A 56,894-nucleotide genomic window follows, 5' to 3' on the forward strand; every position below is an offset into this window, starting at 1 on the left:
CACCGCACCGGCCAGCTGCAGCAACCCCGTCTCCGCGATCGCCGCCAGCCGCTCCTCCACCTCCTCCGGCAAAATCAACTCCGGATGAAACCCCTCCAAACCCAACAAAATGGCCGTCATCGTCCCATGCCCATGGCCCGTCGCCGCCAACGACCCATACAAATCCACCCGCAACGACGCCACCCCCGCCAGCACCCCCGAGCCCTTGAGCTCCTCAGCAAAAACAGCAGCAGCCCGCATCGGCCCCACAGTATGAGAACTCGAAGGTCCGATCCCAATCGAAAACAGATCAAAAACGCCAACAGCCATGGTGGTTCCTAACTAAAACAGTGGTTGGGTGGAGCGGCCGTGGCATCCTCTGCATGCTCGGTCGCGAGGACGCCCGCTGAGCGGACGTGACGCTCCCTTAGACGCATGCTGCCGGATGTCACGCCCACTCCGAGGGTCCGTCACGCAGGTGATAGAACCGCGAGCGCCGGCGGAGCCGGGCTTTTCGGAAGCGTGCGTCAGAGGCGAGGAACGAGCCAGCACGCGTGAAAAGTCCGGTCCGCCGTCGCGGACGCAACCGAGGTCAGGACAGTGGTGCGACGCCCGGGTAGAGCGGGTGGGCTTTGGCGAGGGCTTCGACGCGGTGACGCAGCCCCGAAAGGTCGGCGTCGGCGTCGGCCGTCAATGCCTCGGCTATGATGTCCGCGACCTCGTGGAAGGCATCCTCGCCGAACCCGCGCGTTGCCAGCGCAGGCGTGCCGATCCGGAGGCCGGAGGTCACCATCGGTGGCCGCGGGTCGAAGGGGACGGCGTTGCGGTTGACGGTGATGTCGATGGCCGCGAGGCGGTCCTCGGCCTGCTGCCCGTCGAGCTCGCAGTTGCGCAGGTCGACCAGGACCAGGTGCACATCTGTGCCGCCGGAGACCACGCTGATGCCCTTGGCCGTGACGTCCGGCTGGACCAGGCGCTCGGCGAGGATCCGGGCGCCGGCAAGGACGCGCTGCTGGCGCTCCTTGAACTCGGCGGACGCGGCGATCTTGAACGCCACGGCCTTGCCCGCAATCACGTGCTCCAGCGGTCCGCCCTGCTGTCCGGGGAACACAGCCGAGTTGATCTTCTTGGCGATGTCGGCGTCGTTCGTCAGGATGATGCCGCCGCGCGGACCGGCGAGGGTCTTGTGCGTGGTGGACGTGGTCACGTGCGCGTGGGGCACCGGCGACGGGTGCAGGCCGGCGGCCACGAGCCCGGCGAAGTGCGCCATGTCCACCATGAGGTAGGCGCCCACGGAATCAGCGATGCGGCGGAACTCGGCGAAGTCCAGCTGCCGGGCGTAGGCGGACCAGCCGGCCACGATCAGCGCCGGCCTGGTCTCCTGGGCCAGGCGCTCCACCTCGGCCATGTCCACTGTGTGGGTGTCCTCGCGGACGCCGTAGGGGACCACGTTGTAGAGCTTGCCGGAGAAGTTGATCTTCATGCCGTGGGTGAGGTGCCCGCCGTGGGCAAGGTTCAGGCCCATGATGGTGTCGCCCGGCTTGATCAGCGCGTGCATCACCGAGGCATTGGCCTGGGCGCCGGAGTGCGGCTGCACGTTGGCGAACCCCGCGCCGAAGAGCGCCTTGATCCGGTCGATGGCGAGCTGTTCGATGACGTCTACGTGTTCGCAGCCGCCGTAGTAGCGCTTGCCCGGGTAGCCCTCGGCGTACTTGTTGGTCAGCACCGAGCCCTGCGCCTGCATGACGGCCACGGCGGTGTGGTTCTCGGAGGCGATCATCTCCAGGCCGTCGCGCTGGCGGGTGAGTTCGTCGTCGATCTTCGCGGCGATCTCGGGGTCCAGGGTGGAGAGGTCCGCGTCGAGACTCGGCGAAACCACCTGCTCGAAGGCCGTCACTGTGCCGGTGCCTGCTGCCGCGCTGCTCACAGTTCGCCGCCGTTGGCTGCCGCGTATTCCTCAGCGGACATCAGCGGGCCTTCTTCGGTGACGGCCACCTTGAAGAGCCAGCCGGCGCCGTAGGGATCGTTGTTGATCAGGGCGGGGTCGGAGACCACTTCGTCGTTGATCTCGACAACTTCGCCGGTGACGGGCGCGTAGAGGTCGGAGACGGACTTGGTGGACTCCACCTCGCCGCAGGTCTCCCCCGCGGTCACGGTGGAGCCAACCTCGGGGAGGTCCACGTACACGATGTCGCCGAGGGCTTCGGCGGCCACAGCTGAGATTCCGACGCCGGTGGGCCCGGATCCGTCAGCAGCAACCCATTCATGCTCGGCGGAGTACTTCAGTTCAGCAGCAACTTTTGCCATGTGTTTTTCCTTAGGTTCGTGTTTGAGAAAGTGAGGGAGCGTCGGCCCAAAACCCGCATTAAGTGAGAGAGCGTCGGCCCAAAACCCGCATCAAGTGAGAGAGCGTCGAGGGCCGGCGGAGCTGGCATCCGGCAGCATGCGTCAAAGCGACGAAGGAGCAGCATGCAGAGGATGTCAGCCCCGCCGGGGCGGGCGTTACTTCTGGCGCTTGTAGAACGGGAGTGCTACTACTTCGAAGGGCTCCGGCTTGCCGCGGAGGTCGATGTCCAGGGCGGTGCCGGGTTCCGAGTGTTCGACGTCGACGTAGGCCATCGCGATCGGGTACCCGAGGGTGGGTGAAGGCTGGCCGGACGTCACCTCGCCCACGACGTTGCCGTCCTTGAGGACCGGGTAGTGGCTGCGGCCGGCGCGGCGGCCCAGGCCCTTGAGTCCCACGAGCTTGCGGCCGGACGTGGAGCCTGCGCCGAGTGCTTTGAGTTCGGCGAGCACGGCCTTGCCCACGAAGTCGGATTCCTTGGCCAGCGAAACCACGGGGCCCAGGCCGGCTGCGTAGGGGTTGCCTTCGCGGGAGAGCTCGTTGCCGTAGAGCGGCATGCCCGCTTCGAGGCGGAGCGAGTCGCGGCAGGCCAGGCCTGCGGGGATGAGCCCGTGGCCGGCACCAACTTCCAGGAGCGCGTCCCACAGACCGGCGGCGTCCTCATTGGGGATGTAGATCTCGAAGCCGTCCTCGCCGGTGTACCCGGTGCGGGCCAGCAGCAGGTCCTGCCCGTTAATTTCCACCTCGACGGCCGCGTAATACTTCAGCTCCGTCACCAGGGAGTGTTGATCCGCAGGAACGAGCGTCAGCAGGATGGCCTCGGCGTTCGGTCCCTGCACCGCGATGAGGGAGGTCTCGGCGGAAACGTCGTTTACGGTGACGTCGAAGCCGGCAGCCCGCTCGGCCAGCGCTGCGGAAACCACCGCAGCGTTGCCGGCGTTGGGCACCACAAGGTACTTGTCTTCACTCCGCCGGTAGGAAATGAGGTCGTCGATGATGCCGCCGTCTTCCTGGCAGATCAGCGAGTACTTGGCCTTGCCCACGGCAACCGCGGACAGCTTGCCGGCCAGGGCGTAGTCCAGGAAGGCTGCCGCGTCCGGGCCGGTAACCCACACTTCGCCCATGTGGGAGAGGTCGAACAGTCCGGCGGCGTTGCGGACAGCGTGGTGTTCGGCCAGCTCGGAGTTGTACTTCAGGGGCATCTGCCAGCCGCCGAAGTCGGTGAAGGATGCGCCGGCAATCTTGTGCTGCTCATAGAGCGCGGTGTAGTTCTCAGTCATCACGGAATCCTTAGTTCTCAAACTCGGAAAGAGGCGGGCAGGAGCAGACCAGGTTGCGGTCCCCTGCCGCGCCGTCGATGCGGCCGACGGGCGGGAAGTACTTGTCCTGCCGGAGCGATGCCACCGGGAAGACGGCCTGTTCGCGCGGGTACGTCCGGTCCCATTCAGAGGAGACGACGGCGGCGGCCGTGTGGGGTGCGTTGCGCAGCGGGGACTTCTCAACGGTGAAGTCGCCGGCGGCCACTTGGTCGATTTCCTTGCGGATGGTGATCATGGCTTCGATGAAGCGGTCGATCTCCGCGAGGTCCTCGGACTCGGTGGGCTCCACCATCAGGGTGCCCGCCACCGGGAAGGACAGCGTGGGGGCGTGGAAGCCGAAGTCGATGAGCCGCTTGGCCACGTCCTCGGCCGTGACACCCGTGCGGGCGGTCAGCTCGCGCAGGTCAAGGATGCACTCGTGCGCAACGAGGCCGCTTTCACCGGTGTAGAGGACCGGGAAGTGCTCGTCCAGGCGGGCTGCGACGTAGTTCGCAGCCAGGAGCGCGGACTTGGTGGCCTCGGTCAGGCCCTGCCCGCCCATCAGCTTCACGTAGGCCCAGGAGATCGGGAGCACACCGGCGGAGCCGAAGCGCGAAGCGGAAATCGCGACGCCATGCCCGGCTTCATGGGCGGCCTTGTTCGCGTCGCCCGGCATGAACGGTGCCAGGTGTGCCTTGGCAGCAACCGGGCCGACGCCGGGTCCGCCGCCGCCGTGCGGGATGCAGAAGGTCTTGTGCAGGTTCAGGTGGGAGACGTCGCCGCCGAACCTGCCCGGCTGGGCGAGGCCTACAAGTGCGTTCAGGTTGGCGCCGTCAACGTACACCTGGCCGCCGGCGGCGTGGATCGCGTCGCACACCTCGCGGACATCGGAGTCGTACACGCCGTGCGTGGACGGGTACGTGATCATGATGGCCGAGAGGACGTCCTTGTGGGCCTCGATCTTGGCCTGCAGGTCGGCGTGGTCGATGGTGCCGTCTGCAGCGGTGGCAACAACCACAACCTTCATGCCCGCGAGCACGGCGGAGGCGGCGTTGGTGCCGTGCGCCGATGCCGGGATCAGGCAGACGTTGCGCTGCTGGTCCCCGCGGGAGTGGTGGTAGCCGCGGATCGCCAGCAGGCCGGCGAGCTCGCCCTGGGAGCCGGCGTTGGGCTGGATGGATACCTGGTCGTAGCCGGTGATTTCGGCGAGGTCGGCTTCCAGGCCCGCAATCAGTTCGCGCCAGCCCTCCGTCTGGGAGTCGGGGGCGAACGGATGGATGGAGGCGAACTCCGGCCAGGAGATGGCTTCCATCTCGGCGGTGGCGTTCAGCTTCATGGTGCAGGAGCCCAGCGGGATCATGGTGCGGTCCAGTGCCAGGTCCCGGTCGGAGAGGCGGCGGATGTAGCGCAGCAGCTGGGTCTCGGAACGGTGCGTGTTGAACACCGGGTGCTGCAGGTAGCTGGAGGTGCGCAGCACCGATTCGGGCAGCTCGAAGCCCTCACCGGACACAACCGGACCGGCGCCAAAGGCGACGGCAACCGCGGCGAGGACCTCCGGCGTCGTGGTTTCATCAACGGACACGCCAACGGTGTCCGCGTCGATGAGGCGCAGGTTGATGCCGCGGGCTTCGGCGGCGGTGATCACCTTGGCGGCCTTGCCGGGAACACTGACCGTGAGGGTGTCGAAGAAGGTGTCGGACACCAGTTCGCGGCCGGCGGTCTTCAGCGTGGCGGCCAGGGCGCGGGCGTTGTTGTGGACAGTCTCGGCGATCGCCTTCAGGCCGTCGGGGCCGTGGTAGACGGCGTAGAAGGAGGAGACGATGGCCAGCAGCGCCTGGGCGGTGCAGATGTTGGACGTGGCCTTCTCGCGACGGATGTGCTGCTCGCGGGTCTGCAGTGCCAGGCGGTAGGCGGGGACGCCGGCGTTGTCCTTGGAAACGCCCACGATGCGGCCGGGGAGGGTGCGTTCCATGCCGTCGCGGACGGCCATGTAGGCGGCGTGCGGTCCGCCAAAGAACAACGGCACGCCAAAGCGCTGGGTGGAGCCGACGGCGATGTCCGCGCCCTGCTCGCCCGGCGGGGTGATGAGGGTGAGTGCCAGGAGGTCGGCAGCGACGGTGACCAGCGCGCCGCGCTCCTTGGCTTCGGCGATGACGGCGGACTGGTCCCAGACGCGGCCGGAGACGCCGGGCTGCTGCAGGACGACGCCGTTGATGTCGCCGTCGGGAAGTCCGTTGGTGAGGTCTGCGATTTTCACCTCGAAGCCGAGGGCTTCGGCGCGGCCCAGCACGATGGAGATGGTCTGCGGCAGGAGGTCGGCGTCGAGGACGGTCTTGCCGTCCTTCGCAGTCTTGGACTTGTTGGCGCGGCGCATCAGCAGCACGGCTTCGGCGACGGCGGTGGCTTCGTCGAGGAGGGAGGCGTTGGCCACCGGGAGCGCGGTGAGGTCCTGGACCATGGTCTGGAAGTTCAGCAGCGCCTCGAGCCGGCCCTGGGAAATCTCGGGCTGGTACGGGGTGTAGGCGGTGTACCAGGCGGGGGCTTCAAGGATGTTGCGGCGGATCACCGGCGGGGTCACGGTGTCGTAGTAGCCCTGGCCGATCATCTGCACGGCCGTCTTGTTCTTGCCGGCCAGCTTGCGGAGCTCGGCGAGGACCTGCACTTCGCTGAGGGCGCCCTCAAGGGTGAGCGGCTTGTCCTGGCGGATGGAATCCGGAACTGCGCTGTCCACGAGGCCATCAAGGGTGTCGTAGCCGACGGCCTTGAGCATGGTGTCGATGTCGGACTGGCGGCGCGCGCCGATATGGCGGTCTGCGAAGGTGGTTGGGGACGATTGAACCGTCATGAGAGGAACTCCATAATTCAGGTGGCAACCGGTGCCACTTTGATTCGGGTTCCTCCCCGCTCTGTATTGGACCTGAGAGTTTTGCGTTGCCCTGCTGTTCAGCGGGGCGCCACTTGCACCGTCGGTGAGCCCGGTTGCCCGGACTGCTTTCCAGAGTTGCCTTGCCGCGGCGGTACGTGGGCCTGAGAGATTCCTGGGGAGGATTTGCTCCTACGGCGCCTGCAGAACGTACCGGCAGGACTCTCCCGCCGCAGATCATAAGCACGTGCCACTGGTCGGTGACACGGCTCACACCTTACCGGGTTATGGGGCTGGATGCAAAATCCGCGTCTTTCCAAGGCAGGCTTACGACGGCGGGACGCGCCGGACGTGCTCGAAGGCATCAGGTGCACGGAGGCAGTGCAATTAGGAAGCTTCCGGAAGTTCTAGCGGGAGGCTTCCCTGCCCAGCCGGTAGCCCGCCCAGAACGCCAGGACGAGCAGTCCGACGACGGCGACGGCCAGGCCGATCTGTGTACCTTGGGTAACCAAGGCGATGCCGCTGCCGCTGAAAAGCTGGTTGCTCAGCGGCGCGTAGGCGAACCAGCCGAAGCTGGCGTCCGCGTTGCTCCATGCGACGAGGCACCCCGCCACTACCGTCACAAGGCCAGCGATGGGAACGACGGCGGCAAGAACCCGGGCAGGCGGCGGAGTTTTGCGGTCTTCAGGTGCGTTGTTGTCCCCCATGCAGGCGAGTCTAGCCGGGCCGCCCCCGGCGTCCGGCTCCGGGGCAAGACAGGCTCCGGGCAGCGGGTTTAGGCTGGGCGGATGTTGACCATAGGCAGCACCGTCCTCGGCGTCAACGACGTCGCCCGCGCAACCGCCTTTTGGCACGCCGCCCTCGGCTACGTCCCGCAGGAGCCCGGGGACGAAACCTGGGTGATCCTGGTGCCAGCAGCGGGCCCGGGAGCGCAGCTCGCCCTCATGCTGAGCGAAACGCCGGTCCAGGAGCACCCGCGCATTCACCTGGACCTGTATGCGGACGATCAGGGCGCCGAGGTGCAACGGCTGGTTTCACTCGGCGCCCAGCGCGTCGACTGGGACCTGTACCCGGAGAACCCCGATTTCGTGGTCCTCGCCGACCCCGACGGCAACAGGTTCTGCGTCGTTGACAAAAGTCCGCGGTAGCCCCGCCGTCGAACCTTGAACTTCCGGCCGGGTCAGTTTTCAGGCAGTTGCCCGGCCAGCCCCTGCAGTGATGGTTCCCGGCCCAGCTCCACATGGGCGAACGCCAGCGCCGCCGCAAGTTCGGCCTTGCCGTCATAGATGGCCCGGCACAGGCTCAGGTGCTCCGCGCACTGGACCTGGGGATCACGATGCCCGGTCAGGGTGAAGAGCCACTGCATCCTGCCCAGCAGAGGCTTCATGGAGTACTCCAGCAGCGAGTTGCCTCCCATCGAGACGATCTCCGCGTGCAGGGCCGTGTTGATGAGCGGGATCTCCGTGTGGTCGTGGCGCAGGGTTGCTTCTTCGGCCTTGTCCATCATGTGCTGCAGGCGCGCTGTGGACTCACCCCGGGCGGCGGCCTGGGCGGCGAGCCGCGCGGCGAGGACCTCGAGGCTGAGCCGGACATCAAAGAGTTCATTGACGTCCCTCAGGGTGATCTGCTTGACGGTGGCCCCGCGCCGTGGCGAGGTGTCAATGAAACCTTCGGCTTCCAGCTGCTGGAGGGCTTCGCGGACGGGGACCCGGGAAACGTCCAGGGCCTGTGACAGCTCGCGTTCCCTGAGCCGTGAACCGGGCGCGAAGTCACCCGAGATGATCAACTCCCGGATCCGTGCACGGGTAGCATCAGCCGAAGACGCGGGTGCGTCCGCCTGGGTACTCAAAGATGCCTCCTGTTGGTTCCAGTGCCCTGCTTCCGGGCTGCCTCAGTTATTCAGCTCCACGCGGGTGCCGACCCCCTGGTTGAGTGCAGCGTCATACAGGAGCCTCCCGATGGCAAGGTCCTGCAGGCCGATACCCACCGAATTGAACAAGGTTATGTCCTCATCCCCCAGACGGCCTGCTTTTATCCCGGCCGCCACGTCACCAAGTTCGGCTTCCACATCGTCAAAGCCCATGACGCCTTCAGCCACAGGGACGATCAGTCCCCCTGACTTCGCTTGGGCCGTGGCCAGGCTGTCCACGAAGACCCGCGCCCGCGCCATACCCGCTGAGTCAATCTCCCGGTGGTCAGGCCGCGGACGGGATCCGACGGCGTTGACGTGCAGTCCGGGCTGGAACCACTCCCCCTTGACCAGCGGCTCAACCGCTGGCGTGAGGGTGCACAGCACGTCCGAGTTCTCAACAACTTCCTGCACACTGGCGGCCCGCGTGATGTGCAGCCCGTATGAGGAAATCCGGTCACAGAACGCAGCGACCGTCTCAGTGGAACGGGACCACACCACGACATTTTTTATCGGCAGGACGGCCAGCATGGCTTCCACATGTGCCACCGCCAGGGCCCCCGCCCCCACCAACCCCAAGGTGGCACTCCCGGGCCTGGCAAGCAGCTTGGTCGCCACCGCGCTGGCAGCGGCCGTACGGACCCGGGTGGGGACTTTACCGTCCAGGATGGCCAGTGTTTCACCGGTCAGCTGGCTTACGAGCATGATGGTGGACCGCTGCGAGGGCAGGCCGGCCCCACCGTTGGACGGGATGTCCGCCAGTAGTTTCACGGATGCCAGCTCCTCCGGCCCGGACAGCGCCGCCATCGGCAGGAACCGGGCATCCGACGACGGCAGGAGGAGCGAATCCGGCGCGGGCTGGACAGCGGTACCTCGGCTCAGGCCGGCAAACACGCGTTCGACGGCGGCAATGGTTCCGGGCATATCGGCCAGGGTTTCGAGCTCGGAGGCTTTAAGGATCAGGGTCATGGGGGTCGCTTTCGGAATGGAAGGGGGCGTTAGCTTGGGCGGTCAAGGTTGGCGGGGAAACCCCGCCCTGAGAGGCACGGTGGCTCAGAGGCTGTTCCTGACAAGGACTCCCTGCGCCACCACGGCCCGGATTCCTTCCAAGGCAGAGCCGCTGGACAGGGGATCAGAGTCCACAATGACGGCGTCCGCGAAGGAACCGGGCACCAGCCGGCCGGCGTTTTCACTCCAGCCCAGCAGCGCGGCGGCATTGACCGTGGCGGCCCTCAGGGCTTCCAGGGGGGAAAGCCCGGCCTCACTCAACAGGCGGACTTCCGTGCCGATCGGAGTCACGTCGGATCCGAACGAGTCCGTCCCCGCAACGACGGTCACGCCGGCATCATGGGCGGCTTTCACGGCTGCCTTGATGATGGGTGTGTACTCCTTGCCCCGGGCGGCAAGGATTGGGTTGGACGAACCCGCCATGCTGGTGATGGCATCCATGGTGGGCGTGAAGTACGTCCCCTGCCTGGACATCCGGGAGATGGTCTCTTCGGTGACGAAGACTCCGTGCTCGATGCTGCGCACCCCTGCCCGGACCGCGCCGTCTATCCCTTCGGCACTGTAGGCATGGCACAGCACACCCGCTTTGCCTGCTGCCTTGACCACGGCGGAGAGCTGATCGTAGTTGTAGACCAGCTCACGGGGATCCTGCTCCGGCAGGCCCGCCCGGGGGTTGGCCCTTGTCTTAATCACCTGCGCGCCGCGGTTCAGGTTCACGCGCGTGAGGTAGGCGAGATCGCCCGTTTCCCTGACACCGCCAGCCAGGGAGGCAAGGGGTGCAAGATCAGGGTCGGCGAGGAGCGAGTCCCCCAGCTCGGGTGAGACGAACAGCCCGGCAGGGCTCATCCGGGGCGAGGCTCCGGCGGCCCAGGCAGGCAGGGCGGCCAAGGCGACGTCCTGGTAAAAGCTGCTCGAGCCGCTCCTGACGCTGGTTGCTCCGCCCTGCAGAATGGCGCGCGCATCCGACAGCGCGTTCGCATGGACATGCACGTCGATGAGTCCTGGAATGACCCAGCGGCCGGAGGCGTCCACCACGTGTGCCCGCCTGGCAAGCGCGGCCACTGCACGTCGCGTTTCCTCCCGGGTACCGACCGCACTGACCTTTCCTCCTTCCAGCACCAGGACGCCGTCATAGACAGCGTCGCCGGTCTGGGGATCCACGATGGTGCCGCCTTCGATGATCATCGGCGGCGGCGAAGCGGGACGCCCACGGCGGCCGGGGCCTGCCGTGTTGCCCTCCGCTTTCGCCGCCGGGGCATTTCCCAGCTGGGCGGCAAGGCTGGCCACCGAGATCCCGGCGAGGGCGGCCGCTCCGGCGAGGATCCCGCGGCGCGGAACGGCCGGGGAAGGGAGGGCGGCGGGGGTGTGGTCGTGCAGGCACATGGTTTCTCCAAAGGGATAAGCCCTGCGGCGGAAGCGCGGGGTCCGTGGATGGGTCAATGTCGAGCGATTGGCGGGGGCGGTCGAGCTTCGCCCCTACGTACTGGTAGCCCCGAATGCGTTCACAATAGCCCCATTGGTATACCAAGGACTAGCGTGGGCGGGAATGCGAATTGCCGGAGCCAGGTTAGGAAACGCCTACCGGAGCGACGATGTCCGCTGGCGGATACGCGGGCGGAAACAGTTCATCAGGGTCCCGGCGCCGGCTGTCCCGCTCGGAGTAGGCTGCCCGCATCCGGTCGAACAGTTGCTGCCCCTCGGCCCGCAGGGACTCGAGGTCCAGGCCGGGCAGGGCGCCGTCGACGACGACGGCACGCCCGGCCACGAAGGTATCGGTCACCTGGCGGGCCGTGCCGTTCAGCACGAGTGTTCGCAGCGGGTCCTCGACGACACCATCTGCGAAGCTGGCCAGCGAGACTACCGTAATGTCCGCCTGCATACCGGGCGCAAGCCTTCCCAGGTCCGGCCGCCCAAGGGCCGTGGCCCCGCCGAGGGTGGCGGCGTCGAAGTAGTCAGCCAGGGCGCCTGCGTCGGGCCTTTCCTCGACCAGCCGGGTCAGGTGCATCCCCACGTCGATGCCCCGAATCAGGTCCGGAGGGAAGGAATCGGTGCCCAGGCAGAGATTGACGCCGGCCTCGCGGAAACGGTCGAATGACACAAGCTGCTTCTGGTAGCGGAAGGACGTCAAGGGGCAGTGGACAATGCTGACGCCGTGCCTGGCCAGCAGGTCCAACGGGCCTCCGGCGGCCGCCGCAGCAGGATTCCTGGCGTCAATCACCACGCCGTGAGGAATGAGGAGGCGGGTGCCGAAAAGGCCCGTGGATTCCAGAAGTTCCAGCACGCTGCGCCCGGCAGAGCGCAGCAACAGCCCGTCTTCCAGGGGCGATTGCAGACAGTGCAGCCGCACGAGGGCGTCCCGCTCACGGGCAATCCGGGCAGTCTCCCGCATGAGGTTTTCGGACAAGGTCTCAATCCGGCACGGGAGCAGGACGCCCGTGATAAGCGGGTCCGCGAGGTCAGCTGCAAAGTCCAGGAAATCCTGTGCGTCCTGCAGCCCGGCAACCCCGCGGGCCTCATCGAAGTGGACTTCGCGGTCCCCCGCTGCAGTGGTGACGTGGACCCCCGACCGGTAGGCCGGCCCGAGGTAGCCGCGGAGTCCGATCCGACGGCTGGTCCGCGCCATGTCCACCAGTTCATCGAGTCCTTCAGCCCAGGAGCTGTGGATCTCCGAGGCAATCGGCATGTAGGTGGTAATGCCGTGCAGCGCCAGCTGCGCCAGCGCGAACTCCCGCACCTTGGCGCGTTCAGCCGGACTGAACACATCCCGGCGGTTGTTGGCAAAGTAGTTCTCGGACCACAAGTGGCCGGCGGCAACTTCAGGCGAAGGCCACGAGTCGAGGATGAGGTGGTCGATGTCGGCGAGGGCATCCAGGTCAATCAGTCCGGGGATGACCAGGCTCTTGCCGTAGTCGCGCTCCTCATCCACGGGACCGTCATAGCCGCGGCCGACAAAGACGATGACAGTACCTTCGAACACGACTTCGCCGTGCTCAATGAGGGTGTGCTGTTTTCCATCAAAACCCAGAACGTACCGGGCGGAGATTTTCGTGTACATCGTGACTCCTTGCACCTGGGCGCCGGGCATGGGTTCCGGGCGCCTACAAAAATGTGACTTGCCTCTCACTGGGTACGAGTATACAGTCTTTTGGTATACCAGAGCGACATTCCCGAAACCTGGGCTGTATATCGCTCGCTCCTCCCCGTTCCCCCTCGAAAGGCCTGCGTCATGCGCAATGAAGCGAAGACCACAGGCGGCACCGCATCCGTCCTAGTGGACGCGGTACCGTCGCATACTTTCCGTGCCCGCCCCGCCCTGTGGTTCGCAATGATCGCGCTCTCCACCGCCGTTTGTGCCGCGGCCATCATGATCGGAACCCATAAATTCCACCTCGGCCCCGCCGCGATTGTCCTGATGCCAATCCTGTGGACCGTGCTCATCGGCGGCTTCCTGGGAGTCCAGAGATGGAAACCAATCGGCGGGCGTGCCCGTGCGGTGTCCACCCACCTCATGGATGTCTCCATCGTGTTCTTCCTCGCGGGCCTCGGCACGCAGATCGGGCCGTCCTTGACGAAGTTCACGAACATCGGTCCCGCGATCCTGCTGCAGGAGGTGGGCCATGTGGTGGGCACAGTGATCCTGGCACTGCCGGTCGCGGTTGCGCTTGGCCTGGGCCGCACAGCCATCGGTGCCACGTGGTCGATTGACCGCGAGTCCTACCTTGCTTTCGCCATCCAGCGCTTTGGCGTCCGTTCCCCCGAGTACCGCGGCGTATTCGCGGTGTGGGTTTTGGGCAGTGTATTCGGTGCCGTGTTCATCTCGCTGTTGGCGGGCCTTCTGGGTGGACTGGACTTCTTTGACCCGCGGGCCCTCGCGCTGGGTCTTGGACTCGGGTCCGCCTCCATGATGCTCGGCGGCGTGGGTGCCCTGTCCATCCTGTATCCGGAGATGGCGGGCGAGATCATGGCCCTTGCTGCCCTGTCCAATCTGGTGACCAACATCGTCGGCTTCTACGCCGGCGTTTTCATCGCGCTGCCTATGTGCCAGAAGCTTTACACGATGTGGTCCCGCATTTTCGGGCGGGACGATCTGGGCCGCCGTGTCCGCGGCGGCGCTCTCCTTGGCTCCGCAGCCGGTAGCAAAACAGGCGGATCCGCCCACGCGCACTCCGGCGCGGCCGCTGTGGAAGCGGATGAGCCGGCCGTCACTGACACCGTGGACGTCAACGGCATCGAAGCGGACCCCACTGTTCTCCGTTCCCCCAGGACGTGGCTCACCGCCTTCGCCGCGACGGGAGTGGCAGGCATCCTGCTGAACACGCTGGGCACGGGTTCAATGCGACCGCTGGATGTGGTCGGCGTGACCATCCTGCTGGTCCTTACTGCCATCGCCCTGGTCCTCGCCAAGCTCGTTCCGGCGGTTCCGTCCAGCATCTGGGTCCTTGCCCTTGCAACGATTGCGTCCGCGACGTTCCTGCCCATCGGCCCCTTCATCGCCTCCACCACGCAGAACATCAACGTCCTCTTCGCAGGCCTGCCAATGATCGCCCTGATCGGCATGTCACTGGGCCGTGATGTGAAGGCACTCCGCTCACTGAGCTGGAAGATCATCATCGTCGCCCTGATGACCTTCACCGCGAGCTTCGTTGCCGCCGCAGTGATCGCGCAGGTCGCCTTCCATTTCTAGTCCATACTGCGGGGAAGGCGGCGGGCCTCCGGGCCCGGTGCCTTCCCCCCGCCGTTAACACCACAGACCCTTAACCGGGACAGCACTGCAAAAGGATCCAACCATGCTCATCACCAATGTCCGCCCGTGGGGCGGGGACGCCGTAGACCTGGAAATTAGCGCGGGACGGATCGCGGCCATCCGTGCGGTGGGGACCGGCGCCGTAACTGGTGACGCTTCCGGCCGGAAGCTGGACGGGCGCGGCCGGATGGCCCTCCCTGCATTCACGGATGTGCACGTCCACCTTGACTCGACCCGGATCGGGCTGCCCTTCCGGGAGCACACCGGTTCGCCGGGGGTGTGGAACATGATGTGCAATGACCGGAAGAACTGGCGCGACACCCCCATCCCCTACCCCGATGTGGTGGCGGGGACGCTGGAACGGATGATTGCACGCGGCACCACGCGCGTCCGCTCCTATGCCCAGATCGATGTGGACTGCAAGCTTGAGCGCTTCGAGGCAGTCATGGCCGCGAAGGAGCGCTTTGCCCGTGCTGCAGACGTGGAGATCATGGCGTTTCCCCAGGCCGGCCTCCTGCAGGAGGAAGGCACTGTCCCGCTGCTCGAGGAGGCACTGCGTGCGGGGGCCACGACCATAGGGGGCATCGACCCCTGCCAACTGGACCGCGATCCCGCCCGCCATCTGGACATCGTGTTCGGCCTGGCGGAGAAGTACGGGGCCGACGTCGATATTCACCTTCACGAACCCGGGCACCTTGGCGTCTTCAGCGCCGAACTTGTCTTCGAACGCACCCGGGCGCTGGGCATGCAGGGACGCGTGTCGCTTTCCCACGCTTACGATCTGGCCAACGTCCACCCGGATGTGACTGCCCGCCTCATGGAGCAGATGGCCGAACTGGACGTAGCCTGGGCGACAGTGGCCCCGGCAAGCGCCGGCACCCAGTTCGACCTGGTCCAGATGACCGCGGGCGGGATCCGCGTGGGTCTTGGCGAGGATGGCCAACGGGACTACTGGAGCCCCTACGGCAACTGCGACATGCTGGACCGCACCTGGCAATTGGCCTTCACCCACCGGCTGCGCCAGGACCGCCTGATTGAGCACTGCGCGGCGATCGCCACCATTGGCGGCGCCGCCATCATGGACCGGACGGTTCAACGCCTCACCGGCCCGGATGACCGGCCCGGCCTCGCTGTTGGAGATGCGGCAGACATCGTCATTGTGGACGGCGAAACCGTCACCAGCACCGTCATGGACCGCGGCACGGACCGTACCGTCATCCACGCCGGCAGGCTCGTCGCCGACGGTTTGGTTGTCCTTGCGGAACCGGCCGCCTGACCCACGCGCTGTCCCTGGTGCTTTCCGGACGGAGAAAGCAAAGCGGACGACGGCGGGAACCTCCCGCCGTCGTCCGCTGATGTTTTGCGATCCTCCCGCTAGACCTTTGCGGGTTCAGCCACCTTCAGGGGCTCGATCTTGCCCATCACGAAGAGGTAGTTGGCGGCGCCGACCAGGGCCACCCCACCGATGACGGCAAGCGGGGCCACGAAGGAGCCTGTCTGGTCCACCAGGACGCCGATCAGGATCGGGGTGAAGATGCCGGCCAGGTTGGAGGCGAAGTTCTGGAGGCCGCCGATGGAGCCCACGTGGCGTGAGCTGGGGGCAACATCTGCCGGAAGCGACCAGATGCCGGTTGCTGCGACCGTCAGGCTGGAATACGCCACCGACAGCAGGGCCAGCGCCATCCAGGCCTCGGGCACCAGCGCAGCGAACATGATGACCGAGCCGCCGGTCAAGCCGCCGGCGATGGCGGTCTTGCGGACCCGGGTCACCGAGACGCCGCGCTGGACGGCGCGGTCTGCAACGTACCCCGCCAGCCAGCCGAACAGCACGGCGCAGATTCCGGGGATGGCTCCGAAGAAGCCGAGCTTGAGCAGGTCGAAGCCGCGCTCCTTCACCAGGTAGCTCGGGAAGAAGGTGATGAAGAAGTAGATGGCACTGTTGAGGCAGAAGAAGCCGAACATCATGCTCAGGACGGTCCGGTACTTGAACAGCGAGCGCCACGGAAGCTTGGCGGCGCCCTCGTCATCGCTTGCGGCGCTGCGCGCACCGCCTTCCTGGATGTAGGCAATCTCGGCGGCGTCCGCCGTCGGGTGCTCTTCGGGGCTGCGGTACACCTTCCACCAGACCGCGGCCCAGATGATGCCGGCAATGCCGATGATGATGAACACGGCGTGCCATGACGTGAAGGCAACAATCAGGGTCACGATCGGCAGGGCGATCACCGCGCCGACACGGGAGCCGGAGTCCCAGATGCTCGTGGCAAACGCACGCTCCCGGACCGGGAACCAGGTGGCCACCACCTTGGCCGCGGTGCTGGGGGCGGGGCTTTCGCCAACGCCCAGCAGGAACCGGGCGGCGAAAAGGGACCAGAAGTTCGTCGCCGCAGCGGTGACCATGGTGAAGATGGACCACCATACGGCCGCGAGGGAGAACGACCTGCGCGGACCCACTTTGTCCACGTACCAGCCGGCAGCCAGCTGGCAGAAGTCGTAGGCCCAGAAGAAGGCCGCGAAGATCAGGCCCTGCTGGGTTGCCGAGAGCTCGAAGTCCTTGCCCATGAACGGCAGCGCGACACTAAGGCTGGAGCGGTCAAGGTAGTTGATGCTCAGGCCAATGAAGGCGAGCCAGATGATCATCCAGCGTTTTCGGGTCATGGTGCGGGGAGCCTTGGGGGAAGTTTTGGGGGCAAGCCTACTGCCTAGAGCAGTCATGCGGTCTCCTTTGACGTAAACATGGGCTTCGGGCGACACGGCACAGGGAGGGCCGGGGCGCGCTTGTTGGGGAAACGATCATATAGGAATGCGGTTAATCATATATAGAAAGTGATCCAAGACAAGTCCCCCGCCCAAAAAACTTCCGCGAGCGCCCGGAACCGGCCGGTGGCTTATGATTCCCACAGCGACTCCGGCAACACACTGCAAAGAGGTAAACGCGTGCCACCACGTCAACCGTCCGAGACTTCCCGCATCAAAGCAGCCGTCACCGACGTCTACTCCGCGATGCGCGCGTCAATCCTCAACGGGGAAATCGAACCGGGCACCCGGATCAACATCGACGCCGTTTCCCGCACCATGGGCGTATCCCAGACGCCGGTCCGGGAAGTGCTCCAGCGGCTCGAGGGCGACAACCTGGTGGTCTACACCCCCGGGCGCGGCTACAGCACCACTCCCCTGCTGGGCCTGGACGAACTGCGGTCACTGTTTGAATTCCGGCTGCTGGTGGAGCCGTGGGCCGCCCGCGCGGCAGCAGTGGACCGGCTCGCCAACCCCGCCAGGGCGCTGGAGAAAGAACTGGCCGCCTTCCAGGGCGTAATGAGGGGCGGAGGTGACCTGCGGCAGGACCTCGTTGCGCATGACACGCGCTTCCACGACACCATCCTTGCCGCAGCCGGGAACCCTGTGGTCCGGCACGCCTTCGCCCAGACGCACTGCCACCTGCACACCTTCCGCCTCTACCCGGCGGACGTTGACGGGGCCAGCACCATGGCCGAGCATTCCGCCGTCCGGGAAGCCATCCAGGCCTGCCGGCCGGAGGAGGCCGAGGCGGCGATGGCACAGCACATCAGGAATTCCTTCACCCGCTTCGCCCAGGCGTTCGAGGGCACAGTGGAGCTCGAGCCCCTTGAGGAAGGCGGCCCGCCCCGGACCCGCATCGTGTGACCCCAGGCCAGCAATCACAGGGAAGCCCGGCAACCTGCCGGGCTTCCTTTTTTGTGCGCCAGGGCCGCCGGAAAACTTGACCTGCCTCACACTTCCTATATGATTATCAAACTTCATATAGGAATAGCCCACGAACTCCTCCCAGTGCAGAGAGAAGACCAGCATGCCTTCCATTTCTTCCATCCGTACCCAGGACGTCCGCTTCCCGACGTCCCTGGAACTTGACGGCTCCGACGCAGTCAACGTCGACCCCGACTACTCCGCCGCGTACGTGGTCATCCGCACCGACGCGGGCGACGAAGGCCACGGTTTTGTGTTCAGCTGCGGCCGCGGCAACGAGGTCATCACCCACGCCATCGATTCCTATGCAGCCCTCCTGGTGGGCCGGGACATCGACGAGCTCATCTACGACCTTGGCAACGCCTCCAAGCGGCTCATCCACGATTCCCAGCTGCGCTGGCTCGGCCCGGAAAAGGGCGTGACCCAGATGGCGGCCGGCGCCCTGGTCAGTGCGCTCTGGGACATCCGGGCCCGGCGCGAAAACAAGCCGCTGTGGCTCCTGCTCAGCGAAATGCCCGCCGAGGAGATCGTCGACGTCGTCGACTTCACCCACATCCGGGATGCCCTCAACCCCCAGCAGGCCCTGGACATCCTGCGCGCCGGCGAGGACGGGAAGGCCGCACGGATCGCCGCCCTCAAGGTGGACGGCTACCCCGCCTACACCACCTCCCCCGGCTGGCTGGGCTACAGCGACGAAAAGCTGGTCCGGCTCAGCAAGCAGGCGGCAGCGGACGGCTTCTCCATGATCAAGCTCAAAGTGGGCGGGGACATCAACGATGACCGCCGCCGCATGGCCCTGGCGCGGCAGGCCGTGGGTGAACTTCCCATCGCCATCGACGCCAACCAGCGCTGGGAGGTCTCCGAAGCCATCGAATGGGTGAACCAGCTTGCAGAGTTCAACCCGTACTGGATTGAAGAGCCCACCAGCACCGATGACATCCTGGGCCACGCGGACATCCGCAGGGGCGTGGCCCCGGTCCGCGTTGCCACCGGTGAGGCCGTTGCCAGCCGCATTGTGTTCAAGCAGCTGCTGCAGGCAGGCTCCATCGACGTCCTCCAGCTTGACTCCACCCGCGTGGCCGGCGTCAACGAGAACATCGCCAACCTGCTGCTCGCCGCCAAGTTCGGCGTCCCGGTCTGTCCGCACGCCGGCGGCGTGGGGCTCTGCGAGCTCGTCCAGCACTTCTCCTTCTTCGACTATGCGGCCATCACCGGCAGCCAGGACGGGCGCATGATCGAGTATGTGGACCACCTGCACGAGCACTTCGCCGAGCCGGTCCGGATCGTCAACGGCCGCTACGCTGCCCCGCAGCTGCCCGGCACCGGCGCCGAAATGCTCAGCGCCTCGCGGTCCCGCTGGGAATTCCCGGGCGGTGCCGGCTGGGCCGAAGTAGGCAACCGCGCCGCCGTCACCGGGGCCCGGCTCGCCCCGGCGGGAGGCGTCCGATGACCACCAGCGTGGAAGAGCTGGACGCCGTCGTCGAAGCGGCCCACGCCGCCTTCGAAAAGGCCCGGACGGCGGATCCCTTCACCCGGGCGTCATGGCTGGAGGCGGTGGCAACAGCGCTGGACGCAGACGCTGACGTGCTGGTGGCCCTCGGGGAACAGGAAACCCACCTGGCGGAGGCGCGTCTCCGCGGCGAACTGAAGCGCAGCACCTTCCAGCTCCGGCTCTTCGCGGACGAGATCCGGCGCGGCGAGCACTTCGATGCCACGATCGACCACGCGGATCCGGAATGGGGCATGGGGCCGCGGCCCGACCTGCGCCGCTACAACGTGCCGCTCGGGGTGGTGGGCGTCTTCGGCGCCTCCAACTTCCCGTTTGCCTTCAGCGTGATGGGCGGCGACAGTGCCTCGGCGCTTGCCGCCGGCTGCGCCGTGGTGCACAAGGCGCACGACGGGCACCTGCAGCTTGCCCTGCGCACCGCAGAGGTTGCGGTGGCCGCACTCGACGCCGCCGGCGCGCCGTCGGGCCTCTTTGCCCTGGTGACCGGAAGGTCCGCCGCGGAGGCCCTCGTGGACCACCCCCTGACAAAGGCCATCGGCTTCACGGGCTCGACGGCGGGCGGCCGCGCCCTGTTCAACCGTGCCGCAGCGCGGCCCGAGCCCATCCCCTTCTTCGGCGAGCTCGGCGGGATCAACGCCGTCTTCGTGACGGAGAACGCCTGGGCCGCACGCCGCGACGGGATCGTCGCCGGCTACGCGGGCTCCTTCACCCTGGGCATGGGCCAGTTCTGCACCAAACCGGGCCTGCTGTTCATTCCCCGCGGGCACACCGACGCCGTCCGCGCGGCGCTGAACGAAGCGCTCAAGGATTTCATTGCCGCGCCGCTGCTCAGCGAGCGTCTGCATGAGGGGTTCGCGGGCGCCGTCGGCGGTCTCCGTGGAACGCAGGGCGTGGAGGTGCTGGTGGAGGGCGACTTTGCGGAGGCGCCGTCCCCCACCGTGCTGCACACCTCGGCGTCCGCGGTGCGCAAGGATCCGTCCATCCTCCGCCAGGAGATGTTCGGGCCGGCGAGCCTGATCGTGGAGTACGGGGACGAGTCCGAGCTCCCGGCACTGGCCGGACTCCTCGAGGGGCAGCTCACCACCACCCTGCAGGCGGAAGCGGACGACGACGTCTCCGACCTTGCCGCCCGGCTCACCGACATCAGCGGCAGGGTGCTGTGGAACGGCTGGCCCACGGGCGTCACCGTCAGCTACGCGCAGCACCACGGCGGGCCTTACCCGGCGACGTCGTCCAACACCACGTCAGTGGGGACGGCTGCCATCCGGCGTTTCCTCCGGCCCGTGGCCTTCCAGTCCTTCCCGGCGGACCGGCTGCCGGAACCGGTGCAGGATGCCAACCCCTGGCGGGTGCCGCAGCGCATCGACGGCGAGTGGCAGCGGCCGGAAGCTGCGCCGGCGACGGCGGGCGGCGGCCAGTGAACGCGCCCAGGCCCATTGGACCGTCGTCGGTCCTTCCGGAAGATGCAGCCGGCGCGCTCCTGATCGGCCGGATCTGGGACGTCGAAGCGTCCGGCCCGCGCGTCGTGGCGGTCCAGGGCGGGGACGTCTATGACCTCCAGCCCCTGGCCGAAACGGTCTCCGCACTCCTCGAACGCCCGGACCTGGTGGCAGCCGTCCGGGGCGCCATGACCGTGCCCCGGTGGTCGGCGTCGGAGATCATCGAGGCGTCCCTGGCCCGCGATACAGCCCGGCCGCATCTCCTGGCCCCGGTGGACCTCCAGGTCGTCAAGGCCTGCGGCGTGACGTTCGTGGACAGCATGATCGAGCGGGTGATTGAAGAGCGCTGCGGCGGCGACGCCAGCCGCGCCAGGCAGACCCGGGAGCTGGTGGCGAAGGCGCTGGGCGGCAGCATCGCCGCGGTCCGGCCCGGCTCGCCCGAAGCCGCCGAGGCCAAGAAGGTGCTGATCGCCGAAGGGCTGTGGTCGCAGTACCTGGAGGTGGGCATCGGGCCGGACCCCGAGGTGTTCACCAAGGCCCCGGTGCTTGCGTCGGTGGGCCTTGGCGCGCAGGTGGGGATCCCGTCGTTTTCCCACTGGAACAACCCTGAGCCGGAGCTGGTGCTGATCGCCACCTCGGCGGGTTCCGTTGTGGGCGCCACGCTCGGCAACGACGTCAACCTTCGGGACGTGGAGGGCCGCAGCGCCCTGCTCCTGGGCAAGGCGAAGGACAACAACGCCTCCTGCGCGCTGGGCCCCTTCATCCGGCTGTTCGACGGCCACTTCACTCTGGACACGCTCCGCGAGGAGGAGATCCTGCTGCGGGTCGATGGCACGGACGGCTACTGCCTTGAGGGCCGCAACTCGGTGGCGCGGATCAGCCGGCCGTTCGAAGAACTGGTGGCCGCGACCCGGGGGCGCCACCACCAGTACCCGGACGGCTTCGCACTGTTCACCGGCACCCTGTTCGCCCCGACGCAGGACCGCGACCAGCCGGGGCAGGGCTTCACGCACAAGATGGGCGACACGGTCACCATCCGCAGCCGGCACCTCGGAGCCCTCATCAACCCGGTGGGCCGCGCCGAGGAATTGCCGGAATGGTCCTTCGGGCTGCGGCAGCTGTTCGAGTACCTGCACCACCAGCGGGCCCTTCAGGAGTCTGCTGCCCAGGTGCGGTAGGCGGCCGGAAGCGGACGACGGCGGGAGGTTCCCGCCGTCGTTCGCTTCTTTAATCGGCGATTTGGACAGTTGCCTCTATTTCCACCGCGAAGCCCAGCGGAAGGGAGCTGACCCCGATGGCCGACCGGGCCGGCAGCCGCTCCGTGCCGAACGCTAGGGCCAGCACCTCGGTGGCGCCGTTGGCAACAAGATGGTGCTCGGTGAACCCGGGCGTGCTGTTCACAAAAATGACGGCCTTCAGGACGCGGGCCACCCGGTCCAGCCCGCCGAGGTGGTCGCGCACAGTGCTGAGCAGGGAAAGCATGACGGCCCGGGCCGCCTCCCTTCCCTCCGCCGTTGTAAGGTCCGCTCCCAGCTTGCCGCGGTGAATCGGCCCTCCGTCCGCGAAGGCCCCGTGCCCGGAAACATGGAGGACGTCCGCATGCCGGGTGATGAGGGCAAAGGTTCCAACCAGCGGGTGCGGTGGCGGCAGCACCAATCCGGCCCCGGCAAGCTTCTGCTCAGGCGTCATGTGGTCATCCCCTAGCGTATTCGGGCCCTGTTTCCAGACTAGCGGCCCAAGGACTCCCAGAGACCGCCGGGGAACAACTGCGCCCCTTATTCCGTTGGCATCGCTACGAGCATGCCGCCTGCGTCCAGCCGGCACCCAACAGAACGGAACCACATGGTCAGGGCTATCTGGAACGGAAAAGTCATCGCCGAATCCGCGGACACCGTGGTGGTGGAGGGCAACCACTACTTCCCGCGCGACGCCGTCAACGCCGGCTACTTGCGGGACAGCGACCTCTATTCGGTCTGCCCATGGAAAGGCAGGGCCAGCTACCACACGCTGGAAGTGGACGGGAAACTGAACGTGGACGCGGCCTGGTTCTACCCGGAGCCGAAGCCGCGCGCCAAGCAGATCGAGGACCGCATCGCCTTCTGGCGGGGCGTGACCATCGAGCACTAGCAGAGCGGACGACGCCGGGAGGTTCCCGCCGTCGTCCGCTCCCTTGTGGGCCGCCCCGGTCAGTTCTTGGCGACGTCCAGCTCAATCACGGCCCAGGACAGCGCCGGAAGCGTTGCCCGGAGCTCGGAGCCGCTGGCCTTCGCCCCTTGCAGCGGCTTGAGTCCCACCTGGTCCGGGCGGTCCTGGCTGTTGGCGGTGAAACGGTCCCCGCCCTCAGGGATCTCCAGGACCTCCGCGCGGACCACCTGGCGGGCATCAAACCCGCGCAGTGAGACGTCGATGTCCGCCGCTTCCTCCAGGCCGCGGTTTGCCAGGAAGAGCGCCACGCGGCCCGTCTCCTCGTTCCACGTCGCGCTGACATCCACCAGGTCGGTGCCGCCGAAGCGCGCGTTTTCGTACTTGTCCGAGTCAACGGACAGGCGCAGGATCTGTCCCGTGGCCAGCTCGGCCATGCGGGCGAACGGGTGGAAGATCGTCTGGCGCCAGGCCGGGCCGTTTTCCTCGCTGAGGATCGGGGCGATGACGTTGACCAGCTGCGCCTGGTTGGCGATCTTGACGCGGTCGCCGTGGCGGAGCAGCGAGTTCAGCAGGGTTCCCACCACCACGGCATCCGTCACGTTGTACTTGTCCTCGATGAGCCGGGGGTGCTCGCGCCAGCCGGCCTTGGCGACGTTGCGCAGCTGGTCCTCGGTGTCCCGGCCGCGCTGGTACCAGACGTTCCACTCGTCGAAGGACAGGTTGATGTGCTTCTTGTGCTTACCCTTCGCCCGGACGGCGTCGGCAGTCGCGATGACTGATTCGATGAAGTAGTCCGTGTCCACTGCGCTGGCCAGGAAGCTGCCGGCATCGCCGTCGTGCTCCTGGTAGTAGGCGTGGAGGGACACGTAGTCCACCTCGTCATACGCATGCGTCAGGACAGTCTGTTCCCAGGCGCCGAAGGTGGGCATGCCCGAGTTGGAACTTCCGCAGGCCACCAGTTCGATGTCCGGGTCCACGAAGCGCATGGCCTTGGCGGCTTCCTGCGCCAGGCGGCCGTATTCCTCGGCAGTCTTGTGGCCGATCTGCCACGGCCCGTCCATCTCGTTGCCGAGGCACCAGAGCTTGATGTTGAACGGATCCTTGTGGCCGTTCTTCGCGCGGAGGTCGGACCAGTAGCTGCCGCCGGGGTGGTTGGCGTATTCCACGATCTCGCGGGCCGCCTCCACGCCCTTGGTGCCCAGGTTGATGGCTTCCATGATTTCCGTGCCGGCCTGGCGGGACCAGTCGACGAATTCGTGCAGGCCGAACGCGTTGGTCTCCACGGTGTGCCAGGCGCCGTCCAGCCGGCGCGGACGGTTCTCGCGCGGGCCGATGCCGTCCTCCCAGTTGTAACCGGAGACGAAGTTGCCGCCGGGATACCGGATGACGGTGGCCCCGAGTTCCTTGACGAGCTTGAGGACGTCTTGCCGGAAGCCCTTTTCGTCGGCTTCCGGGTGGCCCGGTTCGTAGATGCCGGTGTAGACGCAGCGGCCCATGTGCTCCACGAAGGAGCCAAAGAGGCGGCGGGGGACTTCGCCGATGGTGAAGTCGCGGTCGAGGGTGATCCGTGCGCGGGACATGTACAGCACTCCTTGGTCGTTGTTCAGGTCTGTTCGTAGCGTTGGTTTGCAGGCGGAAGGTGGCGGTTCAGGTTCCGGCGAGGCCCGTCGTCGCAACGCCCTTGATGATCTGGCGCTGGAAGAAAAGGAAGACGAGGATGAGCGGCAGCGCAGCGAGCAGGGCGGACGCCATGTTCTGCGCGTACTGGATGCCGTAGGCGCTCTTGATGGTCTGCAGCCCCACCGGCAGGGTGAGGAGCGCGCCGTCGTTGGTGGCGATGAAGGGCCACAGGAAGTTGTTCCAGGCGCCGATGAACACGAAGATGGCGACGGCGGCCAGGATGGGCCGGGACAGCGGCAGGACGATTTGGGTGAAGATCCGCATGCGGCTGGCGCCGTCCATCACTGCCGCTTCTTCAAGTTCGCGGGGAATCTGGTCGAAGAACTTCTTGAGCACGAACACCATCGCTGGGTGGATGACCTGCGGCAGGATGATGGCCCAGGACGTGTCGATCATGTGCAGGGCGAGCATCTGGTAGAAAAGCGGGATGATCAGGACCGGCGGAGGGACGATGATGGAGGCGATGATCACCGTCATCAGCACCTTCTTGCCCTTGAAGTCGATCCGGGACAGTGCGTAGGCCACGAGCGCAGAGATCACCAGGGTGATGGCCGTGATGGCCGCCGAGGTGTACAGCGAGTTCCACGTCCACAGCGGGATGTTGCCGTCCTGGAACACTTTCACGAACGCTTCGGGCGTAAAGCCCGACGGCGGCACCCAGCTGATCTTCGGAGCCGCGGCATCCGTCTCGGTCTTGAAGGCGGTGGCGGTTGCCCAGGCGAAGGGGACCAGCCAGAGGACTGCGATCAGCGCGGCAACCGCGACGGCGGCGATCTTGCCTGCCGTCATTTTCTTGCGTGGCTGGCGGAGGTCCTGGCTGGTGCTGATGCCTGACTCGGGGCGGTCGAGGGTCTGAATTGCCATGGTTATGCACTCCTGCGGCGGGTGATGACGAACTGCATGACCGAGACGAGCACTATCAGTCCGAAGAAGATGTAGGAGATGGCTGCGGAATAGCCCAGCCGGTAGCCGGTGAATCCGGTTTCAAAGATGTACTGCACCACGGGCCGGGTTGATCCTCCGGGCCCTCCGGCGGTCATCTGGTACACCTGGTCGAAGATCTTGAGCGAGGCGAGGATCTGGAGGAGCACGATCATCACGGTGGTGGGGGTCAGCTGTGGCAGGGTGATGGAGAAGAACTGGCGCCAGGCCCCGGCACCGTCGAGGGATGCTGCCTCATAGTGCTGGTGCGGGATGTTCTGCATCGCCGCCAGGTAGAGCAGGAAGTTGAACCCCACCGTCCACCAGAGGGTGGCAATGACGATCGCCCACATGGCCACGTTGGGGTCGTTGAGCCAGGCGACCTTGGGGATTCCGATCTTGGACAGGGAATCGTTGATGAGGCCAAGCTGCGGGTTGTACATCCACGTGAAGAACAGTGAAACCACGGTGGACGCGAGCAGGTACGGGGCAAAGTAGGAGAGCCGCCACAGCCACTGGGCCGGCAAACCGACATTGAGCAGTGCCGCCATCACCAGGGCCACCAGCACCAGCGGGACCGTGCTGATCACGGTGAAGTACAGGGTGTTGCCGAGTGAGCGCCACATGCCGGCGTCGGACAAGGCTTCGGCGTAGTTCGCAAAGCCGATCAGGCTGTCATTGGCTCCGGTCAGGGACTTGCCGGTGAGGCTCATGTAGACGCCGTAGAGAAGGGGCCACACAAGGAAAACGAGGAAGAAAACCAGGAAGGGCGCGGCGAACCCCCAGCCGCTGAGGTTGCTCCTGGTGAGGCTCCCGGGGCTCCGCCGGGCTGCTAGTGAAGAACTCATGAAGGACTCCTTTGTCGCTCGGTGGGTTTAGACGGGGTTGGGCCGGGAAAGCAGGTGGTTGGTGCGCTCTTCGAAGGCGTCCCAACCTGCGGCCGCTTTGTCGCGGCCAAGGAGGACGTTCTGGACGTTCTCCGCGAAGTAGGTCTGCCAGTCAGATCCCGAGCCGCTGAACCAGGCTTCGGGGTCGTAGGCGATGACGTCGGCCGCATTGGCATAGTGCGCCTGCGGTGTGAGGTCCTTGTAGGCCTGGGACTGGACCACCGGCTGGTACGCGGGAATGTGGCCCGCTTCTGCCCAGGACAGTGATCCCTTCAGGACGTCGCTGACGAACTTGTAGACGTCGCGGCGCTTCGTGTCGTCCACGTTCAGCTGCCGCGGAAGGACGAAGGAATGCGAGTCTGCGTAGGCAGCCGCGGTGCCGTAAAGCGTGGGAATGGTGGCCGCATCCACCGGCAGGCCCGCCTTCTTGAGCGTCGGCAGCTCCCAGACGCCGCTGAACAGCATTCCCGAGCCGCCGCGGGCGAATTCCGCGATGCCCGTGCTGATGTCGCCGCTCTTGGCCGCGATGGTGTCGTCGAAAAGCGATGCCATGAAGTCCAGCGACTCAATGGCTGCGTCCCGGTCGACCTTCATCGGCTGGCCCGGCGTCAGGGTCATGTCCGCGCCGTGCTGTTTGTAGAGCGTGTAGAAAAGCCGCCACATCTGGGATCCGCTGCCAAGGTAGCCAAAGGACAATCCGTGGGCCTGGGTGACCTTCTGCATCTCCCTGGCCATGGCCAGGAACTCCTGCGGGGAGGCCACTTCCTGCAGTTGTCCGTTTCCGGCCAGGACTCCGGCCTTCCCGGCGACGTCCGTGTTGTAGAACATGACGAACGGATGCGAATCCAGGGCGATGGAGAACACCTTGCCGTTCTGCTGGCTCTTCTCCCAAATGCGCGGGGCGAAGTTGTCGCCCGTGACGCCGTGCTCTGCCAGCAGCGAGAGGTCCCAGGGGTCGATCAGGCCGCCGGGGGCGTAGCCCGGCACCCGGCTGGCATGCATGATCGCCAGCTCCGGCGGACGTCCGCCCGCAGAGGCCATGGCCAGTTTGGTGTAGTACGGCGGCCCCCACGCCAGCACGGTGGGATGCACCTTGAACGCAGGGTTGGCCTGGTTGGCGCCGTTGATCATCGCCTGCATCTTGATGCCGTCGCCCCCGGACAGCAAATGCCAGAACCCGATGTCCCGCACGCCGGCAGCCTGGGCGTTTCCGCCGCAGCCCGTCAGTGCGCCTGTTGCCAGGACGCTGCCCAGGGCGGCCGTTCCTGTCAGTAACTGCCGGCGGGACAACTGTTTCCCGGGCAAAAATTCAAACTGCTTCACCAATCACTCCTTTGGATGGGTCCGCTGAAAGGTTCCTACTGTTGCCTAAAGTTCCGGTTCCGGCGCGCTCCGTCCCCGGCAGATGTCTTGGGGGAAGTGACGCAGGTCTCACGTTACATCGATGTAATGGCTGCCGCAAGGAAAAACTGTTAGCGCCAACAACTTGGTGGGATGCTCTCGTTTCAGCCGCGGCTGCTGTCCCGCTCCACGATCGTGTAGTCGATGGAGACCACGCGCTGTTCCTGGCCCCTGTCCGCCATCCGCTCCGTCAGGAGGCGCAGGGCTTCGCTGGCAATGGCGCGCTTGTCGAAGGAGACAGTGGTCAAGGAAGGCACGGCGTAGCGGCCGTCGGCAATGTCATCGAAGCCCGCCACGGCAATGTCGTCCGGTATCCGCAGGCCCCTCTTCCAGAGCACGCTCAGGGCGCCGATGGCCATGGAATCGGTGAAGCAGAACAACGCTTCCGGAACAGGATGCGTATCCAGGTAGGCCGTAAGCGCATCGGCGGCGGTCTGCGGCGTCCACCTTTCGCAGGGGATCAGCAGCGACTCGTCCCGGTCAATGCCCAGGATCCCCAAGGCCTCTTCATAACCTTGCGTCCTCTGGATCGCCGCGGCGGATCCCCTGCCCTCGGTGGTTCCCAGGACGGCGATCCGGCGTCGCCCGGACGCGGCCAGGGCGAGGGTCATGTCCCGCGCGGCGCCGACACTGTCCACGTGCACGCGGTCGGCGAGCTTTTGCTTGACCTCACCGAGCAGGACCACTGGCGGCAGGGCAACGCCCACCTGCACGGCACTCTCGTCCAGCACTACGGGATTAAGGATGAGCCCGTCGATCAGGTTGGAGCGGGCGCGCACCATGAGTTCGTGTTCGCGCTGGGGATCCGAGCCGGTCTCCTCGATCTGCACGATCCAGCCCTGCTCGTGTGCCACTTCGACAATATTGTGGGCAATTTCTGCCGAGTACGGCGTGCCCAGGTCAGGCAGGGCCAGCGCAATCACGCCGGACCTCCCGTTACGCAGCCCGCGGGCGGAGAGGTTGGGGACGTAATCCAGTTCGAGGATGGCCTGCTCCACCTTGGACCGGGTGGCCCCGCTCACCGGAACGATGCCGTTCATCACGTTCGAGACAGTCTTGGGTGAGACCCCGGCACGGCGGGCGACATCCTTGACCGTTGCGCGCAATGCTCCCCTTCCAAACTTTCCGGGCAAGAGCCGGCAGCGAGTGGCCGCCTTCCGACGGCGGGCCTGCTGACGATTTTACCGCCAGTCGGGACGGACGACGGCGGGACCTCCCGCCGTCGTCCGCCTCCTGCGTGAGGGGTGCAGGCGGGGCTACCAGCCCGGCATTGCCGGGGGTAACGTGGCGATCAGGCTGATACCCGTCCAAGGAGGAACCCGGCATGGAAGTCGTCACTATCGAAACGCCCCAGCTTGGCGACCGCACCTACCTGGTCCACGACGGCGCGGTGGGCATCGTCATCGATCCCCAGCGGGACACCGACCGGGTGGACAAGGCCGTCGCGGACGCCGGGGTGAGGATCACGCACGTGGCGGAAACGCACATCCACAACGACTACGTCACGGGCGGGCTGCAGCTGGCCAGTGACCACAATGCCGCCTACCTGGTCAACGCCGCGGACGACGTGCCGTACGCCCGCCAACCGATCTCGGACGGAGACACGGTGCAGGTGGGAAGGATGGTCCTCAAGGCGGTGGCCACGCCAGGGCACACCCACCACCATCTCTCCTACATCGTCACGGACGGCGAGCGCCAGGCCGTGTTCTCCGGAGGGAGCCTGCTCTACGGCTCCGTGGGCCGCACCGACCTGGTCAGCGACGAAGACACCGTGCCGCTCACCCACCACCAATACGCCTCGGTGCGGCGCCTGGTGGACGAGGCCGGCAAGGACGCCGGGCTCTACCCCACCCATGGCTTCGGCTCCTTCTGTTCCTCAGGCCCGGCCAGCGGGGCGGAATCCTCCACCATCGGCGAGCAGCTGAAGGAAAACCATGCCCTGACGGATCCGGACGAGGACCACTTCGTCCAGGAGCTCATCCACAACCTCACGGCTTATCCGTCCTATTACGCCCATATGGCCCCGATCAACCTGGCAGGACCCACGGCGCCGGACCTGGAACTGCCCGACTCCCTGGACCAGGATGAGCTGGCGGCCCGCCTCCAGCGGGGAGAGTGGGTGGTGGACCTGCGGAACCGCATTGCCTTTGCCAACAGCCACCTCAGCGGCAGCGTCAGCTTCGAATACGGCGACGGCACCAAGTTCACCGCCTTCCTGGGCTGGGTCCTGCCCTGGGACGAACAGCTGACCCTGGTGGGTGAGCACCAGGACGTGGAGAACGCCATCCGGGACCTTTCCCGCATCGGGATCGACAACCCGGACGCGGCAATCGGCAGCGGACCCGGGGAACTCGCGCCCGGGGCACCCACCTCCTCCTACCGCAGCGTTGGCTGGCAGGAAGTGCTGCAGAAGCCCAAGGACGAGCCCCTCCTGGACGTCCGCCGCACCGACGAGTTCGAAGAGTCGCACATCCGCGAGGCAACAAACATCCCGGTTCACGAGCTGCTGCGCCGCATGGACGAGGTGCCCGCCGGGCGGCTGTGGGTGCACTGCGGGTCCGGGTACCGCTCTGCGGTGGCGGCAAGCCTGCTGCAGCGCGCAGGCCGCGACGTGGTGCACATCGATGCCAAATTCCGTGACGCGAGGAAGGCCGGCCTCGCCCTGGCATAAACCGGTAACGGAAACAACAGGCGCACGCCACTTCTTCCCCGCTGCCCACCTTGGCCAGCATCGTGCAATCGCTTGCATTTTCTAGTAGTTCACCCGTCCCGGGTTCGTGGATTTCACGCAAAAATTTGCCATTGCCCCAGGCCTTGTTGTGCAAACGTTTGCATGCGAGGGTGGTCCCCATCACTTCCATTTCTGCTAGGAGAAACATGCACGCTTTGGACTGGATCGTCTTGTCTGGATACTTCGTCGTGATGGTGGGCATCGGTTGGTGGTCGAAGCGCAGGGTTCATAACGCTGCCGACTTCTTTACTGCCGGCGGCAAGATGCCGTGGTGGCTCGCGGGAATCTCGCACCATATGTCCGGCTATTCGGCGGCTGTGTTCGTCGGCTATGCGGCACTGGCCTACACCACCGGATTTGCCGTTTACGTCTGGTGGGCAATAAGCATCACTATCGCGTGCGTCGTCGGGTCGTTCCTGTTCGCACCGCGCTGGCCGCGGCTGCGCCAGCGCCTGGGCATCATCTCTCCGCTGGAGTACCTCACCACCCGCTACAACCTTCCGGCCCAGCAGGTTCTTGCATGGTCGGGAACCGCGCTGAAGATTTTTGACGTTGCCGCCAAATGGGCAGCCAGCGCCATCCTGCTCGAATCCTTCGCCGGAGTCCCGCTGTCCGTCGGCATCATCCTCGTCGGCGGTGTGACCATGGTGTACTCAACCATCGGCGGCCTTTGGGCAGATGCGCTGACCGACTTCGGGCAGTTTGTCATCCAGTTCGTTGCAGCAATCGCCCTGCTGATTGCTGCCATGGCGAAGCTTGGCGGGTTCTCCTCAATCTTCGGTATCTGGGAGCAGCTGCCGCCATCCCACTCCGCTCCCTTCGGTGGAAACCTGACCATCGCGTTCTTCCTCGCCTACATCGTCATCAGCACCGTCTCCTACAACGGCGGCACCTGGAACCTCGCCCAGCGGTTCATTGCCGCACCCACCGGATCTTCGGCCAAGAAATCGATCCTTCTCTCCGGCGGCCTGTACCTGGTGTGGCCACTGGTTCTGTTCTTCCCGATGTGGGCAGCGCCGCTGCTTCTGCCAAACCTGGCCAAGCCGGAGCAGTCCTACGCGCTGCTGACCGAAATGCTGCTGCCCGCAGGCCTGGTGGGGCTGGTCCTTGCCGGCATGTTCTCGCACACGATGGCCATGACATCCTCGGACGCAAATGCAATTTCGTCAGTGATCACGCGTGACATCATTCCGGCCTTGCGGCGGTCCAAGAAGCCATTGACTTCCAAGACCGAGTTGGCGGCAGGCAGGCTGTCCGTATTTCTGTTCATCGGACTTTCGATGCTCATCGCATTGTCCGCGGATTCCTTCGGCGGGGTCCTGGGCCTCCTGATCCTGTGGTTCGGCGCCCTTGTCGGCCCGATCGCCATTCCCATGCTGCTGGGCATGCTTGCGCCTTTCAAGCGCTGCGGTCCGTCAGCAGCGCTGTTCTCCTGGGCCGCCGGCCTGATCGTGTTCGCCGTGAACAAGTACGTGCTCACAGCGCAGGTCGCCGCGCTGGGTGATCTTGCCCAGGCGGTCTCGGTCGCCGCCCCGATCCTCGCCTCCATCGCGGTCTACTGCCTCATGGGGGTCATCCGGCCCTGGCGCAACGAGGAGTCCGACGCCTTGGTCGATTCCCTGAGCGTCGATGTTGCCGACGACGTCGAGGACCAAGCAGTCCCGGCCGGTGTCCGGGCGTGACCGGTGCGAAATCCGGTTGCACCCCTTCCGTGCAGGACATGACAGGATCCGGTTTCTCTCCGGGCGCCCACCTCCAGGACACAATCCTTCCGTGGTGGGACAGCAACGGCGCGGATGACCTTCATGGCGGCGTCCTGACCTGTTATTCCAACGCGGGCGTCCTGGAGTCGAGTGATAAATACACCTGGTCGCAGGGACGCTGGGCGTGGCTGTGTGCGGAAATTGCCGCCGATGCGCGCTCCGGGATGCTGAAGGTCGACGGCGACAAGTGGTCCAGGCGGGCACTCCAGACCTCCGAGTTCGTCCGGACCCACTCCGTGCTGGAGGGCGGACTCACCGCTTTCCGGACAGACCAGACCGGGGTCCCTCTGCCCTCGGGCCCGAACAGTGAACTCGCCACCAGCGTGTTTGCCGACCTGTTCGCGGTCCTCGGCCTTGCAGGGGCAGCAACGGACCCGGCATATCCGGAGCCGGCCAGGTCAGCGGCTTCGGTCACCGCTGACGAAGTCCTGGCCAGCTCCCTGGCGAGGATACGGTCACGGACTGCTTTGACTGCTCCCTATCCGGTCCGGCCGGGCTTCTGCGACCTCGCAGGTCCCATGACACTGCTTCACGCCGGGTCCGAGCTGTATAAGTCAACGGGCTCGGAAGCGGCCCGGAACGCCGTGGCTTTTGCGCTCGGCCAACTGTTTGGGGGGCCGGGACAGGCGCCGATGCTGCAGGAAAAGCAGTGGTGGGAGTTCAGGCCGGACTCGGTGCAGGACGAAGACTCACTCCTGGCCAGGCACAGGACGCCCGGGCACCTCCTGGAACTTTTGTGGATGCTGATTCACAGCCAGGAGGCTATAGGGGGTTCAGCGGCAGCCCTCCCCGACTGGCTGCCAGGACTTGCCCTGCGCGCGCTGGAGCTTGGCTGGGATGAAGAGCACGGAGGGCTCCTTCGCTACGTTGACAAGGACGGCGGAGTACCATCGGGGGCACTCTTTGGCGGTGACCCGTATGAGGAGCTTGTTCAGTCAACCTGGAGCACCAAGCTGTGGTGGGTGCATGCGGAAGCCATGTACGCCACCAAACTTCTTGCCCGCCACTACGGCGGCTGCGGCTTCGAAGAGTGGAATGCAAAGGTCACCGACTACACGCTTGCAACCTTTCCAGATCCGGGCGGACAGGAATGGACGCAGATCCGGGACAGGCAGGGGGCGCCGCTGGACATGGTGGTTGCCCTCCCGGTCAAGGATCCGTTCCACATTGCGCGGACTTTGTTATTTCTCAATCGGCTCGAAAAGGATGATTTACATGCAGCACAGTGACCTCGCCGTGAGCGCAGCTCACTACGGAACGCTCGCAGTCCGCGCCTACCCAGGCAAGAACGAACTTGGCAAGGCAGCCGGGGAGCACGCTGCCCGGGTCATCGCGGACGCAATCAGGGCCAACGGCACGGCCAGGGTCATGTTCGCGGCGGCGCCCAGCCAGGAGGAAACCCTGAAAACGCTTATTGCCGTCACAAACGTCGACTGGTCCCGTGTGGAGTGCTTCCACATGGACGACTACGTTGGACTCCGTCCTGATGCACCGCAGGGCTTCGGGAACTGGCTGCAACGGCTGGTTTTCGATTCAGTCACGCCCAAGGACTTCCACCGCATCAACACGGCCGGCGATGCTTCCCAAGGAGCGGAGGATTACGCTCGCGTTATGGGGTCAGCCCCATTCGACCTCGTGCTGTGCGGCCTCGGCGTCAACGGGCACCTTGCCTTCAATGATCCGCCCGCTGATTTCAATGACCAGAAGGCTGCCCGCGTAATTAATTTGGATGACGTCTCACGGCAGCAGCAGGTTGACGAGGGCCACTTCGAGCGGCTGGAGGACGTGCCCACCCACGCCGTGACCGTGACCATTCCGCGTCTGCTCAACGCGGCGGCGATCGTTGCCTCGGTTCCGGGCAGTGCAAAGAAGCAGGCGGTTGCGGAAACCCTCGCCAAGGCCGTTTCAGGAACGCACCCCGGTACGATTCTTCGCACCCACGCCAATGCGTCCCTGTACCTCGACGGGGAGTCTGACCCGCGATGACTGATGCAGCGGACCTTGGCGCCACTTACCTGGCACGGATCACGGCCCTCCTGGAACGGATTCACGCCGAAGAGCAGGCACCCATCTCGAAGGCGGCTTCACTCCTTGCCGGCCAGATAGCTGCCGATCGGCTCATCCATATTTACGGGCCGGGCGGCCATTCCAACCTCGCCAGCCAGGAAGTGTTCTTCCGCGCCGGCGGCCTGATGCACGTCTCGGCGATCCTCGATGAGGGGACCATGCTCTCCGGCGGGGCACTGCGCTCAATGGCCATGGAACGGACGCCCGGCTACGGCCGCATCGTAATCGAAAACGCCGGCCTTACGCCGGGGGACGTGTTGATCCTTGTGAACGCTTACGGAATCAATACTGCACTCATCGATGCTGCCCTGGCGGCGGCTGCGCTGGGCGTGCGGACCATTGGCGTCTCCTCTAGGGGGCATGCCGACAGCACGGCAGCCGGCCACCCCGCACGGCACCCGTCTGGATCCAACCTGCATGACGTCGTCGACCTTCACATTGACACGAAAGTGCCGATCGGAGACGCCGTCGTCGAGCTGCCAGGCGTCACCGAGAAAATCGGTGCCGTTTCGACCTTCGCCAACGCCTACACCCTCAACTGGCTGGTGCAGTGCACCATCAAGGAACTGACGGAGCGGAACATCGAGCCGCCTGTCTGGCGGTCGGGAAACGCCCCCGGCGGCGACGAAGCGAACCGGAAGTTCCTCGACAGGTTCAAGGGCCGGGTGCATTCCCTGTGACAGTGCAGACCGTCAGGGGCCGCGACGCTGCCCGCGGGGACGTCCTCACTGTCCGGTATGACGACGGATACATCGTCTCCGTTGAACGCAGGCACGATCCCAACGCCTCGGACTTGCCCGTGCTGTCCCCCGGATTCGTCGACGCGCAGGTCAACGGTTACCTGGGGCTGGACGTCAACGGCCCCGACGCCGATAGCACGGTGATCGAGGGAATCACCGAGGAACTGGCTCGGATCGGCGTGACCACGTGGGTGCCTACCGTCATTACCGCCAGTGAAGACGCTATCAGCCACGCACTCAGGTGTGTGGAGAAGGCCCGGAAGGGGAATGCACGGGTGCGGGACGCCGTTCCCAGCGTCCACGTTGAAGGGCCCTTCATTTCGGACCAAGACGGGGCGCGCGGAGTGCACGACGCCAGCCAGGTCCGGGCCATCGATCCCGAGGAGGTGCGGCGATGGGGCGCTATCACCAGGATCGGCGTGGTGACAGTATCGCCGCACTGGGCTGACGCGCCCAGGGGAATCCGGGAGATCTGCGCCATGGGCGTCCGGATTTCCATCGGCCACACCCATGCGACCGCGGCCCAGGTCCTCGGGGCCATCGACGCCGGGGCAACACTCTCAACCCACTTGGGCAACGGAATTGCCACGATGATTCCGCGCCATCCCAACGCCATCTGGACCCAACTGGCCGACGACCGCGTAACCTGCGGCCTGATAGCGGACGGCCACCACTTGCCGTCCGAAACACTCGAGGTCATGTTGCGCGCCAAAGGACCCCGCGGGGCATTTCTCGTTTCGGACATGACAGCGGTTGCCGGGAAGCCACCGGGGCGCTACGCGACTCCTGTGGGAGGAAGCGTTGATCTCGATGAACACGGCCGGCTATCACATGTGGGCACCGAGCTTCTGGCCGGCGCCGCGGCCAGCCTTCCCGACGGCCTGCGTAACGTGGTCAGGTCAACGAGCCTGGGCCTGGGGCAGGCGCTAAAACTCGTCACGGAAAATCCGGCTGGGACTCTGCCGGGAGCCCGTCCAGGGCTGGGCACGCTGCAGCCCGGGGCACCTGCGGACATGGTCCTCGTCTCGGATTCCGGAACGGTGCTGGAGGTCATCAGGTCCTCGCCCAGGAGGGAGAAGATCGGCCGATGAACGACGCATCCATCACAACGGACCACAGTGGCAGCAACTGCCCGCGGGTGGGCGCCGCCTCCGTGGAGGTTTCCGTCCCGCCCGGCACCATGATGTCCGGATTCGCCGCACGCGTGGAGCCGAGCATCGGCGTCCATGACCCCCTGACTGTGCGGGCACTTGTGATCGACGACTTCTGCTGGGTGACGGTGGATGTGTGCGGTCTCGACGGACCCACGTGCCGGACCATAGCGGACCGCATCCCCTTCCGCGAAGGGCATGCTGTGATCAGCGCCACCCACACCCACTCGGGGCCCTGTGCCATGCGTGGCGGTTTGGGGGACTGCGACCCGGAAATCATCGAGGCCATCAGCGCGGCCGCGGCAGTGGCCGTCAAGGATGCCTCCAACTCCCGGGAACCGTGCCAGGCCTATTACGAATCCTTTGCGGGCCTTGGCATTGCCAAGAACCGGCGGCACCCCGGGCGTGCGATAGATCCGGCACTGCAGGTTGTGGTCTTCAAGCGGGACGACGGGACAGCCAGGGCCTGGCTGGTGCAATATCCGTGCCATCCCGTTGTGCTTGGCGCCGACAACCGGCTGGTTTCCGGGGACTACCCGGCCTTCGTGCGGAGCCACCTTGAGCGCGCGGCCCCAGGTTCCACCGCTGTCTTCCTGACCGGGGCCGCCGGCGATGTCAATACCGGTCATTCGGCTGAGAGTTCCTATTCCCAGGCAGCGGCTGAGCACCGGACGTTCGCGGAAGCTGAACGGATAGGAGGACTGCTCGGCGAGGCCGCGGTCCAGGCACGGACCTCGAACAAGCCGCTCGGAGGGGCCATTCTGGCTGCGGCAGCATCCATCGACCTCTCCTTCGAGGTACTTGACGCCCGCATCCCTGCGGAATCAGCGGCCCACTGGACTAAGCTCATGGCGGACGCGGCGCCCGGGCAAAGGGCCTTGCTGCAGACCTGGATCGATTGGGCGGCACGGGACCACCTGCTGAGGGACATGAAATGGAGGGGGACGGTGACAGTTCTCCGGCTGGGCAGCCTGCTGGTGGTGGCACTGCCAGGGGAACCCTTCCTCAGGTGTGCCGAGCGCATCCAGGAAGCCTTCGCCACTCCCGTCCTCGTTGCCGGCTACAGCAACGGCTGTCCCGGGTACTTTCCCACTGCCGACGAATATGGCCACGCAGGATACGAAGTCACGGACGCCCATCGTTATTACGGGATGCCTGCCCCCTTCAAACGGGGCAGCGCGGAGCAGCTGGTGGAAACGGCCATTGAACTGGGACGGCGGCTGCTGTGAGGCCCAGATCCACAATTGTCCAGGTCGCCAAGCTCATAGGGGTGGCACCTTCCACGGTGTCCCGGGCATTCACGGATCCCGGGAAGCTGAAGCCGGAGACTGTCCAACGGGTCATGGACGCAGCTGCAGAGATCGGATACGTCCCCAACCACCATGCACGCGCGTTAATCACCGGCCGTTCAGGCGCAATCGGGCTGGTGCTGCCCGATGTTGCCAACCCCTTCTTTCCCCCGCTGATCCGTTACGCGCAGCTGGCGGCGGAGGATTACGGGCTCGCCGTGTTCGTTGCAGACACAGCTGAGGACACCAAGCGGGAATTGCAAATGATTGAGCGGCTGTCGCCGCAGGTGGAGGGCCTGATCATAGCTTCGTCGCGGCTCTCGGACCGGGTCCTCCAGACGGTTGCCGAGCGGCAGCCGACGGTGCTGATCAACCGGGACGTCGCCGGCGTCCCGCGCGTCCTCATCAGCACGTCCAAGGCGCTCACGGACGGGCTCCGCCACCTGGTGGACGCCGGCCACACCCGTATCGCCTATGTTGGCGGTCCGGCGAGATCCTGGTCTGATGGGCAGCGTCATGGCGCCGTGCAGTCAACCTTGGAGAGCCTCGGGCTTGAAACCTTTTTCTTCCGCGCGAAGTCCGGAAACTACGCTGATGCCCTTGAAGTGAGCGGCGAGGTGGAAGCCGCCGGAGCTACCGCCGTCGTAGCCTTTGATGACGTTGTTGCCCACGGCCTGATGTCAGGATTCCGGGCACACGGCCTGCGCGTCCCCGAGGACATCAACGTCCTGGGGTGTGATGACACCCTGGCAATAACAACCCATCCCCCGCTGTCCAGCATCTCGCTGGATCTGGCGTCTGCCGCCCGCAGCGCCGTGGCAATGCTGAGGTCGGCGGGCCGGCCAGGGGCGAGCAGCGACCAGCGCTTCGAACTCGAGGGGTCCCTGGTGCTTCGCGGCACCACGAATTGATCGAGTTGGTTTAGGGTTCCCTGGTATGGCCGCTCTGAGCGCGGAGGTCGGGGCACGAACTCACAAGTTCGCGGCTTCTTCCTCCGCCAGCCTGATCATGCGGAGTTCGTCCTCCACGGCGCGGGACGGCCAGTAGTCCTTGGCCAGCTCACTGGCCCGGACCCTGTCCGCTTCCGGGAAGAGCTTGCCGAGCAGCCCGGCCGCCTGGAGCAGGGCGATCAGCGCTATGGTCCTGGGTTCGGGGGCCTTGGTGCCGGTCTTGGCCGACGCGGAATCCTGTACCTGGGGTGCGGCAGTGCCGGCATCGGTGGCCGTTGCGTCGGCGGCCCCTGTGTCCGGTGGCTCGAGGTTGGACGGTGCACCGCTGAGTGCCGCTTCGATCTTTTTCAGGAGTGCGGCCTCCGGAGCATGGTCCTTTTCCGGGTAGCGCACGGCGCGGAAAAGGCCCAGGTGCCTTTCGCCGACGTGTTCCACGATGCCCAGGGAGGCCATCCCCTCGTAGACGCGCTGCACTTCGGCGCGGCTCTCAAGCGCCGAGACCCACCATCGTGGAGTATGCGGCCGTGACTTGCCGCGGAGGAGCTCCAGCTCGTGCTGCAGATGGGTGTCCGGAGCAGTGCCGGCAACCCTGACGTGCTTGCCCTGCAGCTCGATAGCACCGAGCAGGTCCAGCTCGGCCAGCACAGCACCTGCCAGCGTGGTCCGCAGTGCGAAGACCGGAATTTCGGGTTTTCCGGTGGTGTCATTTGTGGCCAGCAGCAGGAACGCCTGGGGAAGGCTCAGTTCCATCGCTTTCGGTGTTTCAGCGTCCATAGCACCATGGTGCGCCCGCCTGGCAGCGGCTACTACGGCCGAAGTACCTAGTTTCCCGGCGGATCGGCAGGCATAAGCTGATACCGTAACGTCTCTTCCAGCGCCGGGGAGGTCGCCGTGGACACCGAAACTGCCGAAGTGGTTGACCATGATGTCACCACAATCACCTGCGTGTGCGGCAACACCGTCAGCAAGGACGGATTGATACAGGCCAACTCACGCGGCGTCCCCGTGCATTCAGGAGAACCCCCTGTCCCGCCGGAATTGGCGGAATGGCCCGCCGATGAGGACCTCTACACGCTCTGTCCCTCCTGCGGCCGCGTCTACCGTGACGCAGTCATCGAAGAAACAGGGACTGCGCCCGTTGCCTTCCGGGTCGACGTCAAGGACGGTCCCATTGCCGAGGCCATCCGGGTCCACTGGAACCTCTCCACCTGAACCACGGGCAGAAGGAAACGGACGACGGCGGGACGTCCCGCCGTCGTCCGCTTGCGTGTCGCATCCGGAGGGGTCGCCGGTGGGCGGCGTTGCTGGCACACTGGCCCCATGAACGAGGCACTCTCCCCCTCCCGCAGGCCTGGCATCCGGGCAGCGATGTTTGTGGATTTCGACAACGTCTTTACCGGCCTGCAGGCACTCGATCCGCTGGCGGCGAAGCGGTTCGCCGAAGACCCGAAGCATTGGGCTGACGCATTGTCAGCCGGCGGTTCCGGGGAGGGGCCCCGCCGCTTCCTGATCCGCAACTGCTACCTGAACCCGATGGTGTACTCGAAGTACCGGACATATTGGACCCGGGCCGGTTTCCGCGTGATCGACTGCCCGTCGCTCACGCAGCGGGGGAAGAGCAGCACGGACATCAACCTGGTGCTCGATGCCATGGACGCGCTCTCCGGAAGCGGCGGGATCGAAGAGTTCTTCATCGCCTCGGCCGACGCCGACTTCACGTCCCTGATCCAGCGGTTCCGTGCGGCTGACCGGATGACGACGGTCATCGCTGCCGGCGCGGTGGCGTTCGCCTACCGGGAGATGGCGGACCACGTTGTGGAGTCCCACGATTTCGTTGCGATCCTCAACGGAACGACGGTTGAGCCCATTCATGCGATGGCGTCTGTGAAGCAACCGCAGGTTCCTCCCGCAGCCAAGGCCAAGACGAAAGTAAGCTCCCCGGCAATCCGTGAGGTCCTGGAGTTCGTGCGCTCCGCGCCGGGACCGGTGGTCGGCGCGATGGTGGCCCACCGGGCGCTCACGGCAGACCCTTCCCTGAAGACGGACTGGGGCGGCTTCGGAAAGTTCGGGACCTGGGTCTCGCAGATCGGCAAGGACGTGGAGTATTCGGCAGCCCAGGGCGGCTGGGTCTGGGACGGGAAACGGTTCTCGGTCGAGGATCTTCCCGTGCCGGCGGAGCAGCAGCCGGGCGTCGAAGAGCAGGTCACCCGCGTGACGGATGTGCCGGCTCTTTCAGCGTCCCAGTTCCGGCAGATTTTCCAGTCCTTGGCGGCCCGGCTTCGTGAACATCCGGTCAACCGCACCGAGCTGAGCCGCCAGGTGCGGGACGACTGCGTTAGTGCCGGCCAGCCGGTGTCGCGCAACGCGGTCAGTTTCGTCCTGCAGGGCCTCGCGTACGCCAACTTCCAGCTCAGCGACCAGGCGACGGCCGCGGAACTGGCAGCAGCCTGGACGGCGAATGTGGAAGAACTCTGCCGGGTGGCGCTCCTGGAGTTCGATGCCGCTGAAAAGCTGGCGGTGCGCCGGTGGGCCAGCGGCGGGCTGCTGGATGCCTAGACGTGCTGGTCGAAAAGCACCGGGTTGCCGTCCGGATCCAGCACCATAAAGCTCGCCGGGCCCTTGGCTCCCTCATCCGCCTCGGAGACGAACTCCAGGCCCTTGGCCTTCAGTTCCCGCTGGATATCACGCACATCGGTGAACGGGTCCACCGCCTCGGCGTCCTGGTTCCAGCCCGGGTTGAACGTGAGCATGTTCTTCTCGAACATGCCCTGGAAGAGGCCGATGACCGTGTCACCATTTTTCAGGATCAGCCAGTTCTGCGTGATGTCGCCGCCGAACCTGCTGAAGCCGAGTTTCTCGTAGAAGGCAGCGGAGGCCGCGATGTCCTTGACCGCCAGGCTGACCGAAAAAGCGCCGAGCTGCATGTCCTACTCCACTCTCCATAAGGGACGGAACTGCCGAGTGCTGCCGGCTGCTGTCCGGCGCAGCAGGAACAGACTACAAGCAGAACGCCGCTTCCAACATGGGGAGATCCATCCAGGCGCATTGAAGGCGCCGCCGTCAAGGCCACTGCCTCCGGCAGCTATTATGCTGAGCGGACCATCCTGAGGATGGGTTGGGGGCGTAGGGGGCGCCGGTGGTATCAGGTTTTGGCAAAAGGGATTCTTCGGACGTGCCTGGCAACGGGCTGAATATCCCGGGCGTCCGCCGTTCGCCGAGCGGGCGCATCCCGCAGTGGGCCATTGATGAGGCGCTCGGGAAGCTGCAGGATCCTGAACCTTGGCGCGCCGCTCCCACCCCGGTTGCATCAAAGAGGCGGAGCTACCGCGGGACAAGGTCCGGGCGCACCTTGAGGTGGACATCGGTGTCAGCCACCGTCCTGGGCCTGGCGCTCGTTGCGGGGCTCTACTTCACGCCCACTTTGTTCGACCGGTTCGTCCTGCCAGCAGCCCTGCCCCACCTGCCCGGCGCCGATGTCCCTCCCCCGGGGTTTGAGGCGGCCTCGTCTCCCCTCGGCGTTCCGGCCGCCACGACAGGTTCCACCGCGTACGTTCTCCAGGAGTCACCCGACCCGGACCAGCAGTTTGTTGCCTACGACCCGTGCCGTCCGATCCATTACGTGGTGCGGCCGGACCTTGCGCCGCCGGGCACGGACCAGCTTATCCAGCAGTCCGTCGCTGCCGTGTCCGCGGCCACGGGCCTGCAGTTTGTGTATGACGGACCTACCACGGAGGCCCCGTCGACGGACCGGGCGGCGTACCAGCCTGACCGTTACGGCAGGAAGTGGGCGCCCATCCTGATTGCGTGGTCCACACCGGAGGAGGCACCGGACCTTGCCGGAAGGGTTGCGGGAACCGGTGGAAGCTCCTCGCTCCAGGTAACAGGCGAGCCGTACGTGTACGTCACTGGCCAGGTCCAGCTTGACGCGCCTGCACTGGCTGAAACGCTGGCTTTCCCCGACGGGCCCGCTTTGGTCAGGGCGGTCATCATGCACGAACTGGCGCATGTGGTGGGGCTGGACCATGTGGACGACCCCACCCAGCTGATGTATGCGGAGAACAGCGGGCGAGTGGACTTCGGGGAAGGGGACCGTGCCGGCCTTGCGCTGCTGGGCAGGGGGAAGTGCGTCCCGCGGATCTGAAGCCAGCTAAGGGGGGCCTGCCGTTACCTGTTTCAGCAGACACTCCCTAAGGCGCCCGATAGGCCGTTGACTGGAGGAAGGCCGCGCACAAGCGTGCCGGCACGGACTGCCAGGGGCAAAGGAGTCATCATGCATACACGAACACTCGGACAGGGACTGCAGGTTTCGGCGATCGGCCTCGGCTGCATGGGCATGTCGCAGGGCTACGGCCCCAACCCCGGGGACCGCCAGGCGATGATCGGGGTGATCCGTGACGCGGTCGGCCTGGGAGTCACCTTCTTTGACACCGCCGAGGTGTACGGCCCCTACGTCAACGAGGAAATCGTCGGGGAAGCACTCGCGCCGGTGCGGGACGAGGTAGTGATCGCAACGAAGTTCGGGTGGCGGATCGAGGGCGGCAAATCCGTGGGGCTGGACAGCTCACCCGAGCAGATCAAACGCGTCGCGGACGAGTCGCTGCGCCGGCTGCGCGTGGACACGCTGGACCTTTTCTACCAGCACCGTGTGGACCCCGGTGTGCCCATTGAAGAGGTGGCCGGCGCCGTGGGCGAGCTCGTCCAGGCCGGCAAGGTCCGCCACTTCGGGCTCTCCGAGGCCTCGGCTGCGACCATCCGCGCCGCCCACGCCGTCTTTCCGGTGACGGCCGTCCAGAGCGAGTACTCCCTGTGGACCCGGGATCCGGAGCCGGAAGTGCTGCCCGCCCTGGCCGAACTTGGGATCGGGTTCGTGCCCTTCAGCCCGCTCGGCAAGGGCTTCCTTACCGGGACTGTGGATACGTCCACGCAGTTCGCGGAAGGCGACGTCCGCGGCACCATCCCCCGTTTCACCCCGAAGAACCGCGCCGCCAACCAGGCGCTGGTGAAGCATGTCGCGGAACTCGCTGCCGCCAAGAACGCCACCCCCGGACAGATCGCGCTGGCATGGCTGCTGGCACAGCATCCCTGGATCGTGCCCATCCCCGGCACACGCCGCCGGGAGCGCCTCGAGGAGAACACCGGAGCGACAGCCGTTGCGCTGTCCGCCGATGATGTGGCGGACCTGAACGCCGTCGCCAGTCGGATCGGGGTGCAGGGCAACCGCTACAACGATACGCACATGCGCTACGTCGGGCGGTGAGCGGCGGCGGTTGCAAGCGGACGACGGCGTGGCGGCGGTCGGCATCAGTGAACCGGAGCTTACGCCCGGCGTGCGGCCACACTGATGCTGGCCACGCCGTATTTGCCGGTGGCCTTCACCGCCCGGCTGGAGAGGAAGCGGTAGGCCCCGTTGGGGCGGACGGTGTCCACCGTGAACCCGGCCGACTCGATCGCCGCCAGGAAACTGTCCTGCTGCATGGCTCCGCCAATGCACGCGGCCCACAAGGACGCGTCGCACGTGACATTTTCGGGGAGCGGCACCGCAGAAACGATGTCCGCAACCACCAGGCGGCCTCCGGGTTTCAGTGCTCGAGCAGCTGCGTCCAATACGCGCGCTTTCTCCGGAACCAGGTTGATGACACCGTTGGAGATGATGCAGTCCAGCGTGCCCGGCGGGACGTCGGGGGCCTCGACGCGGCCCTGCCGGAATTCCGTGTTGGCAAAGTCCGCGCCCAGGTGGCGGGCTTTCTCCACCTGCGCAGGTGTCATGTCGACGCCGATCACCGCGCCGGTGTCTCCTACCGCGAGCGCGGCGAGGAAGCTGTCCATGCCCGAGCCACTTCCAAGGTCCAAAACTGATTCGCCGGGCTGCAGGGCTGCCAGGTCGTGGAAGTAGCCCACGCCGGCAAAAGACTCGATGGCAGGAGCGGGAATGCGGTCCAGGTCCAGGGTGGGGTAGCCCAGGCGTTCGGCGAGTGCCCGCCCGGTTTCGAAATGGAATTCCTGATGCGGGTAAGTGGCGACCAGCTCATACATGGAGCGGACACGGTCCTCGAGATCGGCGGTATCGAGCTGTCCCGGAGTGGTTTCCATGGATCTTCCTGCCCTTAATTTCACGGACTTGAAAGCGGTGGGATGAGTCTCCTCGCCTCCAATTTGAACGTCAAGAGGGCGCAGGCGCCACCGACGCGGACAAACGGCGGGAGGTCCCGCCGTCGTCCGCTTTCCGTTTGCGAGGCGCCGCTTCCTCAGCCGGCGCCGCCCGGCACTTCTAGAGCTGCCCGGTGGGGCCGGTGTCCTCGACTTCGCCGCGCCAGCCGCCGGTTTCGGTACCGCGCGATTCGATGAAGTCCTTGAACTTGCGCATGTCAGATTTCACCTGCATCTGGTCCATCTTCAGTGCCGCACCTGCTTTTTCAGTGAGGGTTTCCGGTGCCCATTCGAAATGGACCCTGACCTTCGTGTGGTTGGCATCCAGGGGCGTAAACCTGATGATGCCGGCATGGGACTTGCCGTCGGTGCTGCGCCAGGCGATCCGGTCGTCAGGCTCCTGGTCGACTATTTCAGTATCGAATTCCCGCTGCACACCGCCCACCTTGGTAACCCAATGGTTGGTGGTGTCAGTCAGCTGGGTCACGGATTCGACACCGGACATGAACTGCGGAAAGGATTCGAACTGGGTCCACTGGTTGTACGCGGTCCGCAGCGGTACTGCTACTTCAACGGTCTCTTCAACGTGTTCCATTGCTTCCTCCTCATGAGGGACGGCCGCAACAGCGGACCGGCAGAGTTTGCCATCCTGCCAGTCAGGCAGCCGCCACTTTTGCACGATAAGTCCGGCGGGCACCGGTGTCCAGACCTTCAGGATCGCGGACGACGGCGTGAGTCTCCTGCCGTCGTCGGCTTCCGTCTGGTGGGCGCGGGCGATGGCGGGCTGCTGCCCTACTTAACGTTGCTTAAGACTTTAAGGGCTCATAAGGTGACGTTGTTCACACAAACCCGCTGCTGTCCAAGGAGGTGCCAGAAGTGGAGCTTTCGCTGTCCGAGCCAAGACAGGGCCGGTTCGTTTCTGCAGCCTCCGTGGCCCGCGCCGCGGGTGTCTCCGCTGCCACCGTCTCGTATGTGCTCAATGGAAAAACGGGCGTTTCTCCGGAAACGCGCCGCCATGTCATATCCGTGGCAAACGAACTCGGCTTCCGGCCCCGGAGTTCGGGCCCCGGCCTCGATCCGCAGCGCACGCGCGTCATCGGGCTCGTCCTGCCCAACATCGTCAACCCGATGTATACGCGGTGGGCGCAGGGGGTCATAACTGCAGCCGCGGAAGCTGGATATGAAGTATTTACTGCCACCACGCAGGACGATGCGGACATCATGAGCCAGATTACGTCCACGTTGGCTACCCGGAATGTGGACGGCGTCATTATTGCGGCGGCATTCAGGAAGGACGCCACCGCACTGCGCACTTTGAGGGCAGCAAAGATACCTTTTGTCTATCTGTCCCGCAGGTCCACCTACCTGGAAGGGGATTTTGTTGGGATCGACGACATCGCTGCCGGGTCGCTGATCATGGAGCACGTCATCTCGCATGGGTATAAGGACATTGCCACCGTCATTGGTCCCCGTCTTTCAAGCGCGTCGCTGGCCCGCGAGCAGGGCTTCATCCGAACAGCGGCGGAGGCAGGCATCACCATCAGAGGCGGCTGGAAGATCAGCACCCACCTCAACAACACCGGCGGACGCGTCGCTGCGGCGAGACTATTTGCCTCGGGACAAAAACCGCGTGCTGTGGTGTGCGGCAGCGATGAGATTGCCATCGGGGTCATGGAATATGCCCTCTCCCGGGGACTCCGCATCCCGGAGGACGTCGCAGTCACAGGTTCCGACGGTCTCCCCCACAGCATTTCGGGGCTGATCAACCTCACCACCATCATCCAACCCCAGCAGGAAATGGCGAACGAGGCGTTTGCCATCCTCCTGAAGCGGATGGAAAAGCCCTCCACCCTCTACCAATCGCTGACGTGTGCACACCAACTGCACATCGGCAGAACCTGCGGCTGCAATCCCGCCGCTGTCCTCTGACCTTCCCCCCTAAATCACCCGTCGATAGCAGCAAACGTTCGGTGGCAATGACGCCGTGTGCCTTTTTGCTGCCCGATCCACCTAAGGAAAAAACATGCCCTTTCCCGGACAAACGGCGATGCGATCGCCAAAAGAAGTCAGCACGCTCATTCTGCGCAAGCTCATGCCCTTGCTCATCATTTCGTACATCATGAGCTTCCTGGACCGGACAAATATCGGCATTGCCAAAGGCAGGCTGGAAATTGACCTCGGTATTTCGGCGACCGCCTATGGCATCGGCGCAGGCCTCTTCTTCCTGACCTATGCACTCTCCGAAATCCCGTCGAACCTCATCATGCACAGGGTCGGCGCCCGGTTTTGGATTACCCGGATCATGGTTTCGTGGGGCCTGATATCCGCCGCCATGATGTTCGTTACAAACGAGTGGTCCTTCTACATCATGCGTATGCTCCTCGGCGTCGCCGAAGCCGGCCTGTTCCCGGGGATCATGTATTTCCTGACGCAGTGGTTTGTGCGGAAGGAGCGCGCGAAGGCGAATGGCCTCTTTCTCCTGGGCGTCTCCTTTGCGAACATCATCGGTGCCCCGCTTGGTGGTGCGCTGCTGAATATGGAAGGAATTGGGGGCCTGCACGGGTGGCAGTGGATGTTCCTGATCGAAGGCCTCCCGGCGTGTTTCCTTGCCATCATCGTCTGGAAGATGCTGCCGGACCGTCCCACGAAGGCCAAATTCCTTAGTTATGAAGAAGCCGCAGATCTTGAGGCAAGGATCGCCGCGGAAGACGCCGAAGGCTCGGCAGCGTCCGGCACCCATAAGCTGTCCGGAGTCTGGAAAGACAAGCAGATTCTCCTGGTGGTGGGCATCTACCTCAGCGAGCAAATCGCCGTATACGCACTTTCCTTCTTCCTGCCGTCCATTATCGGCACCTATGGCGATCTGTCCTCATTCGAAATCGGCCTGCTGACTGCCATTCCATGGATCTTTGCCGCCCTCGGCTCCTATTTCGTTCCGCGCTTCGCCAACACAGGATCCAAGGCCCAAAAGCTCGTGAGCACCACGATGATCGGCATTTGTGTGGGCTTCACCCTGGGGGCCATCTCCGGCCCGGTTGTGGGCCTTATCGGGTTCTGCCTCGGCGCCTTCTGTTTCTTCGCCATGCAGCCCATTCTCTTCACGTTCCCGGCCAGCCGTCTCAGCGGTTCCACCCTGGCTGGCGGTATCGCCTTCGTCAACACCATCGGCCTCTTTGGCGGATTCCTCGGCCCGTACGTCATGGGCTACATGCAGGATGCCACCGGGAGCAAGCTGGCTGGCCTCTGGTTCGTCGTCGCCGTCTGTGCCGTTGGCGCCTTCCTGTCGTTCTTCCTGAAATACGGCGAACTCGACAAGGAAACCTCCGACTCCGATGCCGTTGCGGTCTCGGCTCGGTAACCGCATCACCCACTTCAGGAGATAGAAATGGACTTTTCCGGCAAAAGAGTACTTGTCACCGCCGGCGCCAACGGAATCGGCCTGGCGATCGCAAAGAAGTTCAAGGATCTTGGCGCCCACGTGTACGTGACCGATATCGATCAACGGGCGGTCGAAACTGCCCGGAAGTACGGCTTCAAGGCCAGCGTTTCCGATGCCTCCGTCGAGGAAGACGTCATTCGGCTGATGTCCTCTGTGGAAACTGAACTTGGCGGCCTCGATGTCCTGGTCAACAACGCCGGGGTGGCCGGCCCCACAGGGCCGGTGGAAACGCTTACCAGCGATGCATGGACCCGTACATTTGACGTCAACATCCACGGCCAGTTCTACTGCGTGAAACACTCCCTCGGGATGCTGCGCAGGGGGACCGACCCCGCCATTGTGAACCTTTCCTCAGCGGCAGGCCGCCTCGGGATGGCAGGCCGCAGCGCCTACTCCGCCTCGAAATGGGCCGTCGTCGGGTTCACCAAGACCTTGGCCATCGAGCTTGGACCCGAGGGGATACGGGCGAACGCCATTTGTCCCGGAGCCGTAGACGGGCCCCGGATCCAGGCTGTTATCTCGGCCAAGGCGGACATGCTGGGCAGATCCGTGGAGGACGTTGCCGCGGTCTACAACAACCAGTCATCCATGCAACGCATGGTCACTGCGGAGGACATCGCCAACATGGCAGCCTTCTCCGCCAGCAGCCTGGCCCGGAACGTGAACGGCCAGGTCCTCGCGGTGGACGGCAACACAGAAAAGCTTTACTAAACGCAACGGGCAAGGAACACACCATGGCACAGCGAAAAGTCATCATCACAAGCGCCGTCACCGGCGCCATCCACACGCCGTCGATGTCGCCGCACCTTCCTGTCTCTCCGGAGGAGATCGCCGACGCGGCCATCGGGGCGGCGGAAGCGGGCGCGGCGATCGTCCATATGCATGCCCGGGACCCTCGGGACGGCCGCCCGTCCCAGGATCCTGACCACTTCGCGCCGATCCTTGAAAAGCTAAAGGCCAATACCGATGCCGTCATCAACATCACCACCGGCGGTTCGCCGCACATGACGGTGGAAGAACGCATGCGGCCGGCGTCCATCTTCAAACCCGAACTGGCGTCCCTGAACATGGGTTCAATGAACTTCGGCCTGTATCCAATGCTGGAGCGGTTCAACGACTTCGAGCACGACTGGGAACGCGAGAACCTCGAGAAGAGCCGGGACCTCGTCTTCAAGAACACATTCCAGGACATCGAGACCATTCTCGGCATCGGAAACGGAAACGGCACCCGCTTTGAGTTCGAGTGCTATGACATATCGCACCTGAACAACCTGGCGCATTTCCACGCCCGCGGCCTGGCCCGGGGTCCCCTTTTCGTGCAGTCCGTTTTCGGTCTCCTGGGAGGTATTGGCGCCCATCCCGAGGATCTGATGCACATGCGCCGGACCGCGGACCGCCTCCTGGGCGACCAGTACGAGTGGTCCATCCTGGGAGCGGGCAGGAACCAGATGCCCCTGGCCACCATCGGCGCAGCCATGGGCTCACACGTCAGGGTGGGGCTGGAGGACTCGTTGTGGATTGGACCGGGCCAGCTGGCGAAGACCAACGCCGAACAGGTAACGCGCATCCGGACCATCCTGGAGGCGCTGAACTTCGAGATTGCCACGCCGGACGAAGCACGCGAAATTCTCCAGCTCAAGGGCAGGGGGAACGTCGGGTTCTGACGCATCGGACTCACCACAAAGAGTAGTAAGCGGACGACGGCGGGAGGCGCCCGCCGTCGTCCGTCACCGGTGCAGGTGGTGGCGTTCGCGGAGGCATCCAGCGTGATGCGCTGCAGGTAGGTTTAGGCTGATGATCTCCGTTGACCGGGACGGTCCAGCACGCTGCGATGTCCATCAACTCCTCGGCGAACACGTACGCCACCTCGCCGGCCGAAAGCGTCCACGCCCCTGGACCACTCCGCCCTGTCCGGGCCGTCGATGACGTTCTGGACCGCCCGCGAGGACGGTGATCTGCTGGGGTGCGGCGCACTCAAGCTCCTCGAATCCCCGCCCGGGGCAGCGCTGCACGGCGAGGTCAAATCCATCGTCTACTTTGCGACCGGGACCGCGGACTACTTCGCTCCGGCACGGCGCCTGTATGCCCGGAACGGCTTCACCGAATGCCCGCCGTTCGCCGGCTACGCCCTGGATCCCAACAGAGTTTTCATGGAACTTCGCTTCTTAGGACGGCCCTCCGGCTGCCCGCGCGGGCGCGCTGCGGATATTGAGGTGACAACATGGCTTTCCCTACTCCCAGCCAACGCCCCACAACGGGCCGATGACATTGGCCGCCCCAGTCGTAGGCTACTGGTAGGCCGGACGCCTAATGACGGGCCTCGGATCCCGAAGGGAACGACGAGTGGACAGTAGTGCTGGTTACTGGTTCTTGAGTGCCGCCGAGTGGGGCAACGCGGCCGCCGACGTGCATGCGGGCAATGCGGGATCGCCGTCCTGGTCGGAGGGCAACCTGGTGCGGCCCCTGGTTCACGGTGCCACCTACTTCGCCCGGCTCCACGAGGAGCTGTCCGCCCTGCAGGCGGGAGACCGCGTGTGGTTCACCGACTGGCGAGGCGACGGCGACGAAAAGCTTACGGCGGACGGGCCGGCCATCGGGGAGTTGCTGGCGCGGCTGGCCCGGGACGGGGTGGAAGTGCGCGGCCTGGTGTGGAGATCGCACGGAGAGCGCGTGTCTGCACCCATGAGCAACCTGTCCAACGAGCACCTCAGCCGCCAGATCAACGACGCCGGCGGCGAGGTTCTGCTGGACCAGCGGGTACGCCTCTTCGGCTGCCATCACCAGAAACTGTTCGTCATCCGCAACCGTAATGACCCTTCCCGGGACGTCGCATTCGTCGGCGGGATCGACCTCTCCCACAGCCGCCGGGACGACGCCGATCACATGGGAGACCCGCAGGCGGTGGAGATGGATCCCCGGTACGGGAAACAGCCTCCCTGGCACGATGCCGCCCTGGAACTGCGCGGCCCGGTTGTGGCAGATGTGCTGAAACTGTTCGCGGAACGGTGGGATGACCCCCATCCCCTGGACCGGCGCACTCCTTACCGGATGCTGCTGCAGCGCATGGCCGATATGCCCCGGCACCCCGAGCCCCTGCCGGAAACTGCGCCGCCACCGCCGCCGGCGGGCCATCACGCCGTGCAGCTGCTGCGCACCTACGGCGTGAAGCATCCGCCGTTCCCGTTCGCACCCGATGGTGAGCGGAGCGTTGCCCGGGCCTACACCAAAGCTTTCGGCCTGGCCCGCTCCTTGATTTACATCGAGGACCAGTACCTGTGGTCGGCTGAGGTGGCGGCCGGCATCGCAGCGGCCCTCGAACAGAACCCCGCATTAAACGTGATCGCCGTGGTGCCCCGCTACCCGGACTCCGACGGCCCGCTGGGAGGGCCACCCAAGCGGCTCGGCCAGCTGCGCGCCATTGAAAAGATGCGCCGCGTTGCCCCCGACAGATTCGGCGTGTTCAACCTGGAGAACAGGGCCGGGACGCCGATCTATGTCCATGCCAAGGTCTGCATCATCGACGACACCTGGTTCACGTGCGGATCGGACAACTTCAACCGCCGGTCCTGGACCACGGACAGCGAGCTCACCTGCGCGGTCATCGACACCTCCGCTGGTCAGGGGGAAGCGCCCGGCGCAGGCACTGGTCCCGGGGCTTCCCGTCCCTTGGCCCAGGAGCTCCGGCTCCAGCTCTGGGCTGAACACCTGGGCCTGGACCAGGATGACCCCCGGCTACTAGCTCCGTCGGACGGGCTCGCCCTGTGGAATGCAACCGCGGACGCTCTGGATTATTGGTACGAAACCGGCCGACTCGGGCCCCGGCCCAAGGGACATGCACGGCACCACACCACAGAACCCGTGCCGCGCCTTCAGCGTCTCTGGGCGGACCCTGCCTACCGCCTTCTGGTGGACCCGGACGGCCGCCCCCGCAAAATCCGCGGCACAACCAAGTTCTAGGCAGGATCCACCGCGCCAGCCGGTACATTTGAGCCGATGATTTCCATTGACCGGGACGACCCCGCCCGCGGCGACGTCCATCAACTCCTCAGCGAACACCTGGCGGACATGTTCGCCACCTCGCCGGCCGAAAGCGTCCATGCCCTGGACCATTCCGCCCTCTCGGCGCCGTCAATCACGTTCTGGACCGCCCGTGAGGACGGCGACCTGCTGGGGTGCGGCGCACTCAAGCTCCTGGCGGCCCCTGCCGGCCCGCCCAGGCACGGCGAGATCAAGTCCATGCGCACTGCGGCAGGCGCTCGGGGACGGGGCGTAGCCACCTTGATGCTCCGCCATATCCTCGACGACGCCCGCACCCGGAACCTCGAGCGCCTCTACCTTGAGACCGGCACCGAGGACTACTTCGCCCCCGCCCGGCGCCTGTATGCCCGGAACGGCTTTTCCGAGTGCCCGCCTTTCGCCGGCTACGTCCTGGACCCCAACAGCGTCTTCATGGAGCTCCGACTCTAGGACCCGCTCCAGCGGACACCGGAAACACAGCCCGGGGCGTCAGGCGGCGAGGCGTCAGGCGGCGAGGCGCGCCAGTATGGCCTGTTCCAGTGGGCTATCGGTTGCCGGCAGGCAGCCCGGCGGCCAGAGTGGTGGTTCCCGGTCCGGGTGCTCGGCGGGATAGCATCGGCCGGTCGGCGAAATCCAGCCGGGCGGCCGATCCTTTCCTGCCTGCATCGGTGTCCAACCCGACCCGTGTTTGAGCCGGTGGTGCTTCGGGCATGCCTGCCCAAGGTTGCTGATTCCGGTGGTGCCGCCGCGCTGCCAGGCGGTGAGATGGTCCGCCTCATTGTCCAGGCTGTTGTTGCTGCAGCCCGGGAAGGTGCACGTGCCGTCCCTCATCTTGAGCCACCGCTTCAACGCTTCCGGGAGCCGGTAGCTGGTGCGCCCGATTTCCAGCGGCGCTCCATCCCTCGGGTCGACCAGGACGCGGTAGAACGAGTTGGCACCGTCGGCAACGAGCCTGCGTGCAATCGACGGCGGGACCGGCCCCAGCCCATCGACCTCGGCGGGTTCGTCCGTAAGGCCCAGGAGGGAGAAGACCGGAACGGTAACCAGTACATCAGCCTTAGGGGAAGGCACGTCTCCGACGTCCTGGTTCGCACTGCCCAGCAGCAGCCCAGCGGCGATGTCCGCGCGCAACTGGCTCAGGTTGCGCGGTTCGCCCGGGCTTTGAAGGCCGCGGGCCAGTGCCGTCGACTTGTTCCAGATAGCCAAGGCCGTATCTCCGGGAAGGTACAACGACAACCAGGCCATGCCGTCCCGGTCCGGGCTGAACTCCATCCACCGGTCCCCCACGCTCTTTGCGTGGCGTGCCTCAAGCGACTCAGGGTGATGGCGTTCCCGCCACGCCCGGACCTTACGCCGGAACCGGGCAGGCGCCAGCTCTCCGGGCGCGGCACCGCGGGCCGGTCGGGGCGCGTCCGGGTCGAAGAAGTGCGCCTCCAGGGCAGAGGCGGCTGCGGGGCTGAGGCCGGTTGTTTCGTCGACCACGATGCGGGCGTGCTGCCAGCCGATGGTGCCGGTTTGCAGCGCATCGAGTGCCGCCGGTAACGACGTGGTCAGCGCGTGGGCCTCGCCCAGCAGGGCGGACGCGGCCCGTTCACCGATCGTCAGCACGCAGGCGACTTCTGCCACTCGGCTCACTTCCCGTGCCGACGCTTCATAGGCGCTGGCCGGCGGGCCCTCCAGCACCGCTGCGGCCTCCGTGTAGGCAGCCACCAGCCGGACTTTCGCCGCCGCCGTCGCGGCCTCAACCCGCGCCAGCACCCCTAACCCGTCCAGGCACGCCTCGGAAAGCTCCTGCAGCGGATCAGCATCAGCATCGGGAAGCCGGTAGGGCGCACCGGCGGCCGACGGGCCGGCCACAACACCCGCAAGCTCATCAACCAGCCCCGCCACCGAGCCAACGGCAGCCGCCAGCTGGGCCCTGACTTCCGCATCGACAACCACACCGGCTTCCATAACCACACCATGGCAGGAGGGTCTGACAACGACGACGGCGGTGACCTCCCGCCGTCGACCGCTCACTTTAGGCCGCGTCCCAGCCCTGCGCTCACCCGCCCAGGCGCGCCATCTCCTCGCCCATCGCAGACGCAAAGACGTCGCCCGGCACGTTCAACGCGTCAAAGTGGATTCCGCAACACAGATTGCCGCCGTACGAGACAGCCGCGACACCGAGCCGTACGTTTCCCGGGAGAATCCCAAGGGGCCAGAGGGCGATAACCGGGGCTCCGGCGAGGCGGTAAGTTCCCTTCGGACCCGGCACGTTGCTGACGAACCCGGCAACAACACGCTGCTTCCGGGAGAGGCGGTCCAGGATGCGTGCACCGATCGGCCCGCGCATAAACTCCAAGGTGCCTTGATCCCTTGCCCGCACCTTCTCCTCACGGGTCTGGGCGGCGATGAGCCGCAGGCGCAGGTCGGGGTCGGGCTCGCCGAGCGGCAGCTGCACAAGCATGACTCCCACTTGGTTCGCTGCAGCCCCGCGGCGCCGCAGCGCCACCGGCACTGACACCGGCAACCGGGCGGCGATCGGCTCGCCGGAAGCCGCCAGGACCGCCCGGAAGCCGGCCGCGGCCGCGGCGAGGAGTGCGTCATTTACCGTGGCACCCCGCGGACGCACCGCCGTCTCCAGGGCTTCGATATCTGTCTGCAGAAAAGCGACGCCGCGGTGCGAGCTGCGCTCACCGAGCAGCACCGTGCCACCCACGCCAGAGCCCCACAGGGTCTTGAGGACACGAAACAGGCCGGTCGTAACCCGACGCACGGTGCGGCGTAAATCGTTCCCGGGCTGGGACTGCGGCGCCACTGCAGGCCGGCGCAGAGGCGCCTCACCCGCCGGCTGCTCCCCCGGCTCCCCGGGATCAAAGAGCTGCTGCACGATCACCGCCGCTGTCATCCCGTCGGCCACCGCATGATGGATCCGCAGCACAACACCCACGCCAGTCGCTGAGGCGCCCGGTACCACCAGGACCTCCCACATCGGGCGGTCCCATGCCAGTGGCTCCCCCGTCAGCCCGGCACACTTGTCCTGAAGTCCCCCAAGACCATCGACGGGCTCCACGAGGCGGATGTGGTGCTCGACGTCGGGCACGGATTCAATCCAGTGATGTCGGCGGCCCACTTGGATTACTCTTTTGCGGAGCGCCGGCAAATCCGCAATCCGATCGCCGAGTGTCGCCCTAAGCCGCGCCATGTCCGGTGTGCCGTCCGGAGCCAGGAAACCGCCCGGCCCGAGCAGGCAGGCGGCCAGGAACACGTTGACCTGCCCGGCGTGGTCGAGCACCAGGTTCGCCTCATCAGCAGGGGCCAGCTTTTGCGTCGCCGGGTGCATGCCTTGACAGTAACCGCGAAACACCGGCTTGTCAGCGCGTGGGCGGACAGTCAATCACTGCAGCCCCTGACGTCACACAACGCCACCGCATCCAGATAAGGACAAGCAACGCCCTACCCTTAACAAGTGACTTTGACTAAGATGCGCACCGCCGCCGCGAGCTCCCTCGCCGCCGCCGGTCTCCTGTTTACCCTCGCCGCCTGTTCCGCGCCGGCCGCCAGCCAGCCCACCACTTCCGCGCCGGCCTCCTCCGCAGCCGCTTCGTCGAGCGCCGCACCCACCACAGCATCCGGCACGGCCGGGACTTGCGACGGCGTGAAGGTCATCGTCGATTCCGGCGCCCTGAAGCAGGCTGCGGCTGACAAGTCCGTGTGCGTGCCCGTGGACGGTCCCACCGCTGCGTCCAAGGTGCTCGAGGAAGCCAACGTAAAAACCGTGGGCACCACCCAGTACCCCAACGAGCTGGTGTGCCGGGTGAACGGTGTACCCGCCGCGGACTTCGAAATCAAGCACAAGGCCGGCTCGTACAAGGAAGAATGCACCGGCATGCCCGCCGCCTTCGCCTACTGGTCCCTCTGGCTAAAGAAGGACGCCGGCGCCTGGGAATACGCGCAGGAAGGCCTCGCCACCCTGCAGGTCAGCCCGGGCCAGAGCCTGGAACTGCTCTTCACCGTCGACGGCGAACCGGCCGCCCCCGCGGCATGACCTTCCGACCCGCGCCGCTGCGCGCCGGCATTGCTCTCGCCGTCGTGTTCATCGCGGCGCGGGTCATCTACCGCGTCCTTTTCAACGGCACGGGCCTTGGCTCGCCCATCCTGCTCGACCTGCCGGCCATGCGGCTGCCAGCCCCGTACGCCCACGTGGTTTTCCTCGGTCCGGTCACCGGGCCCGGGCTGTGGGCGGCGGTCCTGTCCGCCCTGCCGATTGCCGGGCTGTTCATTGGGTTCGGCCTGCTGAACGCATTCGTGGACGTGGCCCGCGGCTTCGTTCACCTGGCCCGCCGCGGCCCCATGCAGGGCCTGGCGCGGACGCTCGTCGTGGCGTGGGCGGCGCTCCCCGCGCTGGCCGACGCCGTCACCTCCGTGCGCCTGGCGTTCCGGCTGCGGGGCGAACGCTTCGGGCCCCGCGCCCTGGTGCCCGTCCTCGAGCGCACCCTTGAACACGCGGCCCGGGTTGCCGCCGCCCTTGAGCTGCGCGGCTTCGGGAGCCGCGCCGCCCAGCAACCGGGGAACGACGACGGCGGCCCGCTCCTGGTGCGCGACGCCCGGTTCCGCATCGGCGACGCACAGGTCCGCGTTGCCGGGTTCACGCCGCAGAGCGGGTCCATCACTGTCATTACCGGGCCCACGGGCTCCGGCAAGTCCACCATCCTGCGCGGCATCGCCGGCCTGCTCTCCCACGTCGACGGCGGCGGGATCTCCGGCACCGTG

Annotated in this window: 51 protein-coding genes, 1 pseudogene and 1 riboswitch (1 of these 53 running past the window's edge); of the genes and pseudogenes, 29 read left to right on the forward strand and 23 right to left on the reverse strand. The window is 65.8% G+C overall.

Annotation, left to right across the window (positions count from 1 at the left end; genetic code table 11):
• From PV768_RS07270 to PV768_RS07295, 6 genes are all read right to left on the reverse strand, one after another.
• Positions 1-309, reverse strand: a 309-nt coding sequence (locus PV768_RS07270) for a serine dehydratase beta chain (protein ID WP_421092654.1), incomplete at its 3' end; no start/stop codon positions are given.
• A 262-nt stretch (positions 310-571) separates the two neighbouring features.
• Positions 572-1,906, reverse strand: coding sequence for a serine hydroxymethyltransferase (gene glyA / locus PV768_RS07275; RefSeq protein ID WP_421092655.1), 1,335 nt, complete (start codon positions 1,904-1,906; stop codon positions 572-574).
• Positions 1,903-2,286, reverse strand: a complete 384-nt coding sequence (gcvH, locus tag PV768_RS07280; protein WP_157240929.1) for a glycine cleavage system protein GcvH — start codon at positions 2,284-2,286, stop codon at positions 1,903-1,905. The genes glyA and gcvH overlap by 4 nt, the downstream gene beginning before the upstream one ends.
• Positions 2,287-2,481: 195 nt before the next feature.
• Positions 2,482-3,603, reverse strand: coding sequence for a glycine cleavage system aminomethyltransferase GcvT (gene gcvT / locus PV768_RS07285; protein ID WP_421092656.1), 1,122 nt, complete (start codon positions 3,601-3,603; stop codon positions 2,482-2,484).
• A gap of 10 nt (positions 3,604-3,613) precedes the next feature.
• The gene (gene gcvP / locus PV768_RS07290) at positions 3,614-6,466 is read right to left on the reverse strand and encodes an aminomethyl-transferring glycine dehydrogenase (protein ID WP_421092657.1); all 2,853 of its coding nucleotides are present in this window, start codon (positions 6,464-6,466) and stop codon (positions 3,614-3,616) included.
• 160 nt (positions 6,467-6,626) lie between these two features.
• Positions 6,627-6,724, reverse strand: a riboswitch (glycine riboswitch).
• A gap of 167 nt (positions 6,725-6,891) precedes the next feature.
• Complete coding sequence (locus tag PV768_RS07295) at positions 6,892-7,191, reverse strand: hypothetical protein (RefSeq protein WP_323058177.1); 300 nt, start codon at positions 7,189-7,191, stop codon at positions 6,892-6,894.
• A gap of 81 nt (positions 7,192-7,272) precedes the next feature.
• Here PV768_RS07295 and PV768_RS07300 point away from each other — a divergent pair, with 81 nt between their 5' ends.
• Positions 7,273-7,632 carry a VOC family protein gene (locus PV768_RS07300; RefSeq protein ID WP_323058178.1) on the forward strand — a complete coding sequence of 120 codons (360 nt, stop codon included), beginning with the start codon at positions 7,273-7,275 and terminating at the stop codon, positions 7,630-7,632.
• Positions 7,633-7,664: 32 nt separating this feature from the next.
• Here the strand turns inward: PV768_RS07300 and PV768_RS07305 are convergent, their stop codons facing one another.
• From PV768_RS07305 to PV768_RS07320, 4 genes are all read right to left on the reverse strand, one after another.
• Complete coding sequence (locus tag PV768_RS07305) at positions 7,665-8,333, reverse strand: GntR family transcriptional regulator (protein WP_157240917.1); 669 nt, start codon at positions 8,331-8,333, stop codon at positions 7,665-7,667.
• Between the two features lie 42 nt (positions 8,334-8,375).
• Positions 8,376-9,362: an ornithine cyclodeaminase family protein gene (locus PV768_RS07310; RefSeq protein ID WP_323058179.1), complete on the reverse strand. Its 987-nt coding sequence runs from the start codon at positions 9,360-9,362 to the stop codon at positions 8,376-8,378.
• An 84-nt stretch (positions 9,363-9,446) separates the two neighbouring features.
• The gene (locus tag PV768_RS07315; RefSeq protein WP_421092658.1) at positions 9,447-10,784 is read right to left on the reverse strand and encodes an amidohydrolase family protein; all 1,338 of its coding nucleotides are present in this window, start codon (positions 10,782-10,784) and stop codon (positions 9,447-9,449) included.
• Positions 10,785-10,968: 184 nt separating this feature from the next.
• Positions 10,969-12,456, reverse strand: coding sequence for an amidohydrolase family protein (locus PV768_RS07320; protein WP_421092659.1), 1,488 nt, complete (start codon positions 12,454-12,456; stop codon positions 10,969-10,971).
• Positions 12,457-12,627: 171 nt separating this feature from the next.
• Between PV768_RS07320 and PV768_RS07325 the strand changes: the two genes are divergently transcribed.
• Together PV768_RS07325 and PV768_RS07330 are read left to right on the forward strand one after the other, a co-directional pair.
• Positions 12,628-14,085 (forward strand): DUF3100 domain-containing protein, encoded by a 1,458-nt coding sequence (locus PV768_RS07325; RefSeq protein ID WP_321214468.1) that lies wholly within the window; start codon positions 12,628-12,630, stop codon positions 14,083-14,085.
• A 103-nt stretch (positions 14,086-14,188) separates the two neighbouring features.
• Positions 14,189-15,421 carry an amidohydrolase family protein gene (locus tag PV768_RS07330; protein ID WP_421092660.1) on the forward strand — a complete coding sequence of 411 codons (1,233 nt, stop codon included), beginning with the start codon at positions 14,189-14,191 and terminating at the stop codon, positions 15,419-15,421.
• A 98-nt stretch (positions 15,422-15,519) separates the two neighbouring features.
• Here PV768_RS07330 and PV768_RS07335 read toward each other — a convergent pair whose 3' ends face one another.
• Entirely contained in the window at positions 15,520-16,857 is a 1,338-nt protein-coding gene (locus PV768_RS07335; protein WP_157240905.1) for an MFS transporter, read from the reverse strand.
• Positions 16,858-17,079: 222 nt separating this feature from the next.
• On the opposite strand from PV768_RS07335, the gene PV768_RS07340 reads away from it, so the two are divergent.
• The 4 genes from PV768_RS07340 to PV768_RS07355 all read left to right on the forward strand — a co-directional run bounded on the left by PV768_RS07340 (position 17,080) and on the right by PV768_RS07355 (position 21,989).
• On the forward strand, positions 17,080-17,805 hold the full coding sequence (locus tag PV768_RS07340; RefSeq protein ID WP_321214471.1) for a GntR family transcriptional regulator: 726 nt from the start codon (positions 17,080-17,082) through the stop codon (positions 17,803-17,805).
• 163 nt (positions 17,806-17,968) lie between these two features.
• The gene (locus PV768_RS07345) at positions 17,969-19,315 is read left to right on the forward strand and encodes an enolase C-terminal domain-like protein (protein WP_157240903.1); all 1,347 of its coding nucleotides are present in this window, start codon (positions 17,969-17,971) and stop codon (positions 19,313-19,315) included.
• Positions 19,312-20,793, forward strand: coding sequence for an aldehyde dehydrogenase (NADP(+)) (locus tag PV768_RS07350; protein ID WP_421092661.1), 1,482 nt, complete (start codon positions 19,312-19,314; stop codon positions 20,791-20,793). Before PV768_RS07345 ends, PV768_RS07350 begins: the two co-directional genes overlap by 4 nt.
• A complete protein-coding gene (locus tag PV768_RS07355) occupies positions 20,790-21,989 on the forward strand; it encodes a fumarylacetoacetate hydrolase family protein (RefSeq protein WP_421092662.1) in 1,200 nt (399 codons plus the stop codon). The genes PV768_RS07350 and PV768_RS07355 overlap by 4 nt, the downstream gene beginning before the upstream one ends.
• A gap of 49 nt (positions 21,990-22,038) precedes the next feature.
• Here PV768_RS07355 and PV768_RS07360 read toward each other — a convergent pair whose 3' ends face one another.
• A complete protein-coding gene (locus PV768_RS07360) occupies positions 22,039-22,500 on the reverse strand; it encodes a RidA family protein (protein WP_421092663.1) in 462 nt (153 codons plus the stop codon).
• Between the two features lie 153 nt (positions 22,501-22,653).
• Here PV768_RS07360 and PV768_RS07365 point away from each other — a divergent pair, with 153 nt between their 5' ends.
• The gene (locus PV768_RS07365; protein WP_157240896.1) at positions 22,654-22,938 is read left to right on the forward strand and encodes a DUF427 domain-containing protein; all 285 of its coding nucleotides are present in this window, start codon (positions 22,654-22,656) and stop codon (positions 22,936-22,938) included.
• A 59-nt stretch (positions 22,939-22,997) separates the two neighbouring features.
• On the opposite strand, the gene PV768_RS07370 is transcribed toward PV768_RS07365, so the two are convergent.
• From PV768_RS07370 to PV768_RS07390, 5 genes are all read right to left on the reverse strand, one after another.
• Complete coding sequence (locus tag PV768_RS07370) at positions 22,998-24,536, reverse strand: alpha-N-arabinofuranosidase (protein ID WP_421092664.1); 1,539 nt, start codon at positions 24,534-24,536, stop codon at positions 22,998-23,000.
• 67 nt (positions 24,537-24,603) lie between these two features.
• Entirely contained in the window at positions 24,604-25,500 is an 897-nt protein-coding gene (locus PV768_RS07375) for a carbohydrate ABC transporter permease (protein WP_421092665.1), read from the reverse strand.
• A 2-nt stretch (positions 25,501-25,502) separates the two neighbouring features.
• Complete coding sequence (locus PV768_RS07380) at positions 25,503-26,405, reverse strand: carbohydrate ABC transporter permease (protein WP_157240890.1); 903 nt, start codon at positions 26,403-26,405, stop codon at positions 25,503-25,505.
• Between the two features lie 27 nt (positions 26,406-26,432).
• Positions 26,433-27,767: an extracellular solute-binding protein gene (locus PV768_RS07385; RefSeq protein ID WP_421092666.1), complete on the reverse strand. Its 1,335-nt coding sequence runs from the start codon at positions 27,765-27,767 to the stop codon at positions 26,433-26,435.
• A gap of 182 nt (positions 27,768-27,949) precedes the next feature.
• Positions 27,950-28,951, reverse strand: coding sequence for a LacI family DNA-binding transcriptional regulator (locus tag PV768_RS07390; protein ID WP_421092667.1), 1,002 nt, complete (start codon positions 28,949-28,951; stop codon positions 27,950-27,952).
• 218 nt (positions 28,952-29,169) lie between these two features.
• On the opposite strand from PV768_RS07390, the gene PV768_RS07395 reads away from it, so the two are divergent.
• The 8 genes from PV768_RS07395 to PV768_RS07430 all read left to right on the forward strand — a co-directional run bounded on the left by PV768_RS07395 (position 29,170) and on the right by PV768_RS07430 (position 38,497).
• Positions 29,170-30,516, forward strand: coding sequence for an MBL fold metallo-hydrolase (locus tag PV768_RS07395; protein WP_421092668.1), 1,347 nt, complete (start codon positions 29,170-29,172; stop codon positions 30,514-30,516).
• Between the two features lie 206 nt (positions 30,517-30,722).
• Positions 30,723-32,258, forward strand: a complete 1,536-nt coding sequence (locus PV768_RS07400; RefSeq protein WP_421092669.1) for a sodium:solute symporter family protein — start codon at positions 30,723-30,725, stop codon at positions 32,256-32,258.
• Between the two features lie 38 nt (positions 32,259-32,296).
• On the forward strand, positions 32,297-33,568 hold the full coding sequence (locus PV768_RS07405; protein ID WP_421092670.1) for an AGE family epimerase/isomerase: 1,272 nt from the start codon (positions 32,297-32,299) through the stop codon (positions 33,566-33,568).
• Positions 33,555-34,325: a 6-phosphogluconolactonase gene (locus PV768_RS07410; RefSeq protein ID WP_421092671.1), complete on the forward strand. Its 771-nt coding sequence runs from the start codon at positions 33,555-33,557 to the stop codon at positions 34,323-34,325. The genes PV768_RS07405 and PV768_RS07410 overlap by 14 nt, the downstream gene beginning before the upstream one ends.
• Positions 34,322-35,086, forward strand: a complete 765-nt coding sequence (locus PV768_RS07415; protein WP_421092672.1) for a sugar isomerase domain-containing protein — start codon at positions 34,322-34,324, stop codon at positions 35,084-35,086. The genes PV768_RS07410 and PV768_RS07415 overlap by 4 nt, the downstream gene beginning before the upstream one ends.
• Positions 35,087-35,088: 2 nt before the next feature.
• On the forward strand, positions 35,089-36,237 hold the full coding sequence (locus tag PV768_RS07420) for an N-acetylglucosamine-6-phosphate deacetylase (protein ID WP_421092673.1): 1,149 nt from the start codon (positions 35,089-35,091) through the stop codon (positions 36,235-36,237).
• The gene (locus tag PV768_RS07425; protein WP_421092674.1) at positions 36,234-37,526 is read left to right on the forward strand and encodes a hypothetical protein; all 1,293 of its coding nucleotides are present in this window, start codon (positions 36,234-36,236) and stop codon (positions 37,524-37,526) included. The genes PV768_RS07420 and PV768_RS07425 overlap by 4 nt, the downstream gene beginning before the upstream one ends.
• Positions 37,523-38,497 carry a LacI family DNA-binding transcriptional regulator gene (locus PV768_RS07430; RefSeq protein WP_421092675.1) on the forward strand — a complete coding sequence of 325 codons (975 nt, stop codon included), beginning with the start codon at positions 37,523-37,525 and terminating at the stop codon, positions 38,495-38,497. The genes PV768_RS07425 and PV768_RS07430 overlap by 4 nt, the downstream gene beginning before the upstream one ends.
• Before the next feature lie 60 nt (positions 38,498-38,557).
• On the opposite strand, the gene PV768_RS07435 is transcribed toward PV768_RS07430, so the two are convergent.
• On the reverse strand, positions 38,558-39,310 hold the full coding sequence (locus tag PV768_RS07435; RefSeq protein ID WP_157240881.1) for a GOLPH3/VPS74 family protein: 753 nt from the start codon (positions 39,308-39,310) through the stop codon (positions 38,558-38,560).
• A 117-nt stretch (positions 39,311-39,427) separates the two neighbouring features.
• Between PV768_RS07435 and PV768_RS07440 the strand changes: the two genes are divergently transcribed.
• Both PV768_RS07440 and PV768_RS07445 read left to right on the forward strand, forming a co-directional pair.
• Positions 39,428-39,748 carry a hypothetical protein gene (locus PV768_RS07440; protein ID WP_231754857.1) on the forward strand — a complete coding sequence of 107 codons (321 nt, stop codon included), beginning with the start codon at positions 39,428-39,430 and terminating at the stop codon, positions 39,746-39,748.
• Between the two features lie 108 nt (positions 39,749-39,856).
• Positions 39,857-41,092 carry an NYN domain-containing protein gene (locus tag PV768_RS07445; protein ID WP_157240878.1) on the forward strand — a complete coding sequence of 412 codons (1,236 nt, stop codon included), beginning with the start codon at positions 39,857-39,859 and terminating at the stop codon, positions 41,090-41,092.
• Here the strand turns inward: PV768_RS07445 and PV768_RS07450 are convergent.
• On the reverse strand, positions 41,089-41,460 hold the full coding sequence (locus PV768_RS07450; RefSeq protein WP_421092676.1) for a VOC family protein: 372 nt from the start codon (positions 41,458-41,460) through the stop codon (positions 41,089-41,091). The genes PV768_RS07445 and PV768_RS07450 overlap by 4 nt on opposite strands.
• A 440-nt stretch (positions 41,461-41,900) precedes the next feature.
• Here PV768_RS07450 and PV768_RS07455 point away from each other — a divergent pair, with 440 nt between their 5' ends.
• Positions 41,901-42,677 carry a peptidase gene (locus PV768_RS07455; protein ID WP_421092677.1) on the forward strand — a complete coding sequence of 259 codons (777 nt, stop codon included), beginning with the start codon at positions 41,901-41,903 and terminating at the stop codon, positions 42,675-42,677.
• 129 nt (positions 42,678-42,806) lie between these two features.
• Positions 42,807-43,793, forward strand: coding sequence for an aldo/keto reductase (locus PV768_RS07460; protein WP_421092678.1), 987 nt, complete (start codon positions 42,807-42,809; stop codon positions 43,791-43,793).
• Positions 43,794-43,852: 59 nt separating this feature from the next.
• On the opposite strand, the gene PV768_RS07465 is transcribed toward PV768_RS07460, so the two are convergent.
• Positions 43,853-44,626, reverse strand: coding sequence for a methyltransferase domain-containing protein (locus PV768_RS07465; RefSeq protein WP_421092679.1), 774 nt, complete (start codon positions 44,624-44,626; stop codon positions 43,853-43,855).
• 178 nt (positions 44,627-44,804) lie between these two features.
• Positions 44,805-45,278 (reverse strand): SRPBCC family protein, encoded by a 474-nt coding sequence (locus tag PV768_RS07470; RefSeq protein ID WP_104999867.1) that lies wholly within the window; start codon positions 45,276-45,278, stop codon positions 44,805-44,807.
• 281 nt (positions 45,279-45,559) lie between these two features.
• Between PV768_RS07470 and PV768_RS07475 the strand changes: the two genes are divergently transcribed.
• The 7 genes and pseudogenes from PV768_RS07475 (at position 45,560) to PV768_RS07505 (ending at position 52,589) form a co-directional block, all read left to right on the forward strand.
• Positions 45,560-46,612: a LacI family DNA-binding transcriptional regulator gene (locus tag PV768_RS07475; RefSeq protein WP_370460573.1), complete on the forward strand. Its 1,053-nt coding sequence runs from the start codon at positions 45,560-45,562 to the stop codon at positions 46,610-46,612.
• Between the two features lie 94 nt (positions 46,613-46,706).
• The gene (locus PV768_RS07480; RefSeq protein WP_421092680.1) at positions 46,707-48,041 is read left to right on the forward strand and encodes an MFS transporter; all 1,335 of its coding nucleotides are present in this window, start codon (positions 46,707-46,709) and stop codon (positions 48,039-48,041) included.
• 27 nt (positions 48,042-48,068) lie between these two features.
• Positions 48,069-48,833: an SDR family oxidoreductase gene (locus PV768_RS07485; RefSeq protein ID WP_157240870.1), complete on the forward strand. Its 765-nt coding sequence runs from the start codon at positions 48,069-48,071 to the stop codon at positions 48,831-48,833.
• 23 nt (positions 48,834-48,856) lie between these two features.
• Positions 48,857-49,786, forward strand: coding sequence for a 3-keto-5-aminohexanoate cleavage protein (locus PV768_RS07490; RefSeq protein ID WP_421092681.1), 930 nt, complete (start codon positions 48,857-48,859; stop codon positions 49,784-49,786).
• 130 nt (positions 49,787-49,916) lie between these two features.
• Positions 49,917-50,287, forward strand: a pseudogene (locus tag PV768_RS07495) (GNAT family N-acetyltransferase); the annotation flags it as partial.
• Between the two features lie 178 nt (positions 50,288-50,465).
• On the forward strand, positions 50,466-52,079 hold the full coding sequence (locus PV768_RS07500) for a phospholipase D-like domain-containing protein (protein ID WP_421092682.1): 1,614 nt from the start codon (positions 50,466-50,468) through the stop codon (positions 52,077-52,079).
• Between the two features lie 36 nt (positions 52,080-52,115).
• Positions 52,116-52,589 carry a GNAT family N-acetyltransferase gene (locus tag PV768_RS07505; protein ID WP_157240867.1) on the forward strand — a complete coding sequence of 158 codons (474 nt, stop codon included), beginning with the start codon at positions 52,116-52,118 and terminating at the stop codon, positions 52,587-52,589.
• Between the two features lie 54 nt (positions 52,590-52,643).
• Here the strand turns inward: PV768_RS07505 and PV768_RS07510 are convergent, their stop codons facing one another.
• Together PV768_RS07510 and PV768_RS07515 are read right to left on the reverse strand one after the other, a co-directional pair.
• Complete coding sequence (locus PV768_RS07510; RefSeq protein WP_421092683.1) at positions 52,644-54,092, reverse strand: DUF222 domain-containing protein; 1,449 nt, start codon at positions 54,090-54,092, stop codon at positions 52,644-52,646.
• Positions 54,093-54,183: 91 nt separating this feature from the next.
• Positions 54,184-55,464 carry a wax ester/triacylglycerol synthase domain-containing protein gene (locus PV768_RS07515; RefSeq protein WP_421092684.1) on the reverse strand — a complete coding sequence of 427 codons (1,281 nt, stop codon included), beginning with the start codon at positions 55,462-55,464 and terminating at the stop codon, positions 54,184-54,186.
• Positions 55,465-55,590: 126 nt separating this feature from the next.
• Between PV768_RS07515 and PV768_RS07520 the strand changes: the two genes are divergently transcribed.
• Complete coding sequence (locus tag PV768_RS07520) at positions 55,591-56,169, forward strand: hypothetical protein (protein WP_421092685.1); 579 nt, start codon at positions 55,591-55,593, stop codon at positions 56,167-56,169.
• Positions 56,166-56,894 carry the start of an ATP-binding cassette domain-containing protein gene (locus PV768_RS07525; RefSeq protein ID WP_421092686.1) on the forward strand. Its footprint extends 2,124 nt past the window's final position, so 729 of the gene's 2,853 nt are visible here — the first part of the coding sequence; its start codon is at positions 56,166-56,168; the stop codon falls past the right edge of the window. The genes PV768_RS07520 and PV768_RS07525 overlap by 4 nt, the downstream gene beginning before the upstream one ends.

Origin of the sequence: Pseudarthrobacter sp. CC4 (assembly GCF_048957775.1) — a bacterium.
Classification (GTDB): domain Bacteria; phylum Actinomycetota; class Actinomycetes; order Actinomycetales; family Micrococcaceae; genus Arthrobacter.

What these genes read in the sequence shown, in the direction of transcription:
- PV768_RS07460 (WP_421092678.1), top strand. Translation starts at nt 42,807, where the DNA reads ATGCATACACGAACACTCGGACAGGGACTGCAGGTTTCGGCGATCGGC.
- PV768_RS07325 (WP_321214468.1), top strand. Translation starts at nt 12,628, where the DNA reads ATGCGCAATGAAGCGAAGACCACAGGCGGCACCGCATCCGTCCTAGTG.
- PV768_RS07465 (WP_421092679.1), bottom strand. Translation starts at nt 44,626, where the DNA reads ATGGAAACCACTCCGGGACAGCTCGATACCGCCGATCTCGAGGACCGT.
- PV768_RS07345 (WP_157240903.1), top strand. Translation starts at nt 17,969, where the DNA reads ATGCCTTCCATTTCTTCCATCCGTACCCAGGACGTCCGCTTCCCGACG.
- gcvT (WP_421092656.1), bottom strand. Translation starts at nt 3,603, where the DNA reads ATGACTGAGAACTACACCGCGCTCTATGAGCAGCACAAGATTGCCGGC.
- PV768_RS07405 (WP_421092670.1), top strand. Translation starts at nt 32,297, where the DNA reads ATGACAGGATCCGGTTTCTCTCCGGGCGCCCACCTCCAGGACACAATC.
- PV768_RS07365 (WP_157240896.1), top strand. Translation starts at nt 22,654, where the DNA reads ATGGTCAGGGCTATCTGGAACGGAAAAGTCATCGCCGAATCCGCGGAC.
- PV768_RS07310 (WP_323058179.1), bottom strand. Translation starts at nt 9,362, where the DNA reads ATGACCCTGATCCTTAAAGCCTCCGAGCTCGAAACCCTGGCCGATATG.
- PV768_RS07370 (WP_421092664.1), bottom strand. Translation starts at nt 24,536, where the DNA reads ATGTCCCGCGCACGGATCACCCTCGACCGCGACTTCACCATCGGCGAA.
- PV768_RS07360 (WP_421092663.1), bottom strand. Translation starts at nt 22,500, where the DNA reads ATGACGCCTGAGCAGAAGCTTGCCGGGGCCGGATTGGTGCTGCCGCCA.
- PV768_RS07480 (WP_421092680.1), top strand. Translation starts at nt 46,707, where the DNA reads ATGCCCTTTCCCGGACAAACGGCGATGCGATCGCCAAAAGAAGTCAGC.
- PV768_RS07485 (WP_157240870.1), top strand. Translation starts at nt 48,069, where the DNA reads ATGGACTTTTCCGGCAAAAGAGTACTTGTCACCGCCGGCGCCAACGGA.
- PV768_RS07435 (WP_157240881.1), bottom strand. Translation starts at nt 39,310, where the DNA reads ATGGACGCTGAAACACCGAAAGCGATGGAACTGAGCCTTCCCCAGGCG.
- PV768_RS07300 (WP_323058178.1), top strand. Translation starts at nt 7,273, where the DNA reads ATGTTGACCATAGGCAGCACCGTCCTCGGCGTCAACGACGTCGCCCGC.
- gcvH (WP_157240929.1), bottom strand. Translation starts at nt 2,286, where the DNA reads ATGGCAAAAGTTGCTGCTGAACTGAAGTACTCCGCCGAGCATGAATGG.
- PV768_RS07415 (WP_421092672.1), top strand. Translation starts at nt 34,322, where the DNA reads ATGACTGATGCAGCGGACCTTGGCGCCACTTACCTGGCACGGATCACG.
- PV768_RS07350 (WP_421092661.1), top strand. Translation starts at nt 19,312, where the DNA reads ATGACCACCAGCGTGGAAGAGCTGGACGCCGTCGTCGAAGCGGCCCAC.
- PV768_RS07295 (WP_323058177.1), bottom strand. Translation starts at nt 7,191, where the DNA reads ATGGGGGACAACAACGCACCTGAAGACCGCAAAACTCCGCCGCCTGCC.
- PV768_RS07330 (WP_421092660.1), top strand. Translation starts at nt 14,189, where the DNA reads ATGCTCATCACCAATGTCCGCCCGTGGGGCGGGGACGCCGTAGACCTG.
- PV768_RS07490 (WP_421092681.1), top strand. Translation starts at nt 48,857, where the DNA reads ATGGCACAGCGAAAAGTCATCATCACAAGCGCCGTCACCGGCGCCATC.
- PV768_RS07380 (WP_157240890.1), bottom strand. Translation starts at nt 26,405, where the DNA reads ATGAGTTCTTCACTAGCAGCCCGGCGGAGCCCCGGGAGCCTCACCAGG.
- PV768_RS07395 (WP_421092668.1), top strand. Translation starts at nt 29,170, where the DNA reads ATGGAAGTCGTCACTATCGAAACGCCCCAGCTTGGCGACCGCACCTAC.
- gcvP (WP_421092657.1), bottom strand. Translation starts at nt 6,466, where the DNA reads ATGACGGTTCAATCGTCCCCAACCACCTTCGCAGACCGCCATATCGGC.
- PV768_RS07515 (WP_421092684.1), bottom strand. Translation starts at nt 55,464, where the DNA reads ATGCACCCGGCGACGCAAAAGCTGGCCCCTGCTGATGAGGCGAACCTG.
- PV768_RS07445 (WP_157240878.1), top strand. Translation starts at nt 39,857, where the DNA reads ATGAACGAGGCACTCTCCCCCTCCCGCAGGCCTGGCATCCGGGCAGCG.
- PV768_RS07510 (WP_421092683.1), bottom strand. Translation starts at nt 54,092, where the DNA reads ATGGAAGCCGGTGTGGTTGTCGATGCGGAAGTCAGGGCCCAGCTGGCG.
- PV768_RS07320 (WP_421092659.1), bottom strand. Translation starts at nt 12,456, where the DNA reads ATGTACACGAAAATCTCCGCCCGGTACGTTCTGGGTTTTGATGGAAAA.
- PV768_RS07470 (WP_104999867.1), bottom strand. Translation starts at nt 45,278, where the DNA reads ATGGAACACGTTGAAGAGACCGTTGAAGTAGCAGTACCGCTGCGGACC.
- PV768_RS07400 (WP_421092669.1), top strand. Translation starts at nt 30,723, where the DNA reads ATGCACGCTTTGGACTGGATCGTCTTGTCTGGATACTTCGTCGTGATG.
- PV768_RS07450 (WP_421092676.1), bottom strand. Translation starts at nt 41,460, where the DNA reads ATGCAGCTCGGCGCTTTTTCGGTCAGCCTGGCGGTCAAGGACATCGCG.
- PV768_RS07375 (WP_421092665.1), bottom strand. Translation starts at nt 25,500, where the DNA reads ATGGCAATTCAGACCCTCGACCGCCCCGAGTCAGGCATCAGCACCAGC.
- PV768_RS07335 (WP_157240905.1), bottom strand. Translation starts at nt 16,857, where the DNA reads ATGACTGCTCTAGGCAGTAGGCTTGCCCCCAAAACTTCCCCCAAGGCT.
- PV768_RS07410 (WP_421092671.1), top strand. Translation starts at nt 33,555, where the DNA reads ATGCAGCACAGTGACCTCGCCGTGAGCGCAGCTCACTACGGAACGCTC.
- PV768_RS07425 (WP_421092674.1), top strand. Translation starts at nt 36,234, where the DNA reads ATGAACGACGCATCCATCACAACGGACCACAGTGGCAGCAACTGCCCG.
- PV768_RS07315 (WP_421092658.1), bottom strand. Translation starts at nt 10,784, where the DNA reads ATGTGCCTGCACGACCACACCCCCGCCGCCCTCCCTTCCCCGGCCGTT.
- PV768_RS07505 (WP_157240867.1), top strand. Translation starts at nt 52,116, where the DNA reads ATGATTTCCATTGACCGGGACGACCCCGCCCGCGGCGACGTCCATCAA.